The following is a 56,100-nucleotide window of genomic DNA, read 5'->3' as shown; positions in this document are numbered from 1 at the left end:
GCCGTCACTCCGACCAACCAACACCGCCTCAGCAGCGCCGGTGAAGGGCGTTCTAAGGATAACTACAAATCACCGCAAGCAGAAAATGACAGGAATTTGGAAAAAATCGCGAAAACAAAAATAATTGTTTGTTATCAGTGTGTTGGCGCCATCATGCCTCCCCAGAACTCAGTTCTCGCCTGGGCCTCGCAGCGAGAAAACACTCACTGTCTGACTTGCCCACATGGTTACCCACAGCCCAGCACCCGAGTCACGCGGAATCGGCGTGCCGGGACGCCGTATTGAATGCCGGTTTGGGCAAGCGCAGCAGCAACAGGGCAAGAATCACAAACAAGTAGATCAGGGGCTCGATCTGAAAGCCCTTCGCCAACATGACGTAGTGCAGCCCTGCAAGAATGGCTGCCGGGTAGACCAGCTTGTGCAGGCGCCGCCAAGCCGCCCCCAGCCAACGGACCGAGGCATTGTTCGACGTGATCCCAAGCGGCAGCATCAGAACGAATGCCGCCATGCCGACCGTGATGTAGGGTCGCTTTATGATGTCTGCCCAGATTTGACTTGGGTCTTGCACGTCCAGAACCAGCCAAACCAAAAGATGGCACGCCACATAGGATAGGGTCAAAACGCCAATGGCCCGCCTGAACTTCATGAGGTTCAAGCCGGTGAGCCGCCTCAGCGGCGTGACCGCCAAACCCAGGATCAACAACTGAAGCGCCAGTTCTCCATATTCATGTTCCAAAGCCTCGATCGGTTCGACCCCAAGGCCACCGGTCATGCCCTGGTAGAACAACCAGGGCACCGGAACCAATCCGGCGATGTAGACCGCCCAGACAGGAACGCGGCGCAGTATCTGGTTCAGCTTGTGCATGGCCTCAGTAGTATTCCCTGAGATCCATACCGGCATAAAGCCCTGCGACCTCTTCTTCGTAACCGTTGAACATCAGTGTTGGTTGTCGCTTGGCAAACAACCCGCCGCCGATGCGGCGTTCCGAGGCCTGAGACCACCGCGGATGATCCACGGTCGGGTTCACGTTGCTGTAGAACCCGTATTCACGCGGGTTGGCCATGTTCCAGCTGGTTGGCGGCTCTTCCTCGGTCAGAGTGATGCGTACGATCGATTTGATCGACTTGAAGCCATATTTCCATGGAACCACCAGGCGCAACGGGGCGCCGTTCTGATTGGGGATCGGGCGGCCATAGATACCCGTCGCCATGATCGTCAACGGATGCATGGCTTCATCCAGCCGTAGACCTTCGCGATACGGCCAGTCCAGAACCGGATATGCAACTCCCGGCATCTCGTCGGGGCGCAGCGCGGTTTCGAAGGCCACGTATTTCACCCCTTCCTGCACACCGGCCATGTTCAGCAGATCGGCCAGCTCGAACCCGTTCCAGGGCACGACCATCGACCAGGCCTCGACACAGCGGAAACGGTAGATGCGTTCTTCGATCGTCATTTCGGACATGATGTCCTGGAAATCATACTCTCCCGGGCGGTCAACCAACCCGTCGATCGTGACGCTCCATGGTTCGGTCTTGAGGGTATGGGCGTATTTCGCAGGGTCGTCCTTGCGGGTCCCGAACTCATAGTAGTTGTTGTAGGACGTGATCTCTTCCCACGTGTTCTGCTCCAGCGCATCTTCCGCACCTGCACGGCCCGCGATCATCGCCAGTCCCGATCCGGCGAGTCCCGCCATGATCTGTCGGCGGTTCAGGAACGCCGCCCGCGGGGTCGTATCGGCATGTGTCAGGGTGTTGATCCAGCGGTGCGCCATTCCGTTCTCCGTTCATTTACAAAAATCAGCCTTGAATTAGCCCCGTTTTAACACCGGACCAACGCAACTTGCGTCACGATTGAGAGACGGGACTGTAACGAAGCCTGCGTTGCATTCCCGTCGCGCACAGACGAACACCTGTTTGGAACGGCATCAACGGGATGGAAGCTGCACATCCGATAAGGTATCGCCGAAACCACCAGAGACTGTGTGAAGGCCGCCCCGTGTTACTGACCAAAACCATTCCTTTGTCCCTTTCGATCCTGTGGCGCTTTGCGGTGACGTTCCCGATCCTGCTCATCGGCCTTTTTCTGTACGGCGCGTTGGGTGGCGTGATCGGGTTCGTCATCGGGTTGATCCTGCCCGGAACACTGTTCATCGCAACCTTCCTGATCAGCGCCTCATCCGGCGTGATCCCGATCATGGTCGGCGCCCGGTTCGGGTTCCAGTCAAAGCTGATCCGACCCGGCGTGGGCTATCGCAAGCTGATCGTTCCCGCCATTGCCTATGGCGCGGCGGAGTCCCTGGCGATCGGCCTGATCCTTGCGCCAGTGGTCGGGTTGGCCTTTGTTCAGGTCGCGCCCAATCTGGTCGATCTGACCAAGACCCCCGAAACACCGGCACTGGACTGGCTGACCTCGGCCGGCGCGTCGGTTTCGGTGGCGGGCCTCGTCGTCACGGTTGCGGTATTCACGGTAGCCTCGGCTGCGCGGGCCAGTCTGCTGGTTCCCCTGGCTGCGGCGGCCTTGGGCAGCGATCCTGACGACCGACCTTATACACCCTTCCGCAATCTGGGTGCGTCCTTCTGGCCGCTCTTTGCTTTGGTGGCCATCAGCTATGTATCGATGATGGTGCTTTACGTCCTCGCCTTTCTGGCCGTGGCCTTCGTGGCGGGGCTACCGGCGTTGGCAACGTCCGTTACCGAAATCGAAGGCCTGTTCCGCGGTGGCGCCATCGAAAACCCGATCTGGCCTGCAGTGGCCTTGTTTCTCAGCTTTATCCTGGTCGGGCTTTGGGGGCTGAGCCTGCAATCCGCGGGTGCGGTATTGGCCTATCTGAAACTGCAGGGCGGGCGCCCCAGCCGCCATATGGTGGATCCGGCCCAGCGCATGGCTCCGCCGGCACCACCACCATCGCCCGAGTCCGGTCCGCGCCTGAGTGCCGACGACTTGCGAGCATTGCGCAAAAGCCGTCAGAACCACGACTGATTAGTGCGCAATAAAAAGGCCCGCCATTTCTGGCGGGCCTTTCCTGTTTCAGCCGAGCCGCAGCTTAGTGGACCACGGCCTCGTCCGGGCGCGGGCGGTCGCTGGTGCCCAACCGGTCGCCGATGATCAGACCATCGGGTCCGGCAGTTACCGGCACGGTGTCGCCATCCCGGATGTCGCCGGCCAGCAAAGCCTCGGCCAGCGGGTTCTGCAGGGCACGCTGGATCACGCGCTTGAGCGGACGCGCCCCGAAGACCGGGTCGTAGCCTTCGTTGGCCAGCCACTCCTTGGCAGCATCGTCCAGCACAAGATCGATCTTGCGCCCGGCAAGCCGCTTCCGCAAGCGGGCCAGCTGGATGTCGACGATTGCATCCATGTCCGACCGCTGAAGCCGGTCGAAGATGATGGTCTCATCCAGACGGTTCAGGAACTCGGGCCGGAAATGCGCCCGAACCGCGTCCATCACATCGCGCTTGGCCTGCGCCGTGTCGGCCCCTTCGGGCAACTGGCTCAGCGCCTGCGAGCCAAGGTTCGAGGTCAGCACGATCAGCGTCTGCTTGAAGTCGACCGTACGGCCCTGGCCATCGGTCAGGACACCATCGTCCAGCACCTGCAACAGCACGTTGAACACGTCCGGATGCGCCTTCTCGACCTCGTCGAACAGCACCACCTGGTACGGCCGGCGGCGGACGGCTTCGGTCAGAACGCCGCCTTCCTCATAGCCGACATAGCCCGGCGGAGCACCGATCAGGCGGGCGACGGCGTGTTTCTCCATGAACTCAGACATGTCGATCCGCACCATCGCGTGTTCGTCGTCGAACAGGTATTCGGCGACGGCCTTGGTCAGCTCGGTCTTACCCACACCGGTCGGGCCGAGGAACAGGAACGAGCCCAGCGGGCGGTTTTCGTCGTTCAGACCGGCCCGGGCCCGGCGCACGGCATTGGCCACGGCGCGCACGGCCTCGTCCTGGCCGACCACGCGGGCATGCAGCGCTTCTTCCATGCGCAGCAGCTTTTCGCGCTCGCCTTCCAGCATCTTCGAGGTCGGGATACCCGTCCAGCGTTCGACCACGGCCGCGATCTGTTCGGGACGCACCGTTTCCTTGGCCATGACCGCGTTGCTTTCCTGGCTTTCGGCCTCGGCCAGCTTGCGCTCCAGCTCGGGGATCACGCCATAGGACAGCTCACCGGCTTTGGCCAGATTGCCCTCGCGCTTGGCGATCTCCAGCTCGGCGCGCGCCTTGTCCAGCTGTTCCTTCAACTCGCGGGCGCTGGCCAGCTTGTCCCGCTCGGCCTGCCACTGGGCGGTCATCTCAGCGGATTTCTCCTTGAGCTCGGCCAGTTCCTTCTGCAAGGCCTCAAGCCGATCTTTCGAAGCCGCATCATCTTCAAGCTTCAGCGCCTCTTCTTCGATCTGGAGTTGCAGGATCTGGCGATCCAGCTGGTCCAGCTCTTCGGGCTTGCTGTCCACTTCCATGCGCAGACGCGAGGCGGCCTCGTCCACGAGGTCGATCGCCTTGTCGGGCAGGAAGCGGTCGGTGATGTAGCGGTGCGACAGGGTCGCGGCCGACACCAGCGCCGAATCCGAGATGCGCACACCATGGTGCAGCTCGTATTTTTCCTTGATGCCGCGCAGGATGCTGATCGTGTCTTCGACCGTAGGTTCCTGCACGAAGACGGGCTGGAACCGGCGGGCAAGGGCCGCGTCCTTCTCGACATATTTGCGGTACTCGTCCAGCGTGGTGGCACCGATGCAGTGCAGCTCGCCCCGCGCCAGCGCGGGCTTGATCAGGTTGGCCGCATCCATCGCACCGTCGGACTTGCCGGCACCCACCAGCGTGTGCATCTCGTCGATGAACAGGATGATCTCGCCAGCGGCGGCGGTGACCTCGTTCAGAACGGCTTTCAGGCGTTCCTCGAACTCGCCACGGTATTTCGCACCCGCGATCAAGGCACCCATGTCCAGCGCCAGCAGCTTTTTGTCCTTCAGCGATTCCGGAACGTCGCCGTTCACGATGCGCAGAGCCAGACCTTCGGCGATGGCGGTCTTACCCACACCGGGCTCACCGATCAGAACCGGGTTGTTCTTGGTCCGACGCGACAGAACCTGCATGGCGCGGCGGATTTCCTCGTCGCGGCCGATGATCGGGTCGATCTTGCCCTCGCGGGCGGCCTCGGTCAGGTCGCGGGCGTATTTCTTCAGCGCGTCATAGCCTTCTTCGGCATTGGCGCTGTCGGCCGTGCGGCCCTTGCGGATGTCGTTGATCGCCTCGTTCAGCTTCTGGGCGGACACGGCACCGGCTTCCAGGGCCTCTTTGGCTTTGGATTTGACGATGCACAGCGCCATCAGCACGCGCTCGACCGGAACGAAGCTGTCGCCGGCTTTCTTGGCGATCTTCTCGGCCTCGTCCAGAACCTTGGCGGTCTGACCGTCCAGATAGACCTGGCCCGCGTCGCCGCTGACCTTCGGGATCTTGGCCAGGGCAACATCCAGCGCCTCGACCACGCGCTCGGGCGCGCCGCCCGCACGTTTGATCAGGTTGCTGGCCAGCCCCTGGTCATCATCCATCAGTGCTTTCAGAATATGCTCGGGAGCCAGTCTCTGGTGTCCCTCGCGCAGCGCAATGGTTTGCGCCGCCTGCACGAAACCTCGTGCACGCTCGGTGAACTTGTTCAAGTCCATGGCATTCTCCTTTTCCAAGCGCCCGTTAAATTTGCGCCTGCTTGGCAGCACGCAATGGTCCGGGCCTCATGGATCAATTTGGGAAATGTTCCCGCTGCTTCAAGAGAGTAGCGGGTGAAAAAAACGCTCAGCCCCGGGGAATCGTATAGACGGTATAGCCGCCGGTTTCGGCCACCTGCTGAGCATTCTGCATTTCGACCAACGACTGAGCGGCGGCACTGCCGGTGGGGCACGAGACAAGGTCGGCCGTGTGGTCCAGGAAATTGACGGTAAAGGCGGTTTCGCCGGTCAACTGGCACCAGTCATCTTCGGACCGATAGCCGCCGACCAGGTACAAATCGTCGTTGGTGGGCGGCGGGGCAGCGCCCGTCTCGGGTTGTGGAGGGGTGTCGTCACAAGCGGCTAGCGCGGCCACGGCGGCCAGCGGAAATAGGTGCTTCATGGTCTGTCCCTTTGGTGCAATTTTTGGTCCTGAATGGCGGCACCATAGCACAGTTGGGCCAAAGCGGGGAAACCAGGGTCTCCCCTGCCAGCCGTGGGGGTCAATCGCCTTCGATTTCCCGGATCAGTTTTGTTGCAACGTCGTCGCCCTGCTCGGCCGCAAGACGGTAATATTTCAACGCGCCTTCGATCTCGCCCGCCTCGTGCAGCAGCCGGCCGAAATTACGCTGCGAGGCCATATGACCAAGCTCGGCCGCCCTACCCCAGAGCACAAAAGCCGCCTGCGTGTCCTGGGGCACGCCGTCTCGCCCGTGATAGGTCAGCGACCCCAGATTATGCAGCGCCACGACGTCATCCTCTTCGGCGGCCTGAAAATAATACTCCAGCGCCTTTTCGATATCCTTGGGATATCCGTTCTGGCCGGTTTCGTAGATCAAGCCCAGATGCACCGCGGCATCGACGTTTCCGTGATCGGCGGCCCGCTCCAGATAGTCGACCGCGCGGTCCATATCCTGTGTGACATGCGTACCGTCGCGATGGAAAATGCCCAGGCGGACCATAGAAGGATCATACCCAAAGAACGCAGCCCGTTCATAATACTCGATCGCCTTGTCGATGTCGGGCGCGACACCATCCCCGTGCTCATAGCCGTATGCCACGTTGTGCATCCCCATGGACAGGCCGGCATCGGCAGCCGCCATGTACCACCCGAACGCCGTTTCATCGTTTTCGGGAACGATCTCACCCTCGCTATAGATCGAAGCGAGCGTGTTCATCGCCAGCCCGCTGCCTTCTATTGCCGCCAGCTCCGAAAACTCGAGCGCCATTTCCAGCTTGCCGCCTTTCATCAGCGCCCGGCCGAACGCGGCGACGACCTCGGCGTCGAAATTCTGGTCTTTCAGCAGTAGATCGGCACAGATCGCCATCGCATTCTCGGCGTCCATGTCCGCCCATTCCACCCCGTCGAAATAGGGCGACTGGCCCGGAGCGGCAGCGGCCATCAGGCACTCATATTCTCCGTCCGAATAGTCGGGCTCGTATGGCGGATCGTCGGGGTCCGGTTCCGGCCGGGGTCGCAGGTCGGTAACAAGCAGGCGTCGAGTCTCTTCTTTGGGGACGCTGACCTCCTCCGGTTCAGGTGCGCCTCCCTTGAATTCGGCCAGTTGCTCGCGTGCAAGTTGTGAGTAGATCGGGCACTCCGCGTAGACCTCGGCAAAGCTTTGGATGGCTGCCGCCGACCCGCTGTCCTTGACGTCCGCCCAGACCAGTCGGGCCTCGCCGCAATCCGTTTCACCGGCCCAGACAGCGCCCGCCCCGGCCAAAACAGCTGCCGAAGCCACCACACCCAACCGTATCATCCTGTAGTTCCCTGCGTCTTTTCTTGTCTGATTGCGCCACACGCTCTACAGAAGCGCCGATCCCGTCAAGCCTGAAAGGTCGAAACAATGCCCGAAGCCCTGCCCCAAACCGCAGATGACCGCCTGATCGTCGCCCTCGACGTGCCCAACGCGCTGGAGGGGCTGAAAATGGCCGAGACGCTGGGCGACGCGGTATCGTTCTACAAGATCGGGCTGGGCATGCTGACCGGTGGCGGGTTGGCCTTGGCAAACGAGTTGAAGCAGGAGCACGGCAAGCGCATCTTTCTGGACATGAAGCTGTTCGACATCGGCAACACGGTGGAAAACGCCGTGCGGGGGCTGGCGCAGTTCGATCTGGATTTCCTCACCGTGCACGGAGACCCGCATGTGGTGCGTGCCGCCAAGGAAGGCGCAGCAGGCAAGGATCTGAAGATCCTCGCAGTGACCATCCTGACCTCGCTGAACCGTGACGATCTGGATGCAGGTTTGATGAAGTCCGGCGACATGCAGGACATGGTTCTGGAACGCGCGGCCCGCGCATTTGACGCCGGCGCCGACGGCGTGATCGCCAGCCCGCAAGAGGCGGCCCTGATCCGCGCCCTGCCTCAGGCCAACGGCCGGCTTATCGTCACCCCCGGCGTGCGGCCGTCCGGGTCGGACCTTGGCGATCAGAAACGCGTGGCGACACCCGCCGCCGCAATCAATGAAGGGGCCGATCACATCGTGGTCGGGCGGCCGATTTATCAGGCCGCCGACCCCAAAGCTGCAGCCGACGCCGTTCTGGCCGAGTTGCGTTCGGTGTGACCTTTCGAGGACAAGTCGCGGCAAATCCCCGTTCCGGAAGCAAAATTTGGCGCGCAAGCGGTTGACCTTGCGTCACTTTTAGCCGTGGCCGCGCCAAATTGCCTCTGTGCCCGAAAACACACATGAAAAACACGAGTTTTGGGACCTGCTTCGTAAGCCTATCGAAATCGACATTTTTGGGCGATTCTGATCAAGAGACACTCCCCAACGGGCCGCGTCTTCCTGAGGCCTGTTACCTCCCCCCGCGAAACTGCGGGGGGTCTTCTTGTCGGCCCCACCTTTTCGTTCAATCGCTTTGCGCTGCAGCGTGCGGTGTTGTAGTTTTGGCACCTCGGCCAGACCGCTCATTCGCGGTGCCCGTGGAAAGGAAATGATGCCCGCTCTCTGTCGCGATTGCCTTGCCAGTCTTCACGACGAACGGCGCTGCCCCTCCTGCGGCAGCCCGCGGGTACTGCGACATCCAGAGCTGTTCGACCTGACCATCGCCCATATGGATTGCGACGCGTTCTATGCCTCGGTCGAAAAGCGCGACAACCCCGAACTTGCGGACAAGCCGGTGATCATCGGCGGGGGACGGCGTGGCGTGGTGTCAACGGCCTGCTATGTGGCGCGTATTCGCGGCGTGCGCTCGGCCATGCCAATGTTTCAGGCGCTGAAACTATGCCCCGATGCAGTGGTGATCAAACCGCGCATGTCCGTCTATGTCGAAGTCTCACGACAGATCCGCGCGATGATGGACGAACTGACACCGGATATCGAACCCCTGTCACTGGACGAGGCGTTCATGGACCTGTCAGGCACCCAGCGGCTGCATGGCGCGCCGCCCGCGGTGATGCTGGCACAGCTGGTCAAACGCATGAAAGACGAACTGGGCCTGACCGGCTCGATCGGGCTTTCGCACAACAAGTTTCTGGCCAAGGTGGCGTCCGACCTGGACAAACCGCGCGGGTTTTCCGTGATCGGCAAGGCGGAAACCGCCGAGTTTCTGAACGGCAAGCCGGTGCGGTTGATCTGGGGCATTGGACCGGCTGCGCAGGAGTCACTGGAGCGGGCCGGCATTCGCACGTTCTCGGACTTGCTGCGATGGGATCAAGAGGCCCTCACGGCGCGCTTCGGCTCGATGGGCTATCGGCTGTGGCACCTGGCCAGAGGGCAGGACAAGCGGCGCGTTTCGGCCCACGAGCCGATGAAGTCGATCAGCAATGAAACAACGTTTTTCGAAGACACCGCCAACCCCGACATTCTGGACGGTCACCTTTGGCGCATGGCCGAAAAGGTGGCCGACCGTGCGAAGGCCAAGGGGCTGGCCGGGCGGGTCGTGACGCTGAAGCTCAAGAAGGCCAACCACAAACTGCTGACCCGCCGAGTCTCGTTGCGGGATGCGACACAGATGGCCGACCGCATCTATCGCACCGCCCGCGGGCTGTTCGATCAGGTCGGCGATCAGGGCCCCTATCGTCTGCTGGGTTGCGGATTGTCAGATCTGTGCGCCGAAGATCAGGCCGACATTTCCGGCGACCTGCTGGACCCCGGGGCCACGCAGCGCTCGAAAGCAGAGCGTGCGACCGACGAGATCCGGCGAAAATATGGAACTGATGCAATCGTAAAGGGCCGAGCACTACGGTGACTCTTCCTATTCGGCGGCCAACCGTGCCGGCTGAGAACCAATTCGGGCGATATCCGCGATGACTTCTTCCAGAATATCCCTGAACGCCAAGAAATTGGCGTTGGGCTCGATCGTGTTCTCATTCATGTAGAGCGCCCGGTCGATCTCGATCTGAATCGCATGCTGATGACGGGCGGGACGTCCGTAGGTTTGGGTCACGTACGCCCCTGCAAAGGGCGTGTTGCGGGCCACGGTCAGACCGGCGGACGAAAAGGCCGCTTCGATCTGATCAACAATGACGCCCGATGCCGAGGCACCAAATCGATCCCCCAGCACGATCTCGGGACGGCGCCCCTTGGGGTTCCCGGCCATGGCAACGGCCTCGTGCGGCATCGAGTGGCAGTCGATCAAAATGGCCTGTCCGAACATGTCGATCGATTCGGCCAAAAGAGACTTCAGGCGGGCGTGATAGGGGCGCCAATAAGTGTCGATGCGCAGGCGCGCTTCGTCCATCGTAAGCTTGCCGCTGTAGATTGCGCGACCGTTGGATACGACACGGGGGATCACGCCCAACCCCGATACCACGCGCGGGTTGTGTCCCTGACGGCGCGCGCCCAGAATCAACGCAGGATCCAGTTCCTCGGCGCTGCGATTGAGGTCAAGGAACGCGCGCGGCATCTGTGCCGCAATCAACGGTGCGCCATGGATCGAGGCGGAAGCGAACAGTTGATCGACAAAGGCATCTTCGGAAGAGCGAATCACATTGCGGTTCAGAACCGAACGATCCAGAAAGCCCGGCAAATAGTTCCGGCCGCTATGTGGCGAAGAAAAAACAACGCACGACGTGCGTTCTGCGGGCATTTCCAAAGCGTATGCGGCGCTGTGCATGGCCTCTCCTTCTTTGCCGATAACATAGACCGGAAAATTGTTGGACCAAACCCCTTGAACCCCTTCGCGACTCCTTTTATAGACCCCTCCACCGGCGCGGAGATCCGCGCCCCGTTTCGTTATGGGGTAGGATACGCAAAGGGAAAGTGGGCGGTTAGCTCAGCGGTAGAGCACTTCGTTGACATCGAAGGGGTCACAAGTTCGATCCTTGTACCGCCCACCATCGTTTCACTGTTTCGGGTCTAACCCGAGGCACCCGCTAACCCAGGCGCTGGCCACGTCCTTGATGAAGGCGCCGCAGAATTGGAGAGAGACCATGAAGGTCAAGAACTCGCTCCGCTCGCTCAAGAACCGGCACCGCGACTGCCGGGTTGTGCGTCGCAAAGGCCGCGTCTATGTGATCAACAAGACGCAGCGCAAGTTCAAAGCTCGTCAGGGCTGAGAACGGCAAATCGCTGTTTCAAAGAACCGCGCCCCCGGGCGCGGTTTTTTTTGTGCCGCGCGCCGAGACTGACCGTTCGTGTTAGGCTGTCGAAAACAGCCGGGAGCGCGAAACGGATGAAACACTCTTGCATCGACATACTGGTGGGCACCACCAAGGGTGCCTTCGTGATCATCGGAGACCCGGATCGCGCGTCTTGGCGCGTTACGGGTCCGCATTGCGGCGGCTGGCCCATCAACCACGTCGTCGGAGATGACGAAACCGGGACACTTTGGGCCGGCGGCGGCGGCGACTGGCACGGAGCCGGCGTCTGGCGCTCCGAGGATGGGGGCCAGAGCTGGGAGGTCACCAAGCTCACACAGGGGCAGCAGGACGAGTGGGCCGCAAACGATCCCGACTTTGCCGAGTTGATCGGTTGGACCGGGGAAGTAGCACCGTTCGGCGATGAGTTCTCGCAGATCTGGTCGCTGCATTTTTCAGGCGGCGCATTGTACGCGGGAACAAAACCGGCGCGGCTGTTGGTCAGTTCGGATGCTGGGCAGACCTGGGAAACGGTCAATGGCCTGACCGATCACCCCTCAGCCGAAGACTGGTCACCGGGGGCCGCAGGCTTGGTGCTGCACACGATCGTTTCCGATCCAGACGATGCGCAAAAGCTGTGGGTGGGCATATCGGCGGCCGGAGTATTCGCCTCGGAAGACGGCGGCACTACGTGGGAGCGGCGCAACCGGCTGTCGAACGCCGAAAGTTGCGGCCATCACAACCATCCGGCCGCGCCGCGGGACGGTCAAATCGGTCATTGCGTACACAACATGGTCCGGGCGCCCGGCACCAAAGGGCTGCTGTATCAACAGAACCATCATGGTGTCTGGCGTTCGTCCGATGACGGGCGCAGCTGGGACGATATCTCGGGCGGGTTGCCGTCGACCTTTGGATTCCCAATCCACGTCCATCCCCACGATCCCAATACGATCTGGACCATTCCCCTGAATGGAGACAGCATCGGACGGTATCCGCCGGATGCGGCAGCGGCGGTCTGGAAATCGACCGATGGTGGCCAAAGCTGGACCGCTTGTCGCGAAGGGCTGCCGCAGACCAGCTGCTTTTTCACTGTTCTGCGCCAGGCGATGGCAGGAGATTGTCGTGACCCTGCGGGTGTCTATTTCGGAACCAACAGCGGCTCGGTGTTTGCAAGCGCCGACGAAGGCGAAACCTGGACCGAGATCGCCAGGCATCTGCCGACCATTTTGTCGGTCGAGACAATTCAACGCGCGCGCTAACCATCCCAGCCCGGCGCACCCAAACACGCTGCGGCAAATTAGACCAAGTAATTTTGTCGGATTTTCTTGCATCCCGCCCGAAATCGTTTAATTGAGCAAATCAGTCGGGAAATACCCCGCTCATGAGATTCGACAACCGGGACATCCACAGATGAAAACCACGAGCTTTATCGCCGCCGCACTGTCGGCCCTGATCGCCGGATCGGCCGCCGCTGAAGGCGAGCTGAACCTGTACTCCTCGCGCCACTACGACACCGACGAGCGTCTCTACACCGATTTCGAAGAAGCCACCGGCATCAAGATCAACCGCATCGAAGGCAAGGCCGACGAGCTGATCGCACGGATGGAAGCGGAAGGCGCGAACTCGCCCGCCGACATCCTGCTGACCGTTGACACCTCGCGCTTGGCACGGGCCAAGAACGCGGGCTTGCTGCAGGCGGTCGACAGCGACGTTCTGGAAGAGCGCATCCCCGCCAACCTGCAGGACGAAGACAACCAGTGGTTCGGCTTCTCGCAGCGCGCGCGCATCATCTTCTACGACAAGAATGACGTGACCAACCCGCCGGCCACCTACCTGGATCTGGCCGACCCTGAATACAAAGGGCTGGTTTGCATCCGGTCGTCCAGCAACACCTACAACCAGACCCTGCTGGCCTCGATCATCACCCATCATGGTGCCGAAAAGGCCAAAGAATGGGCCGAGGGCGTCGTGGCCAACATGGCGCGTGAACCTCAGGGCGGCGACACCGATCAGCTGCGTGGAATCGTGTCCGGTGAATGCGAAATCGCCGTGTCGAACTCGTACTACTTTGCACGTGCCCTGCGCAAAGACGTCAAGGGCCTGTCGGACAGCGTCGACATGATCGGAATTCAATTCCCCGCGCAGGATGCCGAAGGCGCACACATGAACCTGTCGGGTGCGGGCGTCGCGGCCCATGCCCCGAACAAGGACAATGCGGTCAAGTTCCTGGAATACCTCGCCAGCGATCAGGCACAGGTCTACTTCTCGAACGGCAACGATGAATTCCCCGCCGTCCAAGGTGTTGAGCTGGCCGAGAACGTGGCCGCTCTGGGTGAATTCAAGGCCGATGAAGTGAACCTGTCTGAAGTCGCCAAGAACATCCCCGAGGCCCAGAAGATCTTCAACGAGGTTGGCTGGAAGTAAGCCGACATCATATCGAGCAGTTGAAGGGGCGCAGCACAGGCGCCCCTTTTTATTTGATTTATTTCTGCTACATTTCTCATTATCGAAACTGATTCTCGGATATGAGAAATGCTAGACAACCTGTCCAGCCGCCTCGCGCGCCATCTGAGCGACCTGCGCCGCAGCCGGGGCTGGTCGCTTGAACAACTCGCGCAGGCCAGCGGGGTCAGCCGGGCCACCCTGTCGCGCATGGAGAAGGCCGAGGTCAGCCCGACGGCCGAGAATCTTGGCCGATTATGCGCAGCCTACGGGCTTCCTATGTCGCGCCTGTTGATGATGGTCGAGGACAGCTTCGACCCCAAGGTTCCTTACGAACGGCAGATCGAATGGCGCGACCCCGAAACCGGGTTCACGCGCCGGTCGGTGTCGCCCCCCTCGGCGGGGCTGACGGGCGAGGTTCTGGAATGTCACCTCCCACCCGGCACAACGATCACCTATGACGCACCGCCTCGTCCCGGGCAGGAACATCACTTGATCGTGCTGGATGGCGCACTGACCCTGACCGTTGATGGAACGTCCCATGCGCTGAACGGGGGTGATTGCCTGCGTTATCATCTGTCAGGCGCGACCCGTTTTGAAACCGAGGCGTCCCGCGGCGCCCGCTACATCCTGGTGCTGATATGATTACACGCCTGACCGAAACGACTTTTGACCAGGCGGTGGAGGATCTGGCGGATATCCTGCATGGCTGCGTGCATGCCGGCGCCAGTATAGGGTTCATTCTGCCATTTTCCCATGACGCCGCGCGCGCCTATTGGCAGGAGCGCGTGCGCCCGGCGCTGTCAGCCGGAGATCTGGATCTTTTCGTGGCCTATGGCGACGGACGCATCCAAGGGACGGTTCAGCTGATTCCGGCTGCGATGCCCAACCAGCCGCACCGCGCCGATGTGGCCAAGCTGCTGGTGCATCCCGACGCACGGCGGCGCGGGCTGGGCCGCGCCTTGATGCACGCCCTGCAAAAGCGCGCCACCGAACTGGGCAGAACCCTTTTGGTGTTGGACACGCGCAGCACGGACCCGTCGCGCATCCTGTACCAGAGCCTGGGCTTTGAAACTGCCGGAGAGATTCCCGGCTATTGCCGCAACCCGTTCGAACCCGTGTTCGAACCCACCACCTACATGTACAAGGCGCTGGGCTAACGCAGCACCAGGTCGGCCGCGCCCGAGTTCTGCACCACGCGCCGGGCGTTGGGAATGTCATTGGCGAAGGCTCGGCTCTCGGCTTCGTCGCGCGGCAGGCCCAGCCCTATCCAACGGTCCAGCAACCGCGCCTCGAGCGTCGGCAGGGGCACGTCCAGAAACACGGTCAGCGCCCACAGATCGCTCAGATCGTTCCATCCCGGTTCGTCCAGCAGGAGATAATTTCCCTCCACGATCACCACCTTCTGGTCGCGGGTCACGAACGAACAGGCGGCGATGGACTTGTCGAGCACGCGGTCGAACTCGGGCACGGCGACCTCGTCTTCGGCCTGAAGGCGACGCAACAAGGCGTGAAAGCCCGGCAGGTCGAATGTCTCGGGCGCACCCTTGCGCGGTAGCAGATCGCGTGCCGTCAGGATCTGGTTGTCATAGTGGAAACCATCCATCGACAGCAGCCCGGTCGGAATGCCGCGCCCCTGCAGCGCCTGTTGGGCAAGAGCGGCCACGGTGGATTTCCCCGCACCCGGCGGCCCGGCTACGGCAACAAGCTGACGCGCCTCGCCGTCCGCCAGCCCGGCTGCGGCGTCGGCGATCCGCTCGGCCAGCGCCTGCGGCGATGACCCTTCGGTCGTCATGCCGCGCGATCCTGTTCCGGCGGCTCTTTGGCGCCCGTCATGAAGGCCACGGCATCGGACATGGTGTAGTCCTTGGGGTCGATCACGCAGAGCCGCTTGCCAAGCCGATGCACATGGATGCGGTCGGCCACTTCGAACACATGGGGCATGTTGTGGCTGATCAGAATGATCGGAATGCCACGCGATTTCACGTCCTGGATCAGCTCCAGAACCCGCCGACTTTCCTTGACGCCAAGCGCCGCGGTGGGTTCATCAAGGATGATGACTTTGGATCCGAACGCCGCCGCCCGGGCCACGGCCACACCCTGACGCTGTCCACCCGACAGGGTCTCGACCGCCTGGTTGATGTTCTGGATCGTCATCAGCCCCAGTTCGTTCAGCTTGTCGCGGGCGAACTTCTCCATCGCCGGGCGGTCGAGCATCCGAAACACCGAACCCAACGGTCCTTTGCGCCGGATCTCGCGCCCCATGAACATGTTGTCGGTGATCGACAGGGCGGGCGACATGGCCAACGTCTGATAGACCGTTTCGATCCCGGCTTCGCGCGCGTCTATGGGCGAGTGGAAATCGACCTTTCGCCCTTCCAGCCAGATCTCGCCCTCATCCGGGGCGACGGCACCGGAAACCGCCTTGATCAGGGTCGATTTACCAGCGCCGTTGTCGCCGATCACGGCCAGGATTTCGCCCGGCATCAGATCGAAATCGCAATGATCCAGTGCCGTGACCCGGCCATAGCGTTTGACCAGATTGCGCCCTTTGAGAATGGGTTCCATCACGCTGCTACCTTTCTGATCCACTGGTCCACGGCCACGGCGGCGATGATCAGCATACCGATAAGAAGGAAAGTCCACTGCGCATCCGCGCCCAACAACCGCAGGCCGAGGGTGAACACGCCAACGATCAGCGCCCCGAACAACGAGCCCAGGATCGACCCGCGCCCCCCGAACAATGAAATGCCTCCGATCACGACGGCGGTGATGCTTTCGATGTTGGCCAACTGCCCCGAGGTGGGCGAGACCGAGCCGATGCGCCCGATCAGCGCCCAGCCGGCAAAGGCGCAGATCAGCCCCGACAGCATGTAGACCGACATCAGCGTGCGATGCACATTTACGCCCGACAGCTCGGCGGCCTCGGGGTCGTCGCCCACGGCATAGACATGGCGCCCCCACGCGGTATGCCGCAGCGCATAGGCCAGCACCAGAATCAGCACCAGCATGAAGATCACCCCGACTGTGAACACCGCCCCGCCGACATTGAACTTGGCGCCGAACAGCTGAAGGATCGGGGCGTTGGCCTCGATTTCCTGCGACCGGATGGTTTCATTCTGCGAATACAGGAAGTTGGCGGCCAGAACGATCTGCCACATGCCCAGGGTCACGATGAAGGGCGGCAACTTGACCCGGCTGACCAGGAAACCATTCACCGCGCCGATGGCGGTCCCGATGGCCAGACCGCACAGGATCGCCACCGTGGGCGGCAGCCCATAGCGGAAGGTGAACTGGCCCATCACCACCGAGGACATGACCATGATCGCGCCCACGCTAAGATCGATCCCGGCGGTCAGGATCACAAGACTCTGGGCGGCGGCGACGATGCCGACGATCTGCACCTGTTGCAGGATCAGGGTCAGTGCGAATGGCGAAAAGAACTTGGCCCCAAGCAAGGCGCCGAAAATCAGGATCGCCGCGACCAGAACGATCAGCGGCACCAGCGACGGGTTCACATGCAGAAAGTGTTGGACCGTCCCCATGAAACCGCGGTGGTGATCTTCGAATTCGGCAACTTGTTCCGGGCTGCCTTTGGCCGCGGCTTCGAAGTCGTCGGACTGTCTCGATGTGTCGGACATCAGTGAGGTTCCCCCATGCGTCAAGCTCCCGTCTTGGGGCGACTCTAGCAAAATTTCGGGTGAGGTCGTGGTTCAATTCAAGGGCCGCGCGCTGCGGCCCCTGAAGGGTTCAGATCAGCCCCAGCAGAGGTCCATGCCCTCTTTGACCGAGATCGACTCGACGCCATCGGCCGGCTTGTCCGTCACCAGCGCAACACCGGTATCATAGAAATCCTTGCCGGGTGTGTTCTCGGGCTTCACGCCCTCGTCGGCCCATTTCTTGACCGCTTCGACGCCAAGCGACGCCATCAGCAGCGGGTATTGCTGCGAGGTCGCGCCGATCACTCCGTCGGCCACGTTCTGCACACCGGGGCAGCCACCGTCGACAGATACGATCAGCACGTCGTTTTCGCGGCCGATAGCCTTGAGCGCCTCATACGCGCCGGCGGCGGCCGGCTCGTTGATAGTGTAGACGACGTTGACCATCGGGTCCTTGGCCAGAAGGTTCTCCATGGCTTTGCGGCCACCCTCTTCGTTCCCGGCGGTGACGTCATGGCCCACGATGCGCGGGTCGGTTTCGTCGCCCCATTTGTTCGGGTCGCCCAGGTCGATGCCGAACCCCTGCAGGAAGCCCTGATCGCGCAGCACCCCGACCGAGGGCTGGCTGACAGCCAGATCCAACATCGCGATCTTCGCATTCTGGGCTTCGTCTCCCAGCGTGGCCGCGGCCCATTTGCCGATCAGTTCGCCCGCCAGAAAGTTGTCGGTTGCAAAAGTCGCGTCCGCCGAGTCGATCGGTTCGAGCGGTGTATCCAGCGCGATGACCAGCACACCGGCGTCGCGCGCCTGCTGGACGGCCGGAACGATCGACGAGGTATCGGACGCGGTCAACAGGATACCCTTGGCGCCGTCCAGAATGCAGGTCTCGATCGCCTGCACCTGAGTCTCATGGTCGCCGTCGATCTTGCCGGCAAACGCCTTGAGCGTCATGCCCAACTCTTCGGCCTTGGCGGTGGCCCCCTCTTTCATCTTCACGAAGAAGGGGTTGGTGTCGGTTTTGGTGATCAGGCAGACCGTGTCCTGCGCGGCGGCAGCGCCTGCCATGGCTGTAAAGGCCAGCGCGGTCGCGCCAGCAAATGCTGAAATCTTCAAGGCTTTTCCTCCCAATATCTCCGATACCCGACGGGCATCTAAGGAATCCGAACGGATTTCTTCCGGCTCCCATGTGTCAAACCATCCGGTGATTCTCGGGTTCTGTCAATAAATAAATCACTCTTATTTATTATTGACACTGGGTAGGCGCATCCACATTCTTGACTGAAGGAGGAGCGGCCCGTGCCCGACGAACAATCAGCGCAAAGCCATCCGCCCGAGCGCGTTTCGACCGTGCGCGGGACGAACCAAAGTGGCATGCGCGCCCACAACGAACGACTGGTGCTGTCACTGGTCCGCCGACACCAGGCGCTCGCCAAATCGGAGCTGGCCCGCATGACCGGATTGTCGGCGCAGACTGTCTCGGTGATCATGCGCCAACTGGAAAGCGATGGGTTGCTGCTGAGGGGCGAGCCACAACGTGGCAGGGTTGGGCAACCCTCCGTGCCAATGCGCCTGAATCCGGATGGGGCCTATTTTCTGGGGCTGAAGGTCGGCCGCCGCAGCACCGAGCTGGTATTGACCGATTTCCTGGGCAAAGTACGGGATCGCGCGCGAGAGACCTATGACTATCCCACCCCCGGTGCGACATTGGATTTCGCCACGGGCACATTGGACCGGATGATGCACCAGATGCCGGAAGCATCGCGTGACCGGGTTGCCGGGTTGGGCATTGCGATGCCCTTCTATCTCTGGGATTGGGCGCAGACCCTGAATGTCCCACAAGAAAGGATGGATCCATGGCGCTCAGCCGATCTGCAAGCCAGTCTTTCCCAAGCGCGAGACATCCCCGTCTATTTGCAGAATGATGCCACCGCGGCTTGCGGGGCAGAGTTGGTGTTCGGGCCATCCGAAAGGCCGCGGAACTTTCTGTATTTCTACATGGGGTACTTCATTGGCGGGGGAGTCGTCCTGAACGGCGTCATTTTTTCCGGGCGCGGGAATGCAGGCGCCTTGGGTCCGTTGCCGGTTCCCGTCGGCTCGGGCGAAGTCAAACCCCTGATCGATGTCGCCAGCCTGTGCGTGCTTGAGCAGAAGCTTGTCGCCGCAGGGCTGGATCCCTTCCACATGTGGGAGACCCCGGACCATTGGGACATGCCGGACACGCTTCTCGAAGCATGGATGGACGAGGCCGCGAAAGGTCTGGCCTATGCGATCCTGTCTTCCTGCAGCCTGATCGACTTTGGAACGGTGAAAATCGACGGCTGGATGCCCGAGAGCGTTACCGCGCGCTTGATCGAACGTGTCGAGACGCATCTCTCCCGGTTGAACTTTACCGGGCTCGAGCAGCCCTCGGTTCTGGCCGGGTCGGTGGGTCCGGATGCCCGCGCCCTGGGGGCAGCCAGCCTGCCTCTGTCGGACAGATATCTTGTCGAAACCTGAGCGACAGCCGCGAACCTCCAAGAGTATTGGCGAGGTTTCGCCTGACGAACGATCACAAAGCCCCCGCCAACCCTTCCCCGTACAGACGGTCTAAGATATCACAGACACGGCGCCAGCACTGTTTGGCGGGCTGCAGGTACCACGTGTTCAGAATGAGGTTCTATCATTGAAACTGCGTCACCTTTTACCCGCCCTTATCGCATGTTCAGCCCTCCCCTTTGCGGCCAGTGCGCAATCATCTGACGCCGATGGCGCAGGGTTGTCACTGGAACTCAACGCGGCGCAGGATGTAGGGCAGGCCTGTCGGCTGTCATTTCTGATCACCAACGAAACCGGACAGGCGATCGACAAAGCCGTTTTCGAAACCGTGATCTTCGACACGCAGGGTTCGGTGATCAAACTGTCATTGTTCGATTTTCGGGATTTGCCGCAGGACCGCCCGCGTGTGCGCCAGTTCGACCTGCCTGACAGACCATGCGCAACGGTCGGGCGCGTTCTGATAAACGGAGCCAGTTCCTGCGTAACAGGCGGTTCCGAGAGTGATCTTTGCAATTCGGCCCTGTCGGTGACCAGCCGCTTGGAAATGGAGCTTTTGGGATGAACATCTTCAACGCGCTTGGCCAGATCCTTGCATTGGGCGGGCCAGTAGTGGCGATCCTTCTTGTGATGTCGATCCTGACCGTGGCGGTATCGATCTACAAGCTCTGGCAGTTTGCGGCCTGTGGCGTCGGCCGCCATAGGGTGCTGTCCCAGGCATTGGCGGCCTGGGATGCCGGAGACCACGACACTGCGCGCGAGCGTCTGGCCGCCAGCAGCAGCTACCTTGCCCCGATCGTGGGTGCGGCAATGAACGCCCCGGATACGGCGGGGCTGGACGAACGGCTGGACGCCGAAGCCGGACTGGCGTTGGCCGGGCTCGAGCGCGGTTTCCGGCTTTTGGATACGGTCGCGCAGTTGGCCCCCTTGCTGGGGTTGTTCGGCACGGTTCTGGGCATGATCGAAGCGTTCCAAAGCCTGCAGACGGCCGGGGCCGGAGTGGATCCGTCTTTGCTGGCTGGTGGGATCTGGGTTGCGCTGGTTACGACGGCGGTGGGTCTGGCGGTTGCGATGCCCACATCCATGGTCCTGTCCTGGTTCGAAAGCCGCACCGCGCGCGAGCGGGTGTTCGCAGACAAGGCCTTGCGCACGATTCTCGTACCGACCCAGGCGCTGCCTACAGCAACGACAAGCACCGCGTTTGTCGCCGCGCCGGGACATGCGTAACGCGGCCCCATTTGTTCGGCGCGCCATGTCGATGACACCGCTCATCGACGTGATTTTTCTGCTTTTGCTGTTCTTCATGCTAACGTCGACCTTTTCGACATTCGGAGAAATTCAACTCAGCAGCGCAGCCGCGGGCCCATCAGAGCCCAGCGCCCCGTCGGATCGCGCATTTGTGCAATTGGGGGCGAACCGCGTGGTGCTGAACGGAGCACCGCTCTCGCTGGATGAATTGGCACAGGCACTGCAGCCCGGGCAGGTGCTGGTCAGTCTTGACGGCGACGTCAACGCCCAACGGCTTGTTGACTTTCTGGTGAAATTGCGCGGCCTCGATGGTCTGTCGGTAACGGTTCTGGAGTGACGCCATGATCCGCCACGACCGCCCAAGCCGCAAGCGCGACTCGACCATCCCGTTGATCAACGTGGTCTTTCTGATGCTGATCTTCTTTTTGATCGCCGGAACCGTTGCTCAACCGTTGGACCCGGACTTGGAACTGGTCAACACATCCGATCTGGATGGCCGCGAACCACCCGATGCTCTGGTTCTTCACGCTGACGGGACGCTCAGCTTTCGTGGAACACCGACGGATCCGCAGACCTACATGACCGGCCGGGGGGAAGAACCCGTGCGGATCGTGCCTGACCGGAACGTTTCCGGGGCACGCCTGATCGAAGTCACCGGCGCCTTGCGCCGTCTCGGCGCCACCGCAGTCTTTGCGGTGACCGAACGGGCGCTCGAATGATCCGGGAATCTCTGTTTGTCGCGGCTCTGGCCGTTTTGCTTTCGGTGCTGTTCCACCTTTTCCTGCTGCTGCCAGCCGCCCGGGACCCTGCGGAACCTGCGACGGCCGGACCGCAACCGGACACGGTTGCCTTGGGCAACGCGTTCGAAGATCTGGCGGAAACCGCGACCCCGCCCGAGCCGCCGACCCCCGCAGAAGAGCCCGAGCCCGATGTCGAACAGCCGACAGAGCCGGACCGGGCCGAAATACCGGTCAGCGAAACACTGGTCGCCTCGTCGGACCCGCAAAAAGTCAACTCGCCTGATATCGGACAAACCTACCCGGTGCAGCCTGATCAGCCCGTTCCGGAAATCGTTGAGCCGGCGGACTCGGCCGAAGGTGATCGGCAGGCCGCCGATGAGGTCGACGAAACACCGCCCGTCCAAGCCGAAACGCAGTCCGCAGCGGCGCCCGAAGCACCGGTCGAACCCACAGAGGCCCCGGTTTCGGAACCAGAGCAACTGGCTGCCCTGCCTGCCCCCTCACTGGTTCCGGAGCCTTCAGTGCCGGCAGAGGAGCAGCAACCGGTAGAAAGCGACACCGAAGACGGCGTCTCGGATCTGGCGGTTGCAACATCGATCCGCCCGCGCCTTCCGGACCGGACCCCTGCTCCGGCCCCTGTACCCGACCAAAGGGCCAGCCGGCTGGACAGTTTTGACAACCTGCGATTTCCCAACAAGCAGATCGACTCGCCGCTGACGACCTATCGCCGACAGGGGGTCGATGCCTTTACCCGAGGAGGCAACTCCAATCAGTCCGGCGGTCGAGGCCCAGGCAACTCGAATGTCACCAATTACGCCGGGCAGGTTCTTGTCCACCTCAACAGAACTCCGCCAGTCTATGTCTCGGTTCGCGGCTTTGCCAAAGTCTTCTTTGAAATCAATCCGGACGGAACACTGGCCTGGGTCGATATTATCGACAGTTCCGGCTCAACCGAGGTCGACAGGGCCGCCAAGGAACAGGTCCGCCGCGCATCGCCTTTCCCGAAACCTCCGGGCGGGGTCAGCCGGAAGCTGTCGTTCTACTTTCAGAACGGCTAATCGGGCCTTTGCTGCGCTAGCCCGAAGCAACTGGGCGCAATCAGTCAGTCCTATGGTCTTTCCCACGGAGGCTTCACGCCGATCTCGGTGATCAGAAAATCCATGAAGACCCTTACTTTTGGCGACAATACGTTCGACTTGGGATAGATCAGCCACAGCACGTTGTCTTCCGCCGTCTCATATTCGGGAAGGACATGACGCAACTTGCCCGAGGCAAGCTCTTCCTGAACGCTCCACAGCGAGTTCATCGAGATCCCCGCCCCTGCCACGGTGGCCAGCTTCTGGCTGAGACCGTCATCCATGATCAATGGACATTTCGTGGCTCCGGGATCGAAACTTGCAACAGCTCCCCGGGCAGTTTTCAGCGCCCGGGCCCGGGTGTGGCGAAATGCGATCAGCCGATGATGCACCAGATCATCCGGCGTCTCGGGCTCTCCGTGGGCCGACAGGTAATTCGGTGCCGCGCAGAGGATGCGTTTGTCATCCGCCAGCTTGCGCCCCTTGAGGCTGGTATCGATCAGCGGTGCGTTCCGCAAAGCAAGATCATAGCTACCCTCGATCAGATCAAACTGAGCATCCGACAGACGCAGGTCCAGGGTCACACCCGGATGCTGTTCCTGAAACTTTGCAAGGATTGGAGCAATGTAGAGCTGGGCAAATGTACTGGGCGCAGTAAACCGCAGAGTGCCGGTGGCTTGGGCCGACCCCTGCCCCAAGGCGGCCATGGCCGCATTCTCCTGCGCCAGAATCTCGCGCGCATATGGCAGAAACTCGGCGCCTTCCAGCGACAGCGATACTTTCCTGGTCGAGCGGTGAAGCAACTCGACACCCAGCTGATACTCCAGCTTGGCAAGTCGGGCGCTCGAGACTGCGGGCACCAAACCCAGTTCGCGCCCGGCGGCCGATATGTTCAGCTTGTCCGCTGCAAGAACGAAAAGCCGAAGCGCCTGTGTGTCCATTAGCTTATTATACGAAAAACCCGAAAACTGAAACCTGATATCCGCTGTTTCATCGGATTCTGCAAGTGATATTTCTGGCTCCACGGAAGACAAACCAAATGGAGCCACCAATGTCCGTTCGCCCGAACGTTCAGTCACAGATCCTCGAAGCCTTCAATTTCCGGCACGCGACAAAGGTCTTTGATCCCGACCGCAAGATCAGCGACGCCGATTTCGAAACCATTCTTGAAGCTGGCCGCCTGTCGCCCACCTCTTTCGGGCACGAGCCATTCAAGATTCTTGTCATCCAATCGCCCGACAAACGCGAGCTTTTGCGCGAGTTTTCCTGGGGCGCCAATGGCATGATGAACGGCAGCTCCGGCCAGCTGGGGACAGCCAGCCACTTTGGCATCATTCTGGCCAGCACTGCGGCAACCATGACCGCTGGGTCTGATTATCTGCAGGACCACTATCGCAAGGTCAAACAACTGCCCGAGGACGTCATCGAATTGTTCAACGGTGCGTATGACAAGTTCCAGTCAACCGACCATCGCATCACCACTGAACGCGAGATCACCGACTGGTCCGGCAAACAGGCCTATATCGTTCTGGCCAACATGATGACGACCGCTGCTTTGATGGGTGTCGATTCCTGCCCCATCGAAGGGTTTGACCTGGAACTCACCACCCAGACTCTGGCCGAGCATTTCGGGATGGATACATCGAAATGGAAACCCGCGGTGATGTTTGCCTTTGGGTATCGCGCCAGTGATCCGCAATTCCCCAAGACCCGCCGCCCGATGGCCGAAACCGTGAACTGGTTCTGAGCCAACGTCGAAAAAGCCAGGGGCTGCGTCATCCGCAATTCAGTGAGGGTACAGATGCAACGAACCGGTATCGTAAACTATCACGTTCACAAACCTGAACGGCAGGCGTTCCAACTGGACGCCGGCGGCATTGTCGGCAACCTGATTTCGCCCGAACTGTTGCCGACACAAGTGAGCCTGACTGATACGCGGACATCGGGGCAACCCCTGCGCTTTGACCCCGACGGCGTCGAGTTTCTGAATGCGCCCAGTGCCATCCGCGATTTTTCCGGGGATCAGTGGAAACGGCCCTACGAACACGAGCTCACTCAACTGCTGACCACAAAGATCGGCGTTCGCGAGGTCGTGATCTTTGACCATACCTTGCGCGTGGACGACCCAAAGGCGGCGCGCAAGCCGGCGCGCAATGTCCACAGCGATTACAGCGCGGACGGCGCTCGGCAACGGCTGGAGGATTTGCTAGGCGCCGAGCGGGCGGCCGAGTGGAGCAAAGGGCACTATGCCTTTGTCAATCTCTGGCGGCCGGTCGATCACCCGATCAACAGCGCGCCGCTTGGATTCGTCCGTCCTTCGTCCGTCGACCCCAAAGACTGGATCCTGCTTGACCTGATCTATCCTGACCGCAAAGGGCAGATCATGGGGCTTGTCGGGAATGCACGGCATGACTGGGTCTATCTGTCTCGAATGAGTCCGGATGAAATCGCTATTTTCAACATCTACGACAATCGGGGGTTGCCTTCCGTCGCGCACAGCGCGCTCGATATGGTCGAGGACCCGACCGTCAACACCATCCGGAAAAGCATCGAGACCCGCACTTTGGTGCGGTACTGAGCAAGGAACCGTCATGTTGGACAAAAACCAAAACCTGTCCTTTGCCCCGATCAACAAGGCCTATGGTCAGGTATTTCGACCGGATCAGCTGACGCTAGGGCTGGTATTGCCGCTTGAGGCCTACCCGGTGGGATCCGAGCCGACGATGAAGGGCCACATGAAGGCCGCGCAATTGGCCGAGTCTCTGGGCTTTGCCGCGCTTTGGCTGCGCGACGTGCCATTCAATGTTCCAAGTTTCGGAGACCCCGGCCAGATCTTTGACCCGTTTGTCTATCTGGGTGCACTGGCGACCGCGACGGATCGCATTGCCCTGGGGACCGCCAGCATCGTTTTGCCCCTGCGCCATCCGGCCCATGTGGCAAAGGCAGCCGCGTCGGCGGATGTATTGTCCGATGGCCGTCTGCTGTTGGGTGTGGCGTCCGGCGATCGACCGGAAGAGTATCCGGCAATGCGTCAATCCTTCCCCGATCGCGGTGAACGGTTCCGCGACAGTGTCGACTATATCCGTGCGACGGCAACACCCTATCCCAAGCATGAAAGCCTGCAGGGACATCTGGCCGGCGACATTGACCTTCTGCCAAAACCCTCGGGATCGCGCCTGCCGCTGTTGATCACGGGCGGCAGTCGACAATCCCCGGATTGGGTGGCTGAAAACGGCGATGGGTGGATGACCTATCCGCGCGATGCGGCTTCACAGGGGCGCGCGGTGGCCGATTACCGGAACCGTCTGAAAGCACTGGGGCAACCGGACAAACCGGTGATGCAGTCGCTCTATGTCGACTTGCTGGAAGACCCAAATGCCCCCGCACGCCCAATACATCTGGGGTTCCAGTCGGGTTCGAATTTCCTGCACCGCTGCTTGGCTGAAATCCGTGAGTTGGGGATGAACCACGTCGCCCTGAATCTGCGTTTCAACCAGGCTGCCATCGAACCGACACTCAAACGCCTGGCGGATACGATCTTGCCGGATTTTTCATAAGGAACGGATCACATGACCAAAACCATTCTGATCACTGGCGCAACCGATGGTATCGGACTGCTCACCGCCAAGAAACTGGCGGCTGACGGTCACCGTGTTCTGTTGCATGGGCGGAACTCTGCAAAGCTGGAGGCAGCCGCCCAGAAGGTTGGAGGGCAGCCGGAAACCTACAGCGCCGATCTGTCCGACCTATCAGCCGTGAGGTTTTTGGCGGAGGCCATCCGGTCCAATCACGACCGGCTGGATGTGCTGATTAACAACGCCGGCGTCCTGAAGGCTCCGCAGACCAATCTCGAAAACGGTCTCGATATCCGCTTCGTCGTCAACACGCTCGCGCCTTATCTGCTGACCGAACTTCTGCTTCCGATCATTCCCAAGACTGGCCGCGTCGTGAACCTGTCCTCGGCCGCCCAGGCCCCTGTGGATGTGGATGCTTTGACCGGCAGAACGCGGTTGGCCGATATGAGCGCATATGCGCAAAGCAAGTTGGCAATCACGATATGGACTCGCGAACAGGCCCGCGCCCTGCCCGATGGACCGGCGTTGATCGCGGTGAATCCGGGTTCATTGCTGGCGTCCAAGATGGTCAAGGACGGCTTCGGAGTCGCCGGCAACGACCTCAACATCGGCGCCGACATCCTGATCGACGCCGCACTTAGCGATCGGTTCGCGCAGGCGTCGGGCGCCTATTTCGACAATGACGGCGGTACCTTTGCGGACCCGCACCCCGCGGCGCTGAAGTCCGAACACGCAGCCGACGTCATGAAGGCCATTCAAGACACTATCCGCCACTACGGCTGAGCCGGGCGCACTCCCGCGTCCAGCCAATCCACGCAAACCCTCGCATCTTTGATGACGAGGACAGGAGAGGACTGTCCAATGAAATACGAAAACTTCCAGACCTTCGACGTCGCGGTCGAGAATGCAATCGCCACCGTGACGTTCAACTTCGGAGCGGTCAATGTTCAGGGCCAGGAGATGCTGGCCGACCTCAACAGCCTTGCGATGCGGTTGGAGCGGGACCGGGAAACCAAAGTGGTGATCTTCCAGTCTGCGAACCCCGAAATCTGGGTCTGTCATTACGATACCGAGTTGCTCAAGGATCTTTCGACCGAGGCCGTTTCGCGCGAAGAAGCCCAGCTGCTGGACCTGCAGTCAGTGTGCGAACGGCTGAGCAAGGTCCCGCAGGCAACAATCGCAAAGCTTGAAGGCTTCGCGCGTGGCGGCGGACACGAACTCGCGCTCGCGCTGGACATGCGTTTTGCGGCACGCGGGAAGTTCAAGTTCATGCAGATGGAAGTTGGCATGGGTATCCTGCCCTGCGGCGGCGGAGCTTCTCGCATGGCGCGCCAAACCGGACTTGGCCGGGCATTGGAAATCATCCTGAGTGCGCAGGACTACGATGCCGACGATGCCGAGCGCATAGGCACCATCAACAAGGCGCTGGACCCTGACGAGATCGGTCCCTATGTCGATGCTCTGGCCAGGCGCATTGCCCAGTTCCCCGCCGAATCCATCAACGCGTGCAAGCAGATGGTCTACGAATCCATCGACAAACCTATTTCCGAAGCGTTGAGGGCCGAGGCCTATTGGCTGTACCAGGCGACTAGCAAGACGCCGGCGGTCAAACGCTTTCGAATTGCCGATGAACAAGCGCTCGAGCATGATATCGAGAACCAGCGAAACTGGAACGAACTGGTCATGAAGGTGCAAGAAATCACCAACTGATCATTGCCGCTTGATCCGCTGAAATCGGTTTCAGCGGATCAAATCCCGCAGCAGGTTTGGGCGTTCCGACTGCAAGGGAGCGGAGGCACGCAGGTCGCCATACTGCGGTTGTCAAAGAACTCATACGCCCATGTTCCGAAGCCGGCGATAGGCCAAAGGTTAGACGGCAGCAGCACCGACGTCCGGGGCGACCGGGCTGATCTGCGGTGCGCGGCGCTTTTCGGTCGCCAACGCGTGGGATCGAATGTGCCGGAACGACCGACAGGCTTACTGAACACACACCCAAAAAACGTTCAGCGGGTGCCTTCCTTGCGCCAAAAGCAGAAGAAGTGCCCCAGAAACCGGATTGGCGTGGCTCCGAGGTTCGGTGCAACTGGTCTTGAACAACCACGCCTTGAAGCGCGGAGAAAAGTTTCAGCCGCCTCGTAAATCAAAGCCATCAAAGTCGATTGGGTCTCTTGGATCACTTGCGCGTTTCCGCCCGAAATCCTGAAAACCGCAAATGCCCCGACAAAACCGCCAGTTTTGTGATAGGTTACTCGGTATTAACAAAAAATTTGGGAGGACGAAAATGAAATACAAAACAAGATCAACGATAATGGCGGCCTTGTTTGCTGCAGCCGCCACAGCCGTTTCCGCACAAGATGATCCCCCCATGAACTTCCTGATAATTTGGGGAGATGACATTGGATTTTGGAATATCAGTGCCTACAACCATGGCATGATGGGGTATCAGACACCCAACATCGACCGCATAGCCAAAGAAGGCGCGCTATTTACTGATTGGTACGGTGAGCAGTCCTGCACCGCAGGACGAGCAGCCTTTATCACGGGACAATCTCCCATCCGCACGGGTTTGACCAAGGTCGGCCTACCCGGCGCGCCCGAGGGCATGCCCGTCGAAGACCCAACCATCGCCGGGCTGCTCAAAAACCATGGTTACATGACTGGCCAGTTCGGCAAAAACCATTTGGGTGACCGTGACGAGCACCTACCCACAAACCATGGTTTCGATGAGTTTTTCGGAAACCTTTACCATCTCAACGCAGAAGAAGAGCCCGAAAACCCTGACTACCCCAAGGATGAAGCCTTCAGGGAAAACTTCGGCCCGCGCGGGGTGATCAAGTCGACCGCTGATGGCTCGATCGAGGATACCGGGCCGCTTACGAAAAAGCGCATGGAAACCGTTGACGAAGAAGTCACAGCCAGCGCGTTGGATTTCATGGATAGAGCCGTCGAACAGGACAAACCTTTCTTCCTTTGGTGGAATTCAACCCGCATGCACATTTTCACGCATCTGAAGGAAGAGTCCGAGGGAGTGACGGGACTTGGAGTTTATCCCGATGGCATGGTCGAGCATGATGGGCATGTCGGCGTACTGCTTGATAAACTTGATGAGCTCGGAATCGCCGACAACACCGTCGTAATGTATTCAACCGACAACGGAGCGGAGACGTTCACGTGGCCGGATGGCGGTACGACACCCTTCCGCGGTGAGAAAAACACGCAGTGGGAAGGTGGCTATCGCGTCCCGACGGTCATCAAGTGGCCGGGCGTCATCGAGCCGGGATCGAAGGTCAATGGCGTAGTATCGCACACGGATATGTTGCCTACCATTCTGGCTGCGGTCGGTGAGCCAGACATCAAAGAAAAGCTGCTCGATGGTGGCGTTGAAGCGATCGGTCGCCAATACAAGGCCCATCTTGACGGCTACAATCTTCTGCCGTCGCTCTCAGGTGAAACGGATGAGTGGCCGCGCAGCGAGTTCATCTATTGGACGGATGATGGCAGCGTCGCCGCCTTGCGATACGAACAGTACAAAGTGACATTCCTGAAGCAGAATGCGCATGGGCTTGATGTATGGCTCTCACCGTTTGAAGTCTTGCGCGCACCGATGCTGGCAAACCTCCGCAGCGATCCGTTCGAGCGAGCAGAAGAAGAGAACGCTATGGGATACCAGCGCTGGTTCCTCGAGCATATGTTCGCGATAGCTCCGGCCTCCGCCTTCGTTGGGCAATGGCTACAAAGCTTCGAGGAATTTCCGCCAAGGCAAAAGCCCGGCAGCTTCAACCTCGACAACGTCATGGAGGAACTCACAAGCCGTGCCGGGAACCAATAGCACCAAAGGGACGCCGTGAGCTGTGTTCGCCAGCCTGAATTCGCAGACAACTGTTTGTCGAATTCAGCCTGGTAAATCATCCCCTTGGACTGAAGACCAGCGCAGTCCAAGGGAAAGGATGAACGGCGGCTTGGTTCCGTTTTGCGGGCATTGCGCGCTGCTTGCTGGCCAGAACCCTGAGCGGTTGTTGGAATAACGTGTAGGTGCTGCTCCGCTCTCATTCTGTTGCCGGCCTAACTCAACAAGGCAGCAACTGGCTTTTTGGGATTTCCGCCATGAGAACCAGTCGCCTTTCACTTTCATTCCATTTTTCCTGAACCAATTCGCGCGGAGGAGTTTTCAGACGTGAAAAACCGAAAGCTCTACCTTGGCCCCCTGACCGACAATAGACGCTGGGATATGGTTCGCATCCGCCCCGACGATGTGTTCGTGGTAACACCTCCGAAATGCGGCACGACCTGGATGCAAACCATCGTATCGCTGTTGTTTTCTGGTGATCCCGAAGTTGAAACGGAGTTGTCAGTGAAGATGCCTTGGGTAGACATCCGAATCCGAGAGATGCCTGAAGTCGCAGAGCGGCTCGAAGCCATGCAGCATCGGCGCAGCATGAAAAGCCACACACCGATGGATGGGTTACCTCTGGATGATCAAGCACAGTACATCTGCGTTTTTCGTCATCCCCTCGATGCGCATTTCTCGTATCGCAAACACGTCAGAAACATTCCAATGACCTGGTTTGACACCTGGTATCCCGAGAACGATGAAGAAGGTATCACATTCCGTCGCTTTCTGGACGGCGGGGCGGAAGGGTTCGATACCGATGCGATGCCACTGGCCCATATCATTCGGCATTACAAAGCCGCGGCGGCGCTTTCCGACCGGCCGAACGTATCGCGTTTTCACTACGCAGACATGACCCGGGACTTGAGAGGAACGTTCTTCAGGCTGGCTGACATCTTGGGCACGACCCATTCAGAGGCAGTCATGGATCAATTGGTTCAAGCTGCGACCTTCGACAACATGAAGGACAAAGCAGAACGCTATGCTCCCTCAGGTGGCAAAGGGTTCTTCAAGTCGGATGCCGAGTTTTTTCACAGCGGAACGAGCGGCAAATGGCGCGGAAAACTGACGGCGGAAGAACTGGCAAGCTACGACGCGATGATGGATGCACACCTAGATCCCGAAGACCGCGACTGGTTGGAATATGGCTCTCAGGGGAGCTTCGCTGCGTAGATATCGCTACCCCGGGCGAACCAGCAAAAACCGAAGACCTTTTTCACGATTGAATATGGAACAGAGGTTTCCCGAGGTCGCCAATCTGAGGGGGCGGCATTCAGGCAAGCATTTCCCCGGGTTGGCCGACACTTAGGGTTCCGCCTTTCGTCACTTCGACATAGACGCCCATATCCATGTGCCCCATCAACTTCCTAATAAGATAGGGTATTTTCAAGTCACGCTCGGCCGTGTCCGGGTTCACTTCAGTGGCCGCACACCTTTTCGTTCGCGATAGTATCTTCAACTCAACATCGCCAAATCTCAGAACTGATCCGACCGCCTCCAACTCGAACAACGCAGGTAAGCCATCTATCTCGATGTTCGCGCGGAACCGCGCTGGCTGGATCTCTGCGTTCAGTTTTTCACCCAACTCTCTCACCGACGCGCGATTAAGAACGGATATCGCGTTCATCATTTTTGGTGAGACGACGGACACATCCGTAAACCGATGAGGAGCGGACGAGACGAATTCCGGCAGTTCGGGATCTTTCAAGCCGATCTCTGAGGACAGGAAGCTTGCCGCATTCATCCGGTCGTCTAGTGTTCGCATATTGAAGCTTTGCGTTTTGCCGTTCGCTTTGATCTCAAGATCTTGGGTCTCAAAATCAAAACTCGTCTCGACGCCTGCCAGCGCTGCCTCATTCAACAGAACAACAAAGCGATCTTTCGGCAGTGGCTGAGGGTTCTGTGGGTCGAAACCGGAATTGTAGCGCGCAAATCCGAACAGGCGATCACCTGGGATCCCCTCCCCTGCCAGCAGCGTCACGGTTTGCATCGGCTCTGCACTCAAGCCTTTGATTGGGAACCGGTTCAATCTGACGATAGAGAGCGTGTTCATACGTCTGCACCTGTCAATACGAGTCACGCACGATCCAGAGTGACCCGTGCCGTTTGACGCTATCTCCAATCCTCAAAGGTATCGACCGAATAATCCGCTGGAGCCTGATAAGCGGGCTCCAAAATCCGGTTGGCCGCATGATGGCCGTGATTGTGAGCTGGGCCAATTTTGGCGGGTGCGGCCCTTAAGTGCCTCACTGCTGAAAATACATGCACACCGACGAAATGGAATAAAATTACATGAAATCAGTGGTTAAGAGGAGCACTAATCGTCAACCACCGCCCGCTTGAGGTACGAACCTCAAAAATATCTAGACTTGATGTGCGTACCTCAAATAGCCTTGGAGGTATGCCGCGATTCGCACATCCTCGATTGACGGCGAAAAAAGGGAGGAATGGATGACTTACACAAAACTGGCCTCGGCCAGCGCAATAGTCCTTGCCGCTACTACTCTTTCCACCAAGGCGAATGCTGAAGATCTGACGCTTTGTTGGGCTGCATGGGACCCGGCCAACGCGCTTGTTGAGCTTTCAAAGGAATTCGAAGCCGAATCCGGTCACACGATGAACTTCGAGTTTGTTCCCTGGCCGAATTTTGCGGATCGGATGCTGAACGAGCTGAACTCTGGGGGCAAGCTCTGCGACTTGTTGATCGGTGACAGCCAGTGGATCGGCGGGGGCGCTGAGAATGGCCACTATGTCAAACTGAACGACTTCTTCGATGCTGAAGGCATCAGCATGGACGATTTCGCGCCGGCCACCGTCTATGCGTACTCGACCTGGCCCAAGGGCACGCCGAACTACTATGCGCTGCCAGCGATGGGCGATGCGAATGGCTGGTTCTACCGCAAGGACTGGTTCGAAAACCCCGACATCCAAGCCGCCTACAAAGAGGCGACGGGTCAGGATCTTCGCGAGCCTCAATCGCAAAAAGAACTTCTGCAGATCGCGCAGTTTTTCCAAGGTCGTGAGATCGACGGCAAGACTGTCTATGGTGCAGCCATCTTTACCGAGCGCGGCTCGGAAGGGATCACCATGGGTGTGACCGGAGCGCTGTATCCTTGGGGTTTCAAATACGAAAACACGCCGGGTTCCTATGACATGGAAGGCGCCGTGAACTCGCCCGAAGCGGTTGAAGCTCTGGAATTCTACAAGGAATTCTACGAAACGGCGACGCCTCCGGGATATACCAACTCTTACATGGGTGAGAGTCTGGACGCCTTTAAGTCCGGTCAGGTCGCCATGGCGATGAACTGGTTTGCGTTCTTCCCGGGTCTCTACGCCGATCCCAATACCGGCGGTGACAAAATCGACTTCTTCGTGAACCCACCACAAAATCAGGCAGGTTCGACACTTGGCGGACAAGGTATCTCTGTTGTCAGCTACTCTGACAAACAAGACGCCGCACTTGAGTACATCAAGTGGTTTGCACAACCGGACGTTCAGGCCAAATGGTGGGAGCTCGGCGGCTACTCGGCCCATAACTCCGTACTGGAAGATCCGGGTTTTGTTGACAGCCAGCCGTTTGCCGGTGACTTCCTGGAAGCGATGGCCGGGGTGCAGGATTTCTGGCAGGAGCCTGCTTATGCGGAACTGCTGCTGGCGATGCAGAAGCGCATCCACGACTACGTGGTTGCGGACCAGGGCACCGCTCAAGAAGCGCTTGACCTTCTGATCCAAGACTGGACCGAAGTCTTCGAAGACGAAGGCAAGCTGTAGTCCGGACACAGGCAGGAGCGGGTGCAATCCCGCTCCACCTTCACCCGTGAGTCCTAAACCAACAAGAGCTGGCAAAGAGATGTCTGACAGGACCGTAGATCGCGTTGCGCAGGCAACGCCCGAGCGAGTTGCGCGAAAAATCCGAGGATTATCCGACCGCGCGATCGCCTGGATTTTCATCTCCCCAACGATTTTTCTATTGCTGGCGATCAACATCTTTCCGTTGATCTGGACCATCCAGCTGAGCTTTACCAACTACAAGGCCAACCGGATCGGGCGCGAGGTCAAAGACGTCGGACTCAGGAACTACGAGCGTATCCTGACGGACTCGGATACCTGGCTGAATATGCAGGCAACAGCGCATTTCCTGTTCTGGACAATCTTTTTCCAGGTCCTGATCGGGTTCACGCTGGCGTGGTTGATCAACAAGAAATTCAAGGGCAACGATCTTTGGACCACGATCATCGTGCTGCCGATGATGCTGTCCCCGGCCGTCGTCGGGAATTTCTGGAAATTCCTGTATCAGCCTCAAATCGGCCTGTTCAACTACATCGTGTCCTGGTTCACCGGCAAGGACCCCTCAAGCTTTGAAATGCTGGGGTCGGTCACTTTGGCCCCTTGGGCGATCGTGATCGTTGACACCTGGATGTGGACCCCCTTCGTGATGCTGATCTGTCTGGCCGGGCTGCGCAGCATCCCCGACTACATCTACGAGGCGGCTGAGATCGACAGGGCCAGCAAGCTGCGGCAGTTCTTTACGATTACCATTCCGATGGTGCTGCCGTTCCTGATGCTCGCGGTGCTGTTTCGAGGGATCGAGAACTTCAAGATGTTCGACCTGGTTGTTCAGCTGACAGGCGGTGGGCCGGGATCTGTAACGGAACTCACCTCAATCAATCTCAAGCGAGAGGCGTTTGAGAAGTGGCGGACGGGCTACGCCTCGGCCTATGCGATCATCTTGTTCGTCACCGTGTTCGGCCTTGCGTCGATCTACGTCAAAGCCCTGAACAAGGTGAAACAGCGATGAGCAGTTTTTCGGTCACTGAACCTTCGAACCGGTCCAAATGGATCGCAGGCTTCCTGGTTATCACTTATGCGCTGATCACGATGATCCCGCTGGTGTGGATCTTGCTGACTGGCTTCAAGTCTCCGGCCGACGCGATCAGCTATCCGCCCAAGGTGGTCTTTGACCCAACGCTCGAAGGCTACGTAAACCTTTTCACCACACGCACCAGGCAGACGCAGGAGTTTCTGGAAGCCAACCCGCCGCAAAACTGGGCCGATGAGATCGTACGCCAATACGACATGGTGATCGTTGGGCCCTCCAAATTCGGTGAGCGCTTCATGAATTCGGTCATCATCGGATTTGGCTCGACGTTCTTGAGTATCTTCCTTGGCACGCTGGCCGCCTATGCGTTCAGCCGATTTAAGGTCCCGCTCAAAGACGACCTTTTGTTCTTCATCCTGAGCACAAGGATGATGCCTCCGGTCGCTGTCGCCATCCCTATCTTCCTGATGTTCAGAAACCTCGGTTTAAGCGACACGCATCTGGGAATGATCCTGCTCTATACGGGGGTAAATATCTCTCTGGCGGTCTGGTTGCTGAAAGGGTTCATCGACGAAATCCCCAGAGAGTACGAGGAAGCCGCCCTTATCGATGGGTACACGAGGTTTCAGGCCTTCTACAAAGTGGTGCTGCCGCAAGCCGCTACCGGAATTGCGTCAACTGCGATCTTCTGCCTGATCTTCGCCTGGAATGAGTACGCGTTTGCCGTGCTGCTGACATCTGCGAATGCACAGACCGCACCGCCGTTCATCCCGACCATCATCGGCATCGGCGGCCTGGACTGGCCTGCCGTTGCGGCCGGCGCGACGATCTTCCTGATCCCGGTCATGATTTTCACCATCCTGATGCGCAAACACTTGCTGCGCGGGATAACATTCGGAGCCGTACGCAAATGAGCGAGTTTCTTTCCGGATTGGTGCGGCTCCGCCGCGGCCCATGGGAGTTGGTCGCAACCATCCTCATCGCACTGGGTGTCTTCATGCTGATGCAGCCCTTTGTCCTTTGGGCCTTCACTTATTCCTTCATCGTCACGCTGATCGGAACCGTCATGTTCATCATCGTCAGCCATTTCCCGGAGTAGAAATGGCCCAGATCGTAGTCAAAAACGTAAAGAAGATGTTCGGCGATTTCACGGCTGTCCGCGAAAGTTCGTTCACGATTGAAGACGGCGAGTTCTTCATGCTGCTGGGCCCCTCCGGTTGCGGGAAAACGACGACGCTGCGAATGATCGCGGGATTGGAGCTTCCAACGTCGGGCGAAATCTATCTGGACGGCGAAGAGATCAGCCAGCGGCCGCCATCAGAGCGGGACATTGCCTTCGTGTTCCAGATGTTCGCGCTGTATCCCCACATGAACGTGCGCAAGAACATCAGCTATCCGCTTATATCGCAGGGCATGCCGCGTGCTGCTGTCAAAGCCAAAGTCGAGGAAGTCGCCGGAATTCTGGGGATAAACGACATCCTAGACAGCCCAGTGGGTGGGCTTTCAGGTGGCGACAGGCAACGCGTGGCGCTGGGTCGCGCAATTGTTCGCGAACCCAAGGCGTTCATGATGGACGAACCTCTTGGCGCTTTGGATGCCGAGTTTCGTGAGCACATGGCCGAAGAACTACGCGCGCTCCACGATCGCATGGGCGCAACCACTGTTTACGTCACACATGACCAACTGGAAGCCATGCAAATGGGCGACAAGATCGTTGTGATGAACAACGCTGTGATCGAGCAATTCGGCACGCCTCAGGAAATCTACGACAAACCAGCCACTATGTTCGTTGCGGATTTTATCGGGTCTCCTTCGATGAACTTCCTGCCGTTTCAGGGAAAGGTCGCGCCTGGCTCGGAAATGGTTCGACTGAATGGCCATGACGAAGCCGTGCCCAAATTGATGGAAGGTGCGGAAGGTGACTTGGTTTTTGGCGTTCGACCCGAGCATGTTTTTCTGTCGGATGCCAGCGCCTACCGAGCCAAGGTCCTGGCCGCTGAATATCTGGGAACCACGCAGATCGTGACGCTGCAGAGTCCGAACGGAGAGCTGAAAGCCCGCATTGATGCTCGCGAAACCGTCAATCCCGGCGAGACGGTCGGATTGGAATTCCGCTCGTCTGCAGTGACCCTTTTCGAAAAATCTACCGGACGCGCGTTGAGGTCCGCACTGAACGACGAGGTACTGAGCAATGGCTGAAGTCGTTCTGGAAAACATTTCGAAGTCATTCGGCGACATCAAAGCGGTGGATGATATCTCAATGACGATCCCCAACGGCGCCTTTGTAGTGTTGTTGGGTCCAACGGGCGCGGGAAAAACTACAACGCTGAGACTGATATCCGGGCTTGAGAAACTGGATTCAGGCACAGTTCGCATTGCCGGACGCGATGTAGGGATGGATACACCCGCCCAGCGCGACGTGGCGATGGTCTTCCAGCAATACTCGCTGTACCCGCATATGACAGTCCGTGAAAACCTGTCTTTCCCTCTGCGGTCGCCGATCCTGAAAACACCAGAGGATGAGATCGCGAGGAAGGTCAAAGAAGTCTCGGAGATCCTGCAGATCCCGCACAAGCTGGACAACAAAGCTACCGAATTGTCCGGCGGAGAAATGCAGCGAGTGTCGATCGGACGGGCGCTGGTGCGCGACCCCCAGATCTTCCTGATGGACGAACCGCTCAGCTCTTTGGACGCCAAGCTTCGGGCGGATTTGCGGGTCGAGTTGAAGAGAATTCAGGCCGACCTGGGATCAACCTTGCTTTATGTGACCCATGATCAGGTGGAAGCCATGACAATGGCCACGCATATCGGCGTTTTGGAAAACGGCAGGCTGGTTCAGTACGGTACCCCTCGCGATATCTATGAAAACCCCGGCAGCGTTTACGTGGCCAGCAGGTTGGGTCTGCCACGGATTAACATTCTGCCGTCCGAGTTGTTCGGAGGCGACCACAAGGGTCCGCAGATTGGACTTCGCCCGGAAAACATCATTGAAGGTGAAGGCAGCGAGGCGCGCGTGATACGCGCCGAGCATCTGGGCGATCAAACACGGCTGCACCTGGACCTAAACGGTCACCCGGTCGTGACGTTGATTGATGTCCACCAGGACTATCCATCTGGAAAAATTATTAAAATCCGCCCCCACAACCCATTGTATTTTGACGCGTCCGGCGCGCGGGTGAATTAAGGAGCAAAGCATGGCCCAGTTCCTCAACACAAAAGAAACTCTGGTAACAGATGCCATAGACGGTCTTCTGGCCTCCTCTGGAGGGAGGCTTACCCGGCTGGACGGCTACCCGCATATCAAAGTTGTCTACAGGTCGGATTGGGACAAGTCGAAGGTGGCGTTGGTGTCCGGTGGAGGGTCAGGTCACGAACCCGCCCATGCGGGCTTTGTTGGCGCCGGTATGCTGACGGCCGCAGTCTGCGGCGAAGTGTTTGCGTCCCCGTCGGTCGAGGCGGTTCTGGCGGGCATTCTTGCGGTAACGGGTGAGGCTGGGTGCTTGCTGATCGTCAAGAATTATACCGGTGACCGGCTGAACTTTGGGCTGGCCGCTGAACGTGCCCGTGCATTGGGTCGCAAGGTTGAGATGGTGGTCGTCGACGACGACATCGCCCTGCCCGACCTGCCGCAACCACGTGGCGTGGCAGGCACGTTGTTCGTGCACAAAATCGCCGGAGCGCTTGCGGAAAGCGGTGCTGACCTGGACACCGTTGCCAAAGCAGCCAGTAGCACCATCGAAAAGGTTGTCAGCATCGGAATGAGCCTGGACACCTGTACCGTTCCGGGATCTCCGAAAGAAGAGAGGATCGCACCCGGCAAAGCGGAACTTGGCTTGGGCATCCATGGCGAACCGGGTGTGCAGCAAGTCGAGTTCTCAAATGCCGTCTCGGCCATGTCCACAGTGGTGGAGAAGCTAAGGCAACGGCTTGGGGCCGGGGAATGTGTGGCGTTGGTCAACAACCTCGGTTCCACGACTCCGCTGGAAATGGCTGTCCTCACGCACGCCTTGTCCGAAACCGGTATTGCCCACCATATCATCGGCCCGGCCCCCATGATGACATCGCTGGATATGCACGGGTTTTCTGTTTCCATTCTACCCGTGGATCAGGCCGATTTGTCAGCTCTTGAAGCACCTGTTGATCTGGCCGCGTGGCCCGGGGTCAATTCCATCGACCCGATCAAAGTGGCACCATTGCCTGACGGCCTGACGCCGATCGATCCAATTCCTTCGAACAATCCCACCACAAGGGAAACGATCTCGCGCTTGTCTGAACTCCTCATCAACGCTGAGAAGAATCTGAACGAACTGGACGCGAAGTCCGGTGATGGCGACACAGGAAGCACATTGGCGACGGCCGCAAGAGCGCTGCAAGGCAGCCTTGACCGCATGCCGCTCGCTGATTTGACTCAGCTGTTCCCGGCGTTGGGCAATGAATTGAGCCAAACCATGGGTGGCTCCTCCGGTGTGATACTAGCAATTTTCTTCAATGCAGCTGGTGACGCATGTGCCAATGGGGCAACCGTAGCCAAATCCCTGGAAGAAGGCCTGAAACGCGTCAGCCAAGTCGGAGGCGCCAAGGTCGGCGACAGAACTATGATTGACGCCTTGGCACCCGCGCTTGCCGCTCTCCCATCGGGGTTGACCCATGCCGCACATGCCGCCCGCGAAGGAGCGAACAATACGGCCAAAATTTGCCGTGCGAAGGCGGGCCGAGCAGCTTATGTTCCCGAAGAAAACCTAGTTGGACATAACGATCCCGGCGCTGAGGCCGTTGCCTTGTTGTTCGAGGGCTTGGCGCGGGAGCTTGAGGGCTGAGGAACACGTGGCAGACCAAAAACAAAAACTAGAATTGGTGAAGAAGCCAACCGTCAATGACATCGCGCGGGTTGCGGGTGTCAGTCTTGCGACTGTGGACCGGGTCTTGAACAGGCGCCCCGGCGTGCGCGCAGTAACCGTTCAGAAAGTACAAAAGGCAATTGATGAACTGGGGTATGTGCGCGACACCGCCGCGGCAAACCTCGCACGAAACCGGGTTTACAATTTCCTTTTTGTTCTGCCGGACACCGACAACGAATTTGTGGAGGCGATCAGCAACCAGATCGCAGAGCAATCCCGTGACCAGTTTATCGAGCGGACTCGCATCACGATCAAAAGGGTCGCTCCGTTTGAACCGCAGGATATCGTCAACATTCTGGATGCTGTCGACAGTTTGGATGTTGATGGGGTTGCCGTTTTCGGACCCGAAACGCCTTCTGTTCGCGATGCGGTGAGACGGCTCAAGGACAAAGGGGTCCCGGTGGTTGCCTTGGTGTCTGACCTGCCGAGTTCCGAGCGAGACCACTTTGTAGGAATTGACAACGTTTCCGCAGGACGAACCGCCGGTCAATTGATGGGGCGGTTCGTGCATCGGGAAGGCAAGGTCCTGGTTCTGACTGGCTCTCGTTTGGCACGTGACCACCTGGAGCGTCGCCAGGGCTTTGATCTTGTTGTGGCCGAGGAGTTTCCGCATCTCGAAGTCGTGGCGTCTGTTGAGGGCCGGGATGACCCGGATCTGATTTACAAGATGATGCCCGAGATCTTCGAAACCTACCCGGATCTGGTCGGAATATACTCGTCAGCAGCGGGCAATGCCGGCCTTATTCAGTTCCTTTCGGAAAACAAGCTCAGCAAGGATCTGGTGATCATAGCGCATGAGCTGACTCCGCTTAGTCGAGAGGCTCTGAGGCTTGGCACGTTTGACGCCCTGATCTCGCAAGACACCGGGCACATTGTTCGTTCAGCCGTCCGTCTTTTGCGTGCGACTTCGGACAAAGTCCCATTCAACAAAGCGCAGGAACGTATCCGTATCGACATCTATCTGAGGGAAAATTTACCGCCATAGCGGCTTAGGTTTTGGGGAGGAAACTTATGAAAACGATCAAAGGTCCAGCATTGTTTCTTGCACAATTCGCAGGGGACGAAGCACCGTTCAATTCGTGGGACGCGATTACCAAATGGGCGGCTGACTGTGGATACAAGGGCGTCCAGGTTCCCAGTTGGGATGGCCGGTTGTTCGACCTTGAACAGGCCGCGTCCAGCACCGATTACTGCGATGACTTCAAAGGCAAAGCCAGGGAAAATGGCGTCGAAGTCACTGAACTGTCAACGCACCTTCAGGGTCAGCTTGTGGCCGTTCACCCGGCCTATGACAGCGCCTTTGATGGCTTTGCCGCCGAGAGAGTCAGAGGAAACCCGAAAGCCCGGCAAGAATGGGCCGTAGACCAGGTCAAAAAAGCATTGTCCGCTTCGAAGAACCTGGGCATTTCGGCGCATGCGACATTCTCGGGCGCGTTGGCGTGGCCCTACGTCTATCCCTGGCCGCAGCGCCCTGCCGGCTTGATTGAGACGGCATTTGATGAACTCGCCCGCCGTTGGGTGCCAATCCTCGACCACGCCGAAGAATGCGGCGTCGATGTCTGCTACGAAATTCACCCCGGAGAGGACCTCCACGACGGCGTGACCTACGAGATGTTCCTCGAACGGACAGGCAATCACCCAAGGGCATGCATGTTGTACGACCCGTCGCACTACGTACTGCAATGCCTCGACTATCTGGACAATATCGACATCTACAAGGATCGGATCCGGATGTTCCATGTCAAAGATGCCGAGTTCAACCCGACCGGGCGGCAAGGGGTTTATTCAGGATACCAAAGCTGGGTCGATCGTGCCGGCCGGTTCCGGTCGCTTGGTGATGGCCAGGTGGATTTCGGGGCGGTCTTCTCAAAAATGGCGGCGAACGACTTTGATGGCTGGGCTGTGGTCGAATGGGAATGCTGTCTCAAACACCCCGAGGATGGAGCGCGTGAGGGCGCTCAGTTTGTGTCGGATCACATCATCCGTGTGACCGAGAAAGCCTTTGATGATTTCGCGGACGGTGGCACTGACGAAGCCGCCAATCGCAAAATGCTGGGGATCGAATAATGGTTACTGGACGCAGTGAAGCAGCCTCGGGTCGCATTCGGCTTGGCATGGTCGGCGGCGGAAATGACGCCTTCATAGGCGGCGTTCATCGCATAGCGGCGCGATTGGATGACAGGTTCGAACTGGTTGCCGGCGCTTTGTCTTCGACGCCCGAAAAATCCATTGAAAGCGGCCGGGCATTGGGTCTCGAACGGGTCTATGAAGACTTCAAACAAATGGCGATCCGGGAAGCCCGGCTCAAATCCGGGATCGAAGCGGTCTCAATCGTCACGCCAAATCACGTCCACCATACCGCCGCGCGTGAATTCCTGAAACGCGGGATTCACGTCATTTGCGACAAACCACTCACCTCGACCCTTGCCGATGCAAAAAAACTGGTCAAAGCGGCGGAAAGCGCGAATGCCCTGTTCATACTGACCCACAACTACACGGGCTACCCAATGGTGCGGCAGGCGCGTGAAATGGTTGCCAACGGCGATATCGGCAAAATCCGCGTCGTCCAGGTTGAATACCCGCAGGACTGGCTGACCGAGCAGCAGGATTTCAAACAGGCGGAGTGGCGAACCGATCCCGAACGCTCGGGCGCGGGCGGATCAACCGGTGACATCGGAACCCATGCCTACAACCTCGCTTGTTTTGTGACCGGGCTGAGGGCGGAAAGCCTTGCGGCGGATCTGCAGGCCTTCGTCCCGGGGCGCCAAGTCGATGACAACGCCCACGTATTGCTGCGCTTCGAAGGCGGAGCACGGGGTATGCTGTGGTCCTCTCAGGTGGCTCCTGGCAACGAAAACGCGCTTCGTTTGCGTGTCTACGGCGAAAAAGGTGGGCTGGAGTGGGCTCAGGAAGACCCGAACTATCTCTGGTTCACGCCCTACAACGAACCAAAGCGTCTGATCACCCGCAATGGCGCTGGAGCTGGTGACGCTGCCAATCGCTTGAGCAGAGTTCCTCCGGGCCATCCCGAGGGATATCTTGAAGGGTTCGCCAATATTTACGGAGAGGCTGCTGAGGCGATCCAGGCTTTCCGAAATGGGATTTCACCTGAGGCGTCCGTTGTTTACCCAACCGTGCATGACGGGCTAGACGGCGTCAAATTTGTAGCCGCTTGTGTGCAAAGCTCGTCCAGAAACGCGGCTTGGGTCAAGTTGGAGTAAGCTTGGCTTTGGGCATAGGGTAGGCAACGGATACTGAGCCAGCCAACCCTTCCCTGCCACTCGGCTCGTCGAACCACCAGTTCGCCGCATCGTCCACCAATGGCCGCTGTGCGGACGAAGCCGCCAACGCGGCCGGCAAGTACAATTGGCCCGAACCGGCCCACAAAGGAACCATCGGTATGAGCGTCTGTTCAGCACAGCAGCTCAATGATATCAGCGACCGCTTTTTCATGAAGATCGCCGAAACGGAAGGCGTTCAAGGCAAAACTGGATGGGCACGAACAGTCTCCAACCATCACGTATCCGCTGCCGGATTTTGAGGCCTCGGTTTGCGCCTCAAGGCCAAGCAACCGAGCGCGCAAGCCCACTCGATTTGACGACCCTTTATTTTTTCTGATAGACAGCGCGCCCTTTCCCAAAAATAGGAGGACCTGCAGATGTGGGTAGCATTCTCGACGCCCGAGGGTTCGGGCTTTTTCTCAGCCGTTGCCAAGGATGAGGACGGCAACACCAGCGGGCCGCACATGGGATCCCGCGTCTGCCTGCGGTTTCGCCGCGCACAGGACGCCGAATTGCTGCGCGACTATGGCATGGACGGTCAGGTGATCGAGACACCGGGCGGCGACTACCGTTACCGGGCATTCATACCGCGCAACCACCTCGTGACCGTGCTGATGAACTTGGGCAACCACATGTCTTACCCCAATTTCAAGGCCAGCATCCCAAAAGATGATGTGGCGTTCGAACGCGCCTGTCACGAGGTTTGGGCGGCATTCGGCGAACTACAGGAAGGCGGACCATATGGAATGGGGTGAAACACCCCATTAAACCCAGCGCGGTTGCCTCGAAGTTGTCTTGAGACAAAACACCTCGGTTTCACCACATGGGCCAAACTGCCAAAAACACTGTTTTTCGGGAGTTACCAGTGGCGGATCGAGGAGCAACAATACTTTTTGTATAACTATTTGTTAATAATTAGTAAAATCCAAGAAATTAAGATGAATACCACCAAATATACCACACCAATCATTGGGACTGGTGTTTCAAAGTCCCAGGTTCGAGCATGACGGAACGACCGGTAGCTAAGATAGCAGACACTCATACAAAGTGCAGCGAACGTCAGGTTCGAGCCCATTTTGACCGATGCTGCGCGATGTCCCAATGACAGCAATGCACAGAAAGCTGACTTTGCAAAGTTTCGCGTGCCTAACCTGACCGGCCCAGATGGTCGGAGGCTCTTCGTAGAAGTGCGGCAGTATAGACTGTTGGCCTATTTGAAGTAAATTTAGGTGTGGAGCATTGTCGGGCTACGTCGGCCAACGTAATCGCCAGGGAATAAGGCAATACGAAATCCAATTATCCAGATGACAATTGAGGAACTTTTGGTCGATTAATCTCATTGTCCGAGCAAAACCCACCAAGTGAGCTTCAGCGCTGCTTTCGTTTAACCGAAATAATGCATCCAGAGTGTTTTGGATGCCGTGCAGGGACATCTCGTGCCATAGCGTCCACGTTTCCGAGGTGCCGCAACGCTCCGTTGTTCAGCAACACACCGCGCCCTGCATCGTAACGGCGCTGTCCAAATCCGCTGGCAACGCATTCCCAGTTTTCCTTGGTCGCTGCGTTGCGGAACCTGGGTAAGTCGTGCGGGTCATGCCGTCCAGGTGTTGCTGCGACATGATCGTGTTTCTTTGAATTGCTTTGGTGGGTCAAATGGTGGGTCACTTGTGTTGTGCCAGTTGGCTGGACAGTACCGGTTGTCGGCCTTGGCTTTGGGCGCATAACTGTCACGACGCCTTGTGGTTTCGGATGTCCTGGGACGGCCACATGAGTTGCCGTAGGTTTTGGTGTCAACTGTGGAACTTGACCAGGAACTGCTGTGGGAACCTGATTGGGAGTCGCGGTTGGGACGAGCGGTGGCACAGCAGTTTGACCGTTAGGTTGAGGCGGAACCTGGCCAGGAACAGCGACTGGTATTTGGTTGGGTGTTGCTGTTGGCACCAGGGGCGGCACATTGGGTTGAGGCGGAACCTGGCCTGGGACAGCTATCGGAACTTGATTGGGAGTCGCAGTCGGAACTTGCGGCGGCACGGCAGTCGGTCCGGGAGCCAACGGCGGAACCTGATTGGGAACGGCTGTCGGAACCCGGTTTGGCGTCGGGTTTGGCACCAATGGAGGAGCTAGGGTCGGCGCTACGACGGGTGTTGGAACTTGACCGGGCACGGCTATCGGAGTTGCGATAGGAACCCGACCGGGAATTGCGTTCGGGACCGCGCCCGGCGCAAGGACTGGAACAGTAACGGACGTGGGCGTTTGCGGCGTTCCCCGAGGTGGCAACTGATTTGCTACCGGCTGCGTTGGGCCGGTAATTTGATTGCCTGGCCCTTGCCCACCGGTCTGCCCGCATCCTTGGCCGGACTGGTGTGGGTTCCCTACACCTCGACACCACCCGTAGTGATTTCCGCGGGCAAAGACCTGCGTAGCGGCCAGTCCAGCAATCAAACAAGCTGCGGAAAGTAAAGCAATGCGGTTCCGTTTCATAACATCCTCACCAACTTGTTGTCAGAGCAAGATACGCGCCAGGATCGCCAGAGTCGGTCAAAGGACCGTCCCTCAAAGGAACACCGACATATCCGGACAAGAATAGGTTTTGCTTAAACTCAATGTCCAAACCCAGACCTGTCGATGCCAGTGTAGCATTCTCAACTTCAAAACTCGCAGGGTCATTGTTCGAGATGTAACCCACGTCCAAAAAGGCAAAGGGTGTTAAGCGATGTATGCTCTGGGACTTGGGGAAGTAGGAATGAGACACTTCGAAAATCGCGGAGATCCCGGAATCACCATCTACCTCGTCAAAACGATATCCGCGCAAAGCATAACGATCACCAAGGAAGTACTCCTCTACCGAGGGCAGCCGGTCGGTTGTGAACTGGCCCCAGATCTCAGTGCGCCAAGCTGTGTTGGGCGACAAGCTCGTTAGCGGGCTTTCGTATCCAATGCCGCCCCGTAGATGCCAGAACGAGGAGTCGCCGTCGTCAAAATTCGCGTCCGTCGTATTATTGTTGCCAAACGATAAAGTTAACCCAGCCTCCAGAGTTTGCCCTTTTGGATAGTTTTGCCCATAGAGATACGTTAGGCCGACGACACCTGCGTCACTGGACAATGGCACGCCGCCACTGACTGAGTCCGCCTCGGAAAGGCGATAATCCAGCAGAAGATATCCATAACGGGCCACATCGCGGATCACGGGGTAGCCCAACGCGACGGTGAAGTTCTCGCCATCAACATCTGTTCTTGCAAACTCCCCAGAGAGGTCACGTTTTGCATTTATGTTTCCGTAGAAAACCTCACCGTATAGACCATCGCTGTTCAGCGGCGTGCGATAGGTAACAGCGCCCCACAAAGAGTGTTCGTCGTCTTTGTCCCAATTGTAGTTGCCAGACCCCTCAAATCGCAGCAAATCCCCGACAGTCAGCGTCGAATAAAACTCTTGCACGACATAGAAGCTGAGCGCTTCTCCCAGCTCACGCGGAGGGTTGTCGAGTGTCGCACTACCGGCTTGTTTTCGCAGTGGCTCTCCCAATACTCTCAGCCGAGCACCAGCCTGATCCGGGTAATCAAGTTCGGTCGACACGTCCAAGTCGGGTATGTCCTCGGCGAGCATAACTGCCCGCTCAAATTGTTTGAGAGTTATCGGGTATGCGGTGGTGAGTGGGCGAAAGATCTTTTCCAAGGTTTGGAACGTGCGCGTATCTACCCCTTCAATTTCGATGGTTTGAATGCGTCCTTCATCCACAACTATGCTCTGCCCATCGGGTCCAGGCCAGGCCTCAGCCAAGAAGTAACCGTCTTCTCGGTAGATCTGCGTAATCGTTGATGCGACATCCGCCGCTGTGATGCGCCCCGACCGGTCAAAGGCCAACTGACCGGCAAACGTTAACAGCTCATCGGTATCATACACCGTTACGCCACTGACAGAGTGCTGGGATGCGATGTCCCAAGTTTGGGCCATGCTGTATTTTGGGACTGATACAATAGCCAAAAAAGTGCAAATGATCGCAATTACAACCGAGTTGGTTACGGGCATTTTCTACAACCTTAGCATGATTGAGCATGTTAAAACCCAATCCTATTACGAGGTTTGAATGTCTGAGCTTACCGGTACTCAAATTTGATCACGACTGGTGCTTTCGAGATACACAGCGACCAGATTACAGTGCGCCTTCGTCGCCCAGGAACTCGATACCAGCTGTCGCGCCATCACTGTAAGCAATGCAATTCCAAGGAGCACGGTCCTCACCAACACCGACAGTGACTTGTGTTCCAGCTTCGCTAAACGCGGATGAGAGCACAACGACTTGCGAATTGTTCGTTGTTTTGGCTACATCTCGCAAACACGCCTGCTGAGCGGGTGTGAGTTCGGCGGACGCGCTAGACGTACTCGTTTCGTCACATGCCGCAAGCAATGCAAACAGAGTTGTGCCTGCAATCATCACTGTCTTTTTGGTCATTTTCTTCTCCATCAGGGTTCATCGAATCTAGTGAAATTGGATGCTCCTTTTTGAAGCGTCCGCTTCTACTCAGCCAATTGAGCACAGCTCGATCCGGTGCTTACCTATCTCAAAGATTTGTCGCCAACGGATTGGTCGGGGGAACGATATCGAGTTGATTGCCGGGGCCGGCAACAACGGAGGTAAAATAAAGTTGTGTCGAATTCGCATGTTTGAATCTAATTTTCAATAAATCAATATTTTTTCCGCGCGTAAATTTCTCTACGCTCTCGTGCGATAGGCCTCTGCGTTCAAACAAAAAAGTAACTGGGAGCTAAGAGTGTGTTCCCCTGAGCGGCGAAGCGATTTGAGGCCGCACAAAAACAATGAAGGGATTGAAAGATGGGACTTGGTGAAGCCGTTAAGACGTGTTTCTCGAAATACTTCCAGTTCTCCGGTCGGGCTATACGCTCAGAATACTGGTGGTTCTTCTTGTTTGTGGTTCTCGTGAGTGCCGCTTTAGCTGTGCTGGATACGATCATATTCGGGACCAACCCCGAAACAGGCCAGGGATCTCGGGTCCTGTCCTCTGTTTTCCAACTGGCTGTTCTCATACCTATGCTGGCCGCCGGTTGGCGAAGGCTGCATGATACAGGACGACCTGGCTGGTATTTGCTGCTGCCGATGGCGCTCAGCATTACAACGCTCTTTGTTATGCTGGGTGGGGTGGCGTTCTTTTCGGTATTGGAGCAAGGGACGGAAAACCCCGATGCATTGCGAGGACCTGCGGCCGTCCTGGGCGTGACCGGTATTGTTGTTGTCTCAATTCTTCAATTGGTTCTGTCCATTCTGATGATCTGGTGGTTGACGCGCCCTTCGGAAGGAGGCGCAAACGAATACGGCGAGCCTGTTTCCTGACCTGGTTGTCCGGGCAACGGGCCGGAATTTCTGCTGAATGACAGTGCGAACCGTAACTCAATGGAGAGAAAAAATGGGCTTCAAAACCATTTCCATTGGAATGCTACTGATGGCAGGAGCGACCACAGCATCAGCGGAGTGGTCGTTCAACTCCGGGCCTAGTCCCAATGCATTTAATCAAACCGGAAACATGACCCTGGAACTTCAGTGTAACCGTATCCGCTTCGCTCCAGCTGGATATGAGGACAGCCAGGACATTGTGGAGAAGCAAGGGCTTTCCATTCGTTTTTTGAAGAACGGCACTACCGAGGTTGGGGCATTTCAGGTTGGCGCAGAAAACGCTGCCGTGCAGATCGTCGACAACTATCCCGTCGAGGTCAGTTTCAATAGTCAAGAGGACTATGGTTTTGTACTGGACCAGCTTGCGGCCAATGCATCGGTTAATCTGTCGATGATTGATCAAGATGTCAGCTACGGAATCTTTGACTTGAAGGGTTCCAGCGCAGCAATTCGGTCCCTTCGTTCCGCCTGCGACTCAGATGCTAGCCAAGGGACCTCCTACGAAGCACCCGAAGGCATCGTCTATTGTGGTGGCGGAGCGAAAAAACGCCAAATCGAATATGTAATTCTGGACAATCCAGAGGGGGAGTGGGACGCGCGAGTAACGGTCAACGGCGAGTCGATCAGAGCCATGACGGCCTACAGTTACTTCGGAAACTATGAGCCGCCCGCCGGATTTGTCGTCGCCCTGCTTGGGGAAGACAGGTCCGAGTTTCTGATTTTTAGCGAAGGCTCGGTAAACTGGCTGGAATACGGGGACTACAGATATGATCAGTGCAATTGATGCCACCTTCCAAACAGCTTCCCAAATAGTGCGTCAATTGAAAGGTTTAGTTTCCAGGTTTGTGCTGGTCTCTGGTCTAGTATGGAACTCACCAGCTGTCGCGGCTGATGTATCGCAACTTCCGCCCGGTTTGCAGGCGACGGTTGATCTGGCGGCACAGGCCTGCGCGGAGTTCAACGACGGTCAGTTTGACTTAGACTGGGGTGCGGTTGAGAGGGTCGATCTCGACGGAGATCTACGACGCGACTGGGTTCTGAATGAGTCTGGTTTCGCGTGTTCAAGCGCCGCATCTCTTTATTGCGGAACTGGCGGATGCATGTCGCATTTTTGGGTTGGTGAAGAGGTGCACTCCTTGCTCAATCAAGGCTGGACAGTCGTTGATTTTGGGCGCCAACGCGTTGTTGTGGCAGGTAATCATGGATCCAATTGCGACGGAATAAACCCAACGCCTTGCGTTACGGCCAGTGTTTGGGACGCGGACGCTAAAACGTGGCGCTCGTCTGCTGGTGATTGGGAGTAAACTGCAATTGGGCACCGTATAGAAGCCTGAGAGCCTGTATGTTCGATGGGTTCTCTGTAGCATGCAAACTTTGGGCGAAGTTTCAGCATATTAATTTATAAAATCAATCTTATACATGTAGAAGTTTAAACGCACCTACACCCAGTCTCGGAAATTGCAAAATCTTTTTACGAATGTCCGCTTCGGGCTGACTGCGGTCCTTTGGAGTAATATTGCGGATGTCCTCAAAGTCCGCAATGCAGTTATTCGCCCAAACTCTACGAACGCCTGCTTAGAGCCCATTTTGACCAACGCTGCGTAACGTTCAAATGGCAGGAATTCGAATGAAGCAGACATGGTGCAATTGGTGAGCATTCGGTCTCAATGCCGTTGAGAGAAACTCAAGCGGTCGCAATGCGAAATCACACTCCTAACTTGGTGGCTTCCAATTGGCTTGTCTCATGGCGTCACCGAGGTCTTGCCCGTATTTCGGATTTGCAAAAAGTTTCTCAAACAGCGCATCCACGCGGCTGTCCGGCCACTCGCGTGACAGTTGTTCTGATAGAGACTGAGCTTGAGCCTTATTCCCCAACATCTGATGTGACGCCATTAGGTAAGCAACAGAGACAGGTCCGACAGGGCCACCTTTTTCCGTTACTCGTTCAAAGGCTGACACAGCACCTTCATAGTCCTTCAGATGGAATTTTGCAGACCCCATTGCGTTCTGAAACACATAAGCCCGTTCTAGCTCAATTTTTGAGAGTGCGTCCTCGCTAATCGCTACGACTTGTTCAAATGAACCGGAATATAGCAGGACCAGCGACACGAACTCCAGCACATGGACGTCGTGTGGTGCCAAACGCTGTGCTCGTTGTGCAAATTCAATGGCGTCAATCCAGTTTCCCTTGGCAAATTTGACCCAGGCCATTGCGGCTTGGCTCCACCCAGTTTCCGGAGCCAATTCGATGGCCCTTTTGGCCTGAGTGTCAGCGTAGTTCAACATGTCCCAAGCGAGGTCGACGTCGGATGTCAGCACTGCAATTGTGGCGGCGACTTGTGCAGCGCCTGCATAGCCGCCGAAATAGCTGTCGTCGTTTTCAATTGCCCCCTTGAATATGGTCAGGGCCGCTTCAAGACGCGCAGGTTCTAAAGCCGGAAAGATCAGGTCCCGACCAGTATTGGCCAGATTTACAGCCTGTAGACGCATTGGGGATGCGTTAAAAATTGCGCTGCGCTCGTCACGGCTCAGGCCATCTACGGATAAATCAGTCGGAAGATCCTGCTTTGTCGAGCTCATCCAAAAAACAATCGCAACACAGCCTAAAATGATAATCCCGACAATCCTAACACTTGGCCGAGCCCATGCGCGCGCACTGGTTTCCAGCTCTGAGAATCTGGGCTGTGCCGTTTCGGAGCAGCTTTTCAAAATCCGAGGTGCGTAACCACCCTTTGGCAGTTCAAACACCGTTTTCTCGTCCTGCCCGTCGGCAGCGTAATACTCAGCAAGCTTTCGGCGCAGGCGACCAGCATCGACCCGAACCACGTTTTCACGGCGCGACATCTCTGACAGGGTCCCACCATAAACATCCATTGCGATGGTCTTGGCACGAATATCATCGGCCCGACCATTGAGCGACTCTTCAACCACATACACCAGAAAGTCCTGCAAGCGCTGCGAACCCGCGAAAGTCGAAGACCTGATAAGCCGCTGAAGTGCCGCCCGAACATCTTTTGCAGCAGGCGACCCGCTCTCATTCAGTGGAGAAGATGTGTCTTTGGTTAAACCCATATTTTCAGTAAGTTACGCATCTGATTACACCGTATTATGCCCCGATATACCTATTGTTAACAGTGAATTCGTCCAACACTCCCCTAAACCAGCTGATCCATTGTACGAGCTCCGAAATGAAAGGCATCGCCCTTGATATCCTGTTTCCGAACCATCAGGCCGCGATTGTGGACCTAAGGCGGGCGGACACCGTTTTCGATGAAATCTGCCGAGACTATCAGCTTCTAAGTGACGAGTACCTCTCCGTGAACACTGAGCCGGGAAGCCGGTCGTACCCGATTGCCCGCGACATCCGCGAGTCTTTGGATGGTCTTCGGGATGAAATTGCTGAATCGCTGCGGCGTGCAGGGAAGATATAATTCAAATAGGGGAAGGGAAACCGATGAGATCAATATTGAAACATGCCACAGCCATGGTGCTGATTGCTGGCGCGGGTTTTGCCCAAGAAGCGCCTATCATACACGACGGCGAGTTCGAGTTTCTCCGCGCGCAGTTTGGCGAGCAATGGGATGCTCAGGATGCGGAGATAGAAGTTAAGCTTGCCGAGATCCGTGACGCGAATGGAGGACAACCACCCAACATCCTCTACATTCTGATTGACGATGTGAGTTTCGGTCAAATGGGCAACCGGACGATGAACTATGTCACCGGTTTCGATACGCCCAACATCAATGACTTTGCCACAGAAGGCATGTCTTTGATGCGAATGTACACGGAGCCATCCTGCACACCGACTCGAACGGCGATGTTGACCGGTCGACATCCGGTGCGCGCGGGCGTGGAAGAGGTCAAGGTCGCCCTGGTCGGCGAAGGTCTTGGGTCCGAGGAGGTCACCATCGCCGAAATCCTCAAGGAAGTAGGGTACAACACCGCGCACGTCGGGAAATGGCACCAAGGCGATATTGAACAGGCCTATCCGCACAATCAGGGCTTCGACTGGGCGGCTTTTCCCTTGCATCAGCAGGTTCAGCTGAGCTTGATGACACGTGATGCGATGGTCGCCAACAATATGCTTGGTTACCATTGGTCAGGGCAGTCCAACCAGTTTCAATTGGACGAGCGGTTCAAACCCTATGGCCTTGTGACCGGCGTAGAAGGTGAAGCGGGTGGTCTGGCTCGCGAAGTCGAAATGGAGCCCGGCGAAGAATGGACCCAGGCGAAATACGAGGAAATGAACTTGCGCTATCAGCGTCAAGCATTGGAGCAGCTGGAGCGGCTGGCTTCGCAGGACGCGCCATTCTTTATGCAGTACTGGCCACTCTATCCGCTGAACTTTGCTTATCCTGATCAGGCCGTATCCCGCAACGGCGGCTTCCATGCGGACAAATTGCAGGTTCTGGACGGTTGGATCGGCGAGGTTTTGGCCAAGCTGGATGAAACCGGCAAGGCGGATAATACCGTCGTCATGATCATGGCTGACAATGGCTTGATGTATCATTATGAGGGGACTTCCGGCCTGAACCAACTGATCTATCGCGGCGGAAAGACACAGCACCTTGAAGGCGGTGTGAGAACTGATGCGTTCATCCGGTGGCCCGGTGCAATCGAAGCGGGCAGTGCGGCAGGTGACATCGTTCATGTCTCGGATTTGTTTTCTACATTTGCCCGGATCGCAGGCGCGACAGACCACATTCCACGCGACCGGGTAATTGATGGAATCGATCAGACGGCATTGTTGCTCGAGGGAGAAGGCAATTCGCGCCGCGATTACGTCTATGTGTACGAAGGGCCAGTATTGCGTTCGGTGGTGAAGCAAGAGTTCAAGATGCATCTGCCAGCCCCCGGTCAGCCAGGCGCGGCGGCCCCTGTCTTCAATGTCTATCGCGATCCCCGTGAAGAACATCCGCTTGTCGGGTATTCACTGTGGTCCGGGGCGTCTTTCCAAGACATGGTAAAGCGCCATCAGAAAACCATCGTGAAGCACCCTCACAAACCGCTCGGCAAGGGTGTCCCTTATGAAGGAATTGAAAATCTCAGGCCCGAAAGCGAATTGGCCCGAGAAGTCTTTTCAAGCTGGCAATGACGAACTTGAGACGGCGGTGCCTATCCTACGCGACTCGCAAATATCCAAGGGATGTGAAGTGTCAATCTTTCGAGTTCTGTGAAACGTCGGAAAGCGTTGTCAGCTTTGAGTAGCTTGCTGTCCTTGGTGGACAGATGAGCCGCGGCAGCTTTGTCCGCACAGCAGACGTACGTCGCAAGTCTTTCCAATGTCTGCTGTGCGGACGAAACTGCCATTTAATAAAGTCGCTTTTGCTGGTCATTGGTGTGGATCGCGGACACTTCTTCGAGCGTCCGCGTACTGTCTTCCACGTGGACCTGCCATTCCGCCAATGTTGGTGCTGATCGCGGCTCTGACCACGTTTCTGGTCGCCACAGACCGGATCGAATAAGGGCCTTGGCACAATGCATGAAAGCCTCTTCCACCGTCACGACCAGTGCGAGTTCCGGTTGTTTTCCATGGACTGCCATTTTCGCATTTAGCTTGCTGTCACGCACAATTCTCGCAGTTCCGGCAATACGCAAACTGAACCCGTGGTCTGGAACTAAAAAAATCACTGCAACCTGCGGGTCTGTCAGAATGTTCACAAAGCTGTCCGCGCGATGATTTCCAAGCCTTTCGGGTATTGCCAGTGTTTTGTCGTCAAGAACCTTCACAAAGCCACAGGGGTCTCCTTTCGGAGAGACATCAATCAAACCGCCGCGGGCTTTCGTTGCAACAACGACGAACGGGCAGAACTCGATAAACCGACGTGCAACTTCGTTCAAACGGTCTGTCACCTTGAGCGCCGGTCCACTCGCTTCATTGAACGGCAGCAATTCACGAAGCCGGTCGATGTCAGTAATCACTTCATCGAATTCCATATCGAACCCCCTGTTATTCTGAGGAAGCGTGACAAAAACCTGTCGGGAAAACAACTTTGCATTTGGCAGCTTTGGGCTCGGTGCAGACATCCGGCTAGTTCTGTCGAATGACTACTTTGTGTCGGTTACCAGCCCCTGCCCAATCAATGGATCAGCTTCTGCAGCGTCTTGTCTGTTCGGATCAATTCAGTGATCGTTTTGCGCAGTTCCTCAGCTTCTCTGGACCTTTGTCCATGTCTCCAGGACGGATGGCTTGGCCCAGCAACGTGCCCACCTCTAGCCCCATGCATGCGACAAACACTCCAGCCTTTAACGGCGGGTGCGCGGCACCGCTTGCCAGTGGATTTCGCCGTAGCGGTGCATCTGGGCGCATCATTGAGCCGTTTGGTGGGGTTTATGAGGTTGTCGTTGTTTTTTTTCATTCACCCCGCCCCCTGTTTTGGACGTTACCAACGATTGCCTGCCCACCTTCATTGACTTCCACGCGTTCGACCCGGACGGTTTGATCTGCCTTGGATCGATATCGTTTCAGGGTTTCAACCTGGCTGGTGAAGGTCCGCGCAAGTTTGTTGAGCGCTCGTTCCGCAGAATCTTGCTGCGGGAGAGTTTTTACGTAGTTCAGGCGACGTGCCAACATCATCGTGGCCTGATGGATCGCGCCCATCTGGATCGCAAGCATGGCTTCGGTCTCGTCTTGCGGCTTAACCCCAGCGACAACCGACATCACAAAGTTCGATGCCGTCTCTGAGACAGAGCTGTCTTGTTGCCCAAGAGTCGCGATTTGATCCATGACGCCTTCGAAGAATCGGCAGTCTGTTGTGCCAAGCTCATGCATTGCTAAAGCACAAGCCGTCGTTGGATCATTTCCTTTGTGCCCAACCGTGAGCCGGCGTGTGCCCTCATCAAAATCCAACTTGATGTCCGGTGCCCTAACGCGTGATCTCTTCCGTTCCCTCAAATCGGCAACAGCAATGGTCTCCGCTTCGGTAAGCTCGGAGTTCTTTGTCTGCAGATCGTTGCCTTCGTCTTTCGGTGCCTTGGTCATTTCCGCCTCGCATAGCAGGGAGTGGTTAGTATTAGTGTTCCGTTTCAGCACCTAGGGACCTGATAGAAACCGGCCTGACGGGTTCTGATTTGGAACCATCGGAGGTCTTTGGGTTCTCAAACGGAACCACAGAGGATGGTGACGGGTCCGTCCCAGAACCGCGTTTTGTTTTTTCGGGCTGCCAAAAGCGCCAGTCGTTTGTGGCGGCTTTCTTGCCGGACCGGGTCTGCGTTGCCTTGGTCGTCAACCGCCATTCATGCGCTCGCCGGTGATACCAGTTGCCTTCCTGCTCCAGCACAAGGAAGCCTTTGTCCTGCAGATCCTCGAA

General features: G+C 57.9%; 56 protein-coding genes and 1 tRNA gene (1 of these 57 only partly in view). 39 read left to right on the top strand and 18 right to left on the bottom strand.

The genetic code is table 11. The features are described from left to right. Positions 1-250: 250 nt before the first annotated feature. Positions 251-865, bottom strand: a complete 615-nt coding sequence (gene msrQ / locus ACR0CU_RS18355; RefSeq protein ID WP_170448924.1) for a protein-methionine-sulfoxide reductase heme-binding subunit MsrQ — start codon at positions 863-865, stop codon at positions 251-253. A gap of 4 nt (positions 866-869) precedes the next feature. Further along, complete coding sequence (gene msrP, locus ACR0CU_RS18350; RefSeq protein ID WP_480643599.1) at positions 870-1,772, bottom strand: protein-methionine-sulfoxide reductase catalytic subunit MsrP; 903 nt, start codon at positions 1,770-1,772, stop codon at positions 870-872. A 224-nt stretch (positions 1,773-1,996) separates the two neighbouring features. On the opposite strand from msrP, the gene ACR0CU_RS18345 reads away from it, so the two are divergent. Then, on the top strand, positions 1,997-2,980 hold the full coding sequence (locus ACR0CU_RS18345) for a hypothetical protein (RefSeq protein WP_170368111.1): 984 nt from the start codon (positions 1,997-1,999) through the stop codon (positions 2,978-2,980). A 64-nt stretch (positions 2,981-3,044) separates the two neighbouring features. Here the strand turns inward: ACR0CU_RS18345 and clpB are convergent, their stop codons facing one another. From clpB to ACR0CU_RS18330, 3 genes are all read right to left on the bottom strand, one after another. Continuing rightward, positions 3,045-5,663, bottom strand: a complete 2,619-nt coding sequence (clpB, locus tag ACR0CU_RS18340; protein WP_480643597.1) for an ATP-dependent chaperone ClpB — start codon at positions 5,661-5,663, stop codon at positions 3,045-3,047. Between the two features lie 127 nt (positions 5,664-5,790). Next, the gene (locus ACR0CU_RS18335) at positions 5,791-6,105 is read right to left on the bottom strand and encodes a hypothetical protein (protein WP_093965477.1); all 315 of its coding nucleotides are present in this window, start codon (positions 6,103-6,105) and stop codon (positions 5,791-5,793) included. Positions 6,106-6,205: 100 nt separating this feature from the next. Then, on the bottom strand, positions 6,206-7,462 hold the full coding sequence (locus tag ACR0CU_RS18330; RefSeq protein WP_170448933.1) for a tetratricopeptide repeat protein: 1,257 nt from the start codon (positions 7,460-7,462) through the stop codon (positions 6,206-6,208). Positions 7,463-7,549: 87 nt separating this feature from the next. Between ACR0CU_RS18330 and pyrF the strand changes: the two genes are divergently transcribed. Both pyrF and ACR0CU_RS18320 read left to right on the top strand, forming a co-directional pair. Further along, positions 7,550-8,266: an orotidine-5'-phosphate decarboxylase gene (gene pyrF, locus ACR0CU_RS18325; protein WP_170448935.1), complete on the top strand. Its 717-nt coding sequence runs from the start codon at positions 7,550-7,552 to the stop codon at positions 8,264-8,266. A 373-nt stretch (positions 8,267-8,639) separates the two neighbouring features. Next, the gene (locus tag ACR0CU_RS18320) at positions 8,640-9,893 is read left to right on the top strand and encodes a DNA polymerase IV (protein ID WP_170448937.1); all 1,254 of its coding nucleotides are present in this window, start codon (positions 8,640-8,642) and stop codon (positions 9,891-9,893) included. A 6-nt stretch (positions 9,894-9,899) separates the two neighbouring features. Here the strand turns inward: ACR0CU_RS18320 and ACR0CU_RS18315 are convergent, their stop codons facing one another. Continuing rightward, entirely contained in the window at positions 9,900-10,760 is an 861-nt protein-coding gene (locus ACR0CU_RS18315) for an N-formylglutamate amidohydrolase (RefSeq protein ID WP_170392450.1), read from the bottom strand. Between the two features lie 148 nt (positions 10,761-10,908). Here ACR0CU_RS18315 and ACR0CU_RS18310 point away from each other — a divergent pair. From ACR0CU_RS18310 to ACR0CU_RS18285, 6 genes are all read left to right on the top strand, one after another. Next, positions 10,909-10,983, top strand: a tRNA-Val gene (locus tag ACR0CU_RS18310). Positions 10,984-11,076: 93 nt separating this feature from the next. Further along, entirely contained in the window at positions 11,077-11,202 is a 126-nt protein-coding gene (gene ykgO / locus ACR0CU_RS18305) for a type B 50S ribosomal protein L36 (protein WP_005648635.1), read from the top strand. A 116-nt stretch (positions 11,203-11,318) separates the two neighbouring features. Next, the gene (locus ACR0CU_RS18300) at positions 11,319-12,482 is read left to right on the top strand and encodes a WD40/YVTN/BNR-like repeat-containing protein (protein WP_480643594.1); all 1,164 of its coding nucleotides are present in this window, start codon (positions 11,319-11,321) and stop codon (positions 12,480-12,482) included. Positions 12,483-12,633: 151 nt separating this feature from the next. Beyond that, positions 12,634-13,647 (top strand): Fe(3+) ABC transporter substrate-binding protein, encoded by a 1,014-nt coding sequence (locus ACR0CU_RS18295; RefSeq protein ID WP_170368099.1) that lies wholly within the window; start codon positions 12,634-12,636, stop codon positions 13,645-13,647. Between the two features lie 108 nt (positions 13,648-13,755). Continuing rightward, positions 13,756-14,310: a helix-turn-helix domain-containing protein gene (locus tag ACR0CU_RS18290; RefSeq protein WP_170342880.1), complete on the top strand. Its 555-nt coding sequence runs from the start codon at positions 13,756-13,758 to the stop codon at positions 14,308-14,310. Then, the gene (locus ACR0CU_RS18285) at positions 14,307-14,825 is read left to right on the top strand and encodes a GNAT family N-acetyltransferase (protein WP_170436452.1); all 519 of its coding nucleotides are present in this window, start codon (positions 14,307-14,309) and stop codon (positions 14,823-14,825) included. Before ACR0CU_RS18290 ends, ACR0CU_RS18285 begins: the two co-directional genes overlap by 4 nt. On the opposite strand, the gene ACR0CU_RS18280 is transcribed toward ACR0CU_RS18285, so the two are convergent. From ACR0CU_RS18280 to ACR0CU_RS18265, 4 genes are all read right to left on the bottom strand, one after another. Next, positions 14,822-15,460: a nucleoside/nucleotide kinase family protein gene (locus ACR0CU_RS18280; RefSeq protein ID WP_170436455.1), complete on the bottom strand. Its 639-nt coding sequence runs from the start codon at positions 15,458-15,460 to the stop codon at positions 14,822-14,824. The two genes, ACR0CU_RS18285 and ACR0CU_RS18280, sit on opposite strands and share 4 nt — an antisense overlap. After that, the gene (locus ACR0CU_RS18275) at positions 15,457-16,233 is read right to left on the bottom strand and encodes an ATP-binding cassette domain-containing protein (RefSeq protein WP_170462165.1); all 777 of its coding nucleotides are present in this window, start codon (positions 16,231-16,233) and stop codon (positions 15,457-15,459) included. Before ACR0CU_RS18275 ends, ACR0CU_RS18280 begins: the two co-directional genes overlap by 4 nt. Further along, on the bottom strand, positions 16,233-17,306 hold the full coding sequence (locus ACR0CU_RS18270) for an ABC transporter permease (protein ID WP_093965462.1): 1,074 nt from the start codon (positions 17,304-17,306) through the stop codon (positions 16,233-16,235). The genes ACR0CU_RS18275 and ACR0CU_RS18270 overlap by 1 nt, the downstream gene beginning before the upstream one ends. Positions 17,307-17,420: 114 nt before the next feature. After that, positions 17,421-18,389: a sugar ABC transporter substrate-binding protein gene (locus tag ACR0CU_RS18265; RefSeq protein WP_093965461.1), complete on the bottom strand. Its 969-nt coding sequence runs from the start codon at positions 18,387-18,389 to the stop codon at positions 17,421-17,423. A 306-nt stretch (positions 18,390-18,695) separates the two neighbouring features. Between ACR0CU_RS18265 and ACR0CU_RS18260 the strand changes: the two genes are divergently transcribed. From ACR0CU_RS18260 to ACR0CU_RS18235, 6 genes are all read left to right on the top strand, one after another. Next, positions 18,696-19,820: an ROK family transcriptional regulator gene (locus ACR0CU_RS18260; RefSeq protein ID WP_480643601.1), complete on the top strand. Its 1,125-nt coding sequence runs from the start codon at positions 18,696-18,698 to the stop codon at positions 19,818-19,820. A gap of 259 nt (positions 19,821-20,079) precedes the next feature. Continuing rightward, positions 20,080-20,421 (top strand): hypothetical protein, encoded by a 342-nt coding sequence (locus ACR0CU_RS18255; RefSeq protein ID WP_244952491.1) that lies wholly within the window; start codon positions 20,080-20,082, stop codon positions 20,419-20,421. Next, positions 20,418-21,083 carry a MotA/TolQ/ExbB proton channel family protein gene (locus ACR0CU_RS18250; RefSeq protein WP_170343512.1) on the top strand — a complete coding sequence of 222 codons (666 nt, stop codon included), beginning with the start codon at positions 20,418-20,420 and terminating at the stop codon, positions 21,081-21,083. Before ACR0CU_RS18255 ends, ACR0CU_RS18250 begins: the two co-directional genes overlap by 4 nt. Before the next feature lie 31 nt (positions 21,084-21,114). Next, positions 21,115-21,441 (top strand): ExbD/TolR family protein, encoded by a 327-nt coding sequence (locus tag ACR0CU_RS18245; protein WP_170343537.1) that lies wholly within the window; start codon positions 21,115-21,117, stop codon positions 21,439-21,441. A 4-nt stretch (positions 21,442-21,445) separates the two neighbouring features. Continuing rightward, on the top strand, positions 21,446-21,823 hold the full coding sequence (locus ACR0CU_RS18240; protein WP_170343511.1) for an ExbD/TolR family protein: 378 nt from the start codon (positions 21,446-21,448) through the stop codon (positions 21,821-21,823). Beyond that, the gene (locus ACR0CU_RS18235) at positions 21,820-22,902 is read left to right on the top strand and encodes an energy transducer TonB family protein (protein ID WP_170448941.1); all 1,083 of its coding nucleotides are present in this window, start codon (positions 21,820-21,822) and stop codon (positions 22,900-22,902) included. Before ACR0CU_RS18240 ends, ACR0CU_RS18235 begins: the two co-directional genes overlap by 4 nt. A gap of 50 nt (positions 22,903-22,952) precedes the next feature. Here ACR0CU_RS18235 and ACR0CU_RS18230 read toward each other — a convergent pair whose 3' ends face one another. Next, complete coding sequence (locus ACR0CU_RS18230) at positions 22,953-23,861, bottom strand: LysR family transcriptional regulator (protein WP_170448943.1); 909 nt, start codon at positions 23,859-23,861, stop codon at positions 22,953-22,955. A gap of 110 nt (positions 23,862-23,971) precedes the next feature. Between ACR0CU_RS18230 and ACR0CU_RS18225 the strand changes: the two genes are divergently transcribed. The 7 genes from ACR0CU_RS18225 to ACR0CU_RS18195 all read left to right on the top strand — a co-directional run bounded on the left by ACR0CU_RS18225 (position 23,972) and on the right by ACR0CU_RS18195 (position 31,557). Next, positions 23,972-24,667, top strand: a complete 696-nt coding sequence (locus tag ACR0CU_RS18225; protein WP_170448945.1) for an NAD(P)H-dependent oxidoreductase — start codon at positions 23,972-23,974, stop codon at positions 24,665-24,667. A 54-nt stretch (positions 24,668-24,721) separates the two neighbouring features. Beyond that, complete coding sequence (locus ACR0CU_RS18220) at positions 24,722-25,498, top strand: CmcJ/NvfI family oxidoreductase (RefSeq protein WP_170448947.1); 777 nt, start codon at positions 24,722-24,724, stop codon at positions 25,496-25,498. Positions 25,499-25,511: 13 nt separating this feature from the next. Next, complete coding sequence (locus tag ACR0CU_RS18215) at positions 25,512-26,477, top strand: LLM class oxidoreductase (protein WP_170448949.1); 966 nt, start codon at positions 25,512-25,514, stop codon at positions 26,475-26,477. A 12-nt stretch (positions 26,478-26,489) separates the two neighbouring features. Beyond that, on the top strand, positions 26,490-27,278 hold the full coding sequence (locus tag ACR0CU_RS18210) for an SDR family NAD(P)-dependent oxidoreductase (protein ID WP_170448951.1): 789 nt from the start codon (positions 26,490-26,492) through the stop codon (positions 27,276-27,278). 78 nt (positions 27,279-27,356) lie between these two features. After that, positions 27,357-28,205, top strand: a complete 849-nt coding sequence (locus tag ACR0CU_RS18205; RefSeq protein ID WP_170448953.1) for an enoyl-CoA hydratase/isomerase family protein — start codon at positions 27,357-27,359, stop codon at positions 28,203-28,205. Positions 28,206-28,776: 571 nt separating this feature from the next. Next, complete coding sequence (locus tag ACR0CU_RS18200) at positions 28,777-30,324, top strand: arylsulfatase (RefSeq protein ID WP_170373386.1); 1,548 nt, start codon at positions 28,777-28,779, stop codon at positions 30,322-30,324. 345 nt (positions 30,325-30,669) lie between these two features. Beyond that, positions 30,670-31,557 carry a sulfotransferase domain-containing protein gene (locus ACR0CU_RS18195; RefSeq protein WP_170448955.1) on the top strand — a complete coding sequence of 296 codons (888 nt, stop codon included), beginning with the start codon at positions 30,670-30,672 and terminating at the stop codon, positions 31,555-31,557. 100 nt (positions 31,558-31,657) lie between these two features. On the opposite strand, the gene ACR0CU_RS18190 is transcribed toward ACR0CU_RS18195, so the two are convergent. Then, entirely contained in the window at positions 31,658-32,437 is a 780-nt protein-coding gene (locus ACR0CU_RS18190) for an MOSC domain-containing protein (protein WP_170448957.1), read from the bottom strand. A gap of 398 nt (positions 32,438-32,835) precedes the next feature. On the opposite strand from ACR0CU_RS18190, the gene ACR0CU_RS18185 reads away from it, so the two are divergent. From ACR0CU_RS18185 to ACR0CU_RS18130, 12 genes are all read left to right on the top strand, one after another. Further along, the gene (locus ACR0CU_RS18185; RefSeq protein WP_093965439.1) at positions 32,836-34,155 is read left to right on the top strand and encodes an ABC transporter substrate-binding protein; all 1,320 of its coding nucleotides are present in this window, start codon (positions 32,836-32,838) and stop codon (positions 34,153-34,155) included. A 79-nt stretch (positions 34,156-34,234) separates the two neighbouring features. Continuing rightward, on the top strand, positions 34,235-35,182 hold the full coding sequence (locus ACR0CU_RS18180) for a carbohydrate ABC transporter permease (protein WP_170332156.1): 948 nt from the start codon (positions 34,235-34,237) through the stop codon (positions 35,180-35,182). Continuing rightward, positions 35,179-36,117 carry a carbohydrate ABC transporter permease gene (locus tag ACR0CU_RS18175; protein ID WP_010442361.1) on the top strand — a complete coding sequence of 313 codons (939 nt, stop codon included), beginning with the start codon at positions 35,179-35,181 and terminating at the stop codon, positions 36,115-36,117. Before ACR0CU_RS18180 ends, ACR0CU_RS18175 begins: the two co-directional genes overlap by 4 nt. Next, entirely contained in the window at positions 36,114-36,302 is a 189-nt protein-coding gene (locus ACR0CU_RS18170) for a hypothetical protein (protein ID WP_170448959.1), read from the top strand. Before ACR0CU_RS18175 ends, ACR0CU_RS18170 begins: the two co-directional genes overlap by 4 nt. A gap of 2 nt (positions 36,303-36,304) precedes the next feature. Then, a complete protein-coding gene (locus tag ACR0CU_RS18165) occupies positions 36,305-37,402 on the top strand; it encodes an ABC transporter ATP-binding protein (RefSeq protein WP_170368062.1) in 1,098 nt (365 codons plus the stop codon). After that, entirely contained in the window at positions 37,395-38,387 is a 993-nt protein-coding gene (locus ACR0CU_RS18160) for an ABC transporter ATP-binding protein (protein ID WP_170343498.1), read from the top strand. The genes ACR0CU_RS18165 and ACR0CU_RS18160 overlap by 8 nt, the downstream gene beginning before the upstream one ends. A 10-nt stretch (positions 38,388-38,397) precedes the next feature. Continuing rightward, the gene (locus ACR0CU_RS18155) at positions 38,398-40,020 is read left to right on the top strand and encodes a dihydroxyacetone kinase subunit DhaK (protein WP_170448961.1); all 1,623 of its coding nucleotides are present in this window, start codon (positions 38,398-38,400) and stop codon (positions 40,018-40,020) included. A gap of 7 nt (positions 40,021-40,027) precedes the next feature. Continuing rightward, positions 40,028-41,086, top strand: coding sequence for a LacI family DNA-binding transcriptional regulator (locus ACR0CU_RS18150; RefSeq protein ID WP_170343496.1), 1,059 nt, complete (start codon positions 40,028-40,030; stop codon positions 41,084-41,086). A 26-nt stretch (positions 41,087-41,112) separates the two neighbouring features. Continuing rightward, on the top strand, positions 41,113-42,168 hold the full coding sequence (locus ACR0CU_RS18145) for a sugar phosphate isomerase/epimerase family protein (RefSeq protein ID WP_480643587.1): 1,056 nt from the start codon (positions 41,113-41,115) through the stop codon (positions 42,166-42,168). Beyond that, positions 42,168-43,322 (top strand): Gfo/Idh/MocA family protein, encoded by a 1,155-nt coding sequence (locus tag ACR0CU_RS18140; RefSeq protein ID WP_170448965.1) that lies wholly within the window; start codon positions 42,168-42,170, stop codon positions 43,320-43,322. The genes ACR0CU_RS18145 and ACR0CU_RS18140 overlap by 1 nt, the downstream gene beginning before the upstream one ends. Positions 43,323-43,501: 179 nt before the next feature. Further along, a complete protein-coding gene (locus ACR0CU_RS18135) occupies positions 43,502-43,642 on the top strand; it encodes a hypothetical protein (RefSeq protein ID WP_170448967.1) in 141 nt (46 codons plus the stop codon). Between the two features lie 117 nt (positions 43,643-43,759). Continuing rightward, the gene (locus tag ACR0CU_RS18130; protein WP_170342917.1) at positions 43,760-44,137 is read left to right on the top strand and encodes a hypothetical protein; all 378 of its coding nucleotides are present in this window, start codon (positions 43,760-43,762) and stop codon (positions 44,135-44,137) included. A gap of 1,733 nt (positions 44,138-45,870) precedes the next feature. Here the strand turns inward: ACR0CU_RS18130 and ACR0CU_RS18125 are convergent. Then, positions 45,871-47,409 carry a ShlB/FhaC/HecB family hemolysin secretion/activation protein gene (locus tag ACR0CU_RS18125; protein WP_170448968.1) on the bottom strand — a complete coding sequence of 513 codons (1,539 nt, stop codon included), beginning with the start codon at positions 47,407-47,409 and terminating at the stop codon, positions 45,871-45,873. A gap of 124 nt (positions 47,410-47,533) precedes the next feature. After that, positions 47,534-47,833 (bottom strand): hypothetical protein, encoded by a 300-nt coding sequence (locus tag ACR0CU_RS18120; protein WP_170343556.1) that lies wholly within the window; start codon positions 47,831-47,833, stop codon positions 47,534-47,536. A 381-nt stretch (positions 47,834-48,214) separates the two neighbouring features. Between ACR0CU_RS18120 and ACR0CU_RS18115 the strand changes: the two genes are divergently transcribed. From ACR0CU_RS18115 to ACR0CU_RS18105, 3 genes are all read left to right on the top strand, one after another. After that, positions 48,215-48,730: a DUF805 domain-containing protein gene (locus tag ACR0CU_RS18115; protein WP_170448970.1), complete on the top strand. Its 516-nt coding sequence runs from the start codon at positions 48,215-48,217 to the stop codon at positions 48,728-48,730. A gap of 73 nt (positions 48,731-48,803) precedes the next feature. Then, the gene (locus tag ACR0CU_RS18110) at positions 48,804-49,574 is read left to right on the top strand and encodes a hypothetical protein (RefSeq protein ID WP_170448972.1); all 771 of its coding nucleotides are present in this window, start codon (positions 48,804-48,806) and stop codon (positions 49,572-49,574) included. Next, the gene (locus ACR0CU_RS18105) at positions 49,558-50,094 is read left to right on the top strand and encodes a hypothetical protein (RefSeq protein WP_170448974.1); all 537 of its coding nucleotides are present in this window, start codon (positions 49,558-49,560) and stop codon (positions 50,092-50,094) included. The genes ACR0CU_RS18110 and ACR0CU_RS18105 overlap by 17 nt, the downstream gene beginning before the upstream one ends. A 409-nt stretch (positions 50,095-50,503) precedes the next feature. Here ACR0CU_RS18105 and ACR0CU_RS18100 read toward each other — a convergent pair whose 3' ends face one another. Further along, positions 50,504-51,862: a tetratricopeptide repeat protein gene (locus ACR0CU_RS18100; RefSeq protein WP_170448976.1), complete on the bottom strand. Its 1,359-nt coding sequence runs from the start codon at positions 51,860-51,862 to the stop codon at positions 50,504-50,506. Between the two features lie 116 nt (positions 51,863-51,978). Here ACR0CU_RS18100 and ACR0CU_RS18095 point away from each other — a divergent pair, with 116 nt between their 5' ends. Together ACR0CU_RS18095 and ACR0CU_RS18090 are read left to right on the top strand one after the other, a co-directional pair. Continuing rightward, complete coding sequence (locus ACR0CU_RS18095; protein WP_170448978.1) at positions 51,979-52,221, top strand: hypothetical protein; 243 nt, start codon at positions 51,979-51,981, stop codon at positions 52,219-52,221. 53 nt (positions 52,222-52,274) lie between these two features. Then, a complete protein-coding gene (locus ACR0CU_RS18090; protein WP_254437636.1) occupies positions 52,275-53,885 on the top strand; it encodes a sulfatase-like hydrolase/transferase in 1,611 nt (536 codons plus the stop codon). Between the two features lie 215 nt (positions 53,886-54,100). Here ACR0CU_RS18090 and ACR0CU_RS18085 read toward each other — a convergent pair whose 3' ends face one another. From ACR0CU_RS18085 to ACR0CU_RS18075, 3 genes are all read right to left on the bottom strand, one after another. After that, positions 54,101-54,727, bottom strand: coding sequence for an MSMEG_1061 family FMN-dependent PPOX-type flavoprotein (locus ACR0CU_RS18085; protein WP_170448982.1), 627 nt, complete (start codon positions 54,725-54,727; stop codon positions 54,101-54,103). A gap of 418 nt (positions 54,728-55,145) precedes the next feature. Then, entirely contained in the window at positions 55,146-55,772 is a 627-nt protein-coding gene (locus tag ACR0CU_RS18080; RefSeq protein ID WP_170448984.1) for a hypothetical protein, read from the bottom strand. 31 nt (positions 55,773-55,803) lie between these two features. Beyond that, positions 55,804-56,100, bottom strand: the 3' portion of a protein-coding gene (locus tag ACR0CU_RS18075; RefSeq protein WP_254437637.1) for a helix-turn-helix domain-containing protein. The gene runs 162 nt beyond the window's last position; 297 of the gene's 459 nt are visible here — the last part of the coding sequence; the start codon falls outside the window, past its right edge; it ends in the stop codon at positions 55,804-55,806.

The sequence above is a fragment of the Ruegeria sp. BC2 genome (genome assembly GCF_056539245.1).
Note: the sequence above shows the minus strand (reverse complement) of the source record. Positions and strands in the feature narration are given on the sequence as shown.

Coding starts and splice junctions, on each gene's coding strand:
- ACR0CU_RS18120 (WP_170343556.1), bottom strand. CDS start 47,833: ATGACCAAAAAGACAGTGATGATTGCAGGCACAACTCTGTTTGCATTG.
- ACR0CU_RS18130 (WP_170342917.1), top strand. CDS start 43,760: ATGTGGGTAGCATTCTCGACGCCCGAGGGTTCGGGCTTTTTCTCAGCC.
- ACR0CU_RS18200 (WP_170373386.1), top strand. CDS start 28,777: ATGAAATACAAAACAAGATCAACGATAATGGCGGCCTTGTTTGCTGCA.
- ACR0CU_RS18245 (WP_170343537.1), top strand. CDS start 21,115: ATGACACCGCTCATCGACGTGATTTTTCTGCTTTTGCTGTTCTTCATG.
- ACR0CU_RS18135 (WP_170448967.1), top strand. CDS start 43,502: ATGAGCGTCTGTTCAGCACAGCAGCTCAATGATATCAGCGACCGCTTT.
- ACR0CU_RS18215 (WP_170448949.1), top strand. CDS start 25,512: ATGTTGGACAAAAACCAAAACCTGTCCTTTGCCCCGATCAACAAGGCC.
- msrP (WP_480643599.1), bottom strand. CDS start 1,772: ATGGCGCACCGCTGGATCAACACCCTGACACATGCCGATACGACCCCG.
- ACR0CU_RS18085 (WP_170448982.1), bottom strand. CDS start 54,727: ATGGAATTCGATGAAGTGATTACTGACATCGACCGGCTTCGTGAATTG.
- ACR0CU_RS18270 (WP_093965462.1), bottom strand. CDS start 17,306: ATGTCCGACACATCGAGACAGTCCGACGACTTCGAAGCCGCGGCCAAA.
- msrQ (WP_170448924.1), bottom strand. CDS start 865: ATGCACAAGCTGAACCAGATACTGCGCCGCGTTCCTGTCTGGGCGGTC.
- ACR0CU_RS18110 (WP_170448972.1), top strand. CDS start 48,804: ATGGGCTTCAAAACCATTTCCATTGGAATGCTACTGATGGCAGGAGCG.
- ykgO (WP_005648635.1), top strand. CDS start 11,077: ATGAAGGTCAAGAACTCGCTCCGCTCGCTCAAGAACCGGCACCGCGAC.
- ACR0CU_RS18300 (WP_480643594.1), top strand. CDS start 11,319: ATGAAACACTCTTGCATCGACATACTGGTGGGCACCACCAAGGGTGCC.
- clpB (WP_480643597.1), bottom strand. CDS start 5,663: ATGGACTTGAACAAGTTCACCGAGCGTGCACGAGGTTTCGTGCAGGCG.
- ACR0CU_RS18100 (WP_170448976.1), bottom strand. CDS start 51,862: ATGGGTTTAACCAAAGACACATCTTCTCCACTGAATGAGAGCGGGTCG.
- ACR0CU_RS18295 (WP_170368099.1), top strand. CDS start 12,634: ATGAAAACCACGAGCTTTATCGCCGCCGCACTGTCGGCCCTGATCGCC.
- ACR0CU_RS18095 (WP_170448978.1), top strand. CDS start 51,979: ATGAAAGGCATCGCCCTTGATATCCTGTTTCCGAACCATCAGGCCGCG.
- ACR0CU_RS18275 (WP_170462165.1), bottom strand. CDS start 16,233: ATGGAACCCATTCTCAAAGGGCGCAATCTGGTCAAACGCTATGGCCGG.
- ACR0CU_RS18155 (WP_170448961.1), top strand. CDS start 38,398: ATGGCCCAGTTCCTCAACACAAAAGAAACTCTGGTAACAGATGCCATA.
- pyrF (WP_170448935.1), top strand. CDS start 7,550: ATGCCCGAAGCCCTGCCCCAAACCGCAGATGACCGCCTGATCGTCGCC.
- ACR0CU_RS18315 (WP_170392450.1), bottom strand. CDS start 10,760: ATGCACAGCGCCGCATACGCTTTGGAAATGCCCGCAGAACGCACGTCG.
- ACR0CU_RS18160 (WP_170343498.1), top strand. CDS start 37,395: ATGGCTGAAGTCGTTCTGGAAAACATTTCGAAGTCATTCGGCGACATC.
- ACR0CU_RS18175 (WP_010442361.1), top strand. CDS start 35,179: ATGAGCAGTTTTTCGGTCACTGAACCTTCGAACCGGTCCAAATGGATC.
- ACR0CU_RS18240 (WP_170343511.1), top strand. CDS start 21,446: ATGATCCGCCACGACCGCCCAAGCCGCAAGCGCGACTCGACCATCCCG.
- ACR0CU_RS18205 (WP_170448953.1), top strand. CDS start 27,357: ATGAAATACGAAAACTTCCAGACCTTCGACGTCGCGGTCGAGAATGCA.
- ACR0CU_RS18285 (WP_170436452.1), top strand. CDS start 14,307: ATGATTACACGCCTGACCGAAACGACTTTTGACCAGGCGGTGGAGGAT.
- ACR0CU_RS18260 (WP_480643601.1), top strand. CDS start 18,696: ATGCGCGCCCACAACGAACGACTGGTGCTGTCACTGGTCCGCCGACAC.
- ACR0CU_RS18165 (WP_170368062.1), top strand. CDS start 36,305: ATGGCCCAGATCGTAGTCAAAAACGTAAAGAAGATGTTCGGCGATTTC.
- ACR0CU_RS18265 (WP_093965461.1), bottom strand. CDS start 18,389: ATGGCAGGCGCTGCCGCCGCGCAGGACACGGTCTGCCTGATCACCAAA.
- ACR0CU_RS18230 (WP_170448943.1), bottom strand. CDS start 23,861: ATGGACACACAGGCGCTTCGGCTTTTCGTTCTTGCAGCGGACAAGCTG.
- ACR0CU_RS18250 (WP_170343512.1), top strand. CDS start 20,418: ATGAACATCTTCAACGCGCTTGGCCAGATCCTTGCATTGGGCGGGCCA.
- ACR0CU_RS18320 (WP_170448937.1), top strand. CDS start 8,640: ATGCCCGCTCTCTGTCGCGATTGCCTTGCCAGTCTTCACGACGAACGG.
- ACR0CU_RS18145 (WP_480643587.1), top strand. CDS start 41,113: ATGAAAACGATCAAAGGTCCAGCATTGTTTCTTGCACAATTCGCAGGG.
- ACR0CU_RS18235 (WP_170448941.1), top strand. CDS start 21,820: ATGATCCGGGAATCTCTGTTTGTCGCGGCTCTGGCCGTTTTGCTTTCG.
- ACR0CU_RS18125 (WP_170448968.1), bottom strand. CDS start 47,409: ATGCCCGTAACCAACTCGGTTGTAATTGCGATCATTTGCACTTTTTTG.
- ACR0CU_RS18090 (WP_254437636.1), top strand. CDS start 52,275: ATGGTGCTGATTGCTGGCGCGGGTTTTGCCCAAGAAGCGCCTATCATA.
- ACR0CU_RS18290 (WP_170342880.1), top strand. CDS start 13,756: ATGCTAGACAACCTGTCCAGCCGCCTCGCGCGCCATCTGAGCGACCTG.
- ACR0CU_RS18225 (WP_170448945.1), top strand. CDS start 23,972: ATGTCCGTTCGCCCGAACGTTCAGTCACAGATCCTCGAAGCCTTCAAT.
- ACR0CU_RS18330 (WP_170448933.1), bottom strand. CDS start 7,462: ATGATACGGTTGGGTGTGGTGGCTTCGGCAGCTGTTTTGGCCGGGGCG.
- ACR0CU_RS18140 (WP_170448965.1), top strand. CDS start 42,168: ATGGTTACTGGACGCAGTGAAGCAGCCTCGGGTCGCATTCGGCTTGGC.
- ACR0CU_RS18185 (WP_093965439.1), top strand. CDS start 32,836: ATGACTTACACAAAACTGGCCTCGGCCAGCGCAATAGTCCTTGCCGCT.
- ACR0CU_RS18335 (WP_093965477.1), bottom strand. CDS start 6,105: ATGAAGCACCTATTTCCGCTGGCCGCCGTGGCCGCGCTAGCCGCTTGT.
- ACR0CU_RS18105 (WP_170448974.1), top strand. CDS start 49,558: ATGATCAGTGCAATTGATGCCACCTTCCAAACAGCTTCCCAAATAGTG.
- ACR0CU_RS18080 (WP_170448984.1), bottom strand. CDS start 55,772: ATGACCAAGGCACCGAAAGACGAAGGCAACGATCTGCAGACAAAGAAC.
- ACR0CU_RS18115 (WP_170448970.1), top strand. CDS start 48,215: ATGGGACTTGGTGAAGCCGTTAAGACGTGTTTCTCGAAATACTTCCAG.
- ACR0CU_RS18180 (WP_170332156.1), top strand. CDS start 34,235: ATGTCTGACAGGACCGTAGATCGCGTTGCGCAGGCAACGCCCGAGCGA.
- ACR0CU_RS18190 (WP_170448957.1), bottom strand. CDS start 32,437: ATGAACACGCTCTCTATCGTCAGATTGAACCGGTTCCCAATCAAAGGC.
- ACR0CU_RS18220 (WP_170448947.1), top strand. CDS start 24,722: ATGCAACGAACCGGTATCGTAAACTATCACGTTCACAAACCTGAACGG.
- ACR0CU_RS18210 (WP_170448951.1), top strand. CDS start 26,490: ATGACCAAAACCATTCTGATCACTGGCGCAACCGATGGTATCGGACTG.
- ACR0CU_RS18280 (WP_170436455.1), bottom strand. CDS start 15,460: ATGACGACCGAAGGGTCATCGCCGCAGGCGCTGGCCGAGCGGATCGCC.
- ACR0CU_RS18170 (WP_170448959.1), top strand. CDS start 36,114: ATGAGCGAGTTTCTTTCCGGATTGGTGCGGCTCCGCCGCGGCCCATGG.